Here is a 57027-nt window from a genome sequence, read left to right as displayed (position 1 = left end):
GGCCATGACGGTCGGCCAGGCCCTGGCCCTGCCCGTCACGTTCCTCGCCGGACGCCTCATGGACCGCGTCGGACCCAGGCGCGTCGTCGTGTGGGCGAACGTCCTCTCCGCCGCCGGGTTCGCCCTGTTCCTGACCGCCCGCGAACCGTGGCACATCGCCGGCGTCCACGTGCTCGTCCAGGCCGGCATCAACATGTACTTCACCGCGCAGCGCACCCTGATCACCCACGTGGCCCCGGCCGAACACCGGGCCTGGTTCGCGTTCACCGGCTCGCTGCGCAACATCGGGCTCGCCGCCGGAGCCGGTACGGCGGCCGGGGCCCTGAGCCTGTTCGGCACCGGATCGCTGCGCTGGCTGATCGCCGTGGACGCCGCGACCTACCTGCTCGCGGCCGCCTGCTTCGCCACCCTCACCACCAGCCCGCCGAAACGGGACGCCGCACCGCCGAACGGTCCCTCGGCCCGTTCCGGCCACACCCGCCGCTACCTCGTGCTCGTGGCCGTCAACATCCCCTACGTGCTCGCCCAGGCCCTCCTCTCCGTGCTCGTCGCCGTCTACGCCACCCGCGCCCTGGACCTCCCCGCCTCGGCCGCGAGCCTGTTGTTCGCCGTCAACACCGTCATCGTGTCCGCGTGCTCGACCGTCGTCACCGCGCACCTGGCCCCCAAGGCGCCCCGACGCGCCGTGTCCGCCGGCTACCTGGTCATGACCGCGGGCATGGGGGCGTTCGCGCTGCCCGCCCTCCCCGGTGCCGCCGCCACCGCCTGGGCGGCCCTCGTCGTGGCGATCGTCCTGTTCAGCGTGGCGGAGATCCTTCTCGGGCCCGCGCTGAGCGAGCTGTCGGTGACCCTCACTCCGCAGGCGGCCGGAGGCTTCACCCAGGGCCTCTACCAGTTCTCGTGGGCCGTCGGCATGGTCGCCGCCCCCGCCCTGTTCACGCTGCTCCTGGCGGCCGACCCCGTCCTGCCGTGGGGCTTCGAAGCCGCCGCCTGCCTGGTCGCCCTGTTCGCCGTTCCGGCCCTCACCGCCCCCGACCGCCACGGCCGAAGGAGCCCCCGTTGATCACGAGCGTCGTCGACTCCCTTCACGACCTTCCCGCCGCGCAGTGGGAACACCTCGCCCGCCCGGCCGGGCTCTACCTCTCCCACCGGTGGCTCGTCGGCGAGGAGCAGGACCCCACCGCCACCAGCGCGTACGCCCTCGTACGGGACCGCCGCGGCACCCTGCTCGCCGCGGCACCCCTCCACCTGGTGCGGGACGAACCGAACGACCGCTACCGGCCCGGGACCGTACTGCCCCCGCACCTGCGGCCCCGCGTCGTCGCCGGCGCCCGCCGCGGCTACCACAACACCCCGCTCACCCGCCCCGGGCTCGCACCCGCGGACCGTCACGCCTGCCTCACCCTCCTCCGGGACACCGCACGCCGGTTCGCGGCCGACCACGGCACCACGCACTGGTGGCCCTACCTCACCGCCCGGGCCGCGGCCGGCCTCGCCCCGCTCTACCCCGGCCGGCCCCTCCACCTGGAGGACGACGCCGTCATCCCCCTGCCCGGCACGGACTTCGACGACTACGTCGCCTCGCTGCCCGCGCGGCGCCGGGCCCAAGTCCGCCGCGAACGCCGCGAGTTCGCTGCCGCCCTCCCCGTACGCCGGCACCTGCTCGCGGACTGCCACGAGGAGGCGGGGGCCCTCCTCGCCGGGCACCAGCAGGGCCACGGACACGACCGCGACGGCGTCGCCGCGATGACCGCCCTGCTCTCGCGCCAGGCCGCGGCCATGGGCACCGAGGCCCGGGTGGTCGCCGCCCACGACGGCGACCGCATGATCGCCTTCTGCCTCTACTACCACTACGGCGCCACCACCTGGATCCGCGCGGTCGCCCACGACCGCGAACACCCCGCACCCCACCTCTACTTCAACCTCATGTACTACCTGCCCATCGAGGACGCCTACGCCCACGGCACGACCGCCCTGCACGCGGGCATGACCACGATCGAGGCCAAGCGGCGCCGCGGCGCCCGGGTGTCCCCGCTGTACGCCCTGGCCGACGAGCCGTCTGCTGGACACCCCGGCCCCCGCTGACCGACAATCAGCTCTGTGACGTCGTCCTTCGAGTTCAACACGTATCCCGCCCGGGTGTCGGACGCGGAGCGCGACAAGGCGCTGAGTGTGCTCCGGGACGGCGTCGCCATGGGACGCCTGTCGCACGACACGTTCATCCGCCGGATGGAGCTGGCGCTCGCCGCCCGCCGCCTCGAGGACCTGGCCGTGCTCACCGCCGACCTGCACAGCGAGGGCCGGCTGTCGCGGATGGTGTTCGGCACCGTCGAGGCCGTGTCCGGGTTCGGCGCACGGCTCGGCCGGGCGTGGCGGGCCGAGCGGCTGCCCAAGCTGCTGCTGCCCCACCCCGGCTCCGGCCACCCCCTGCGCATAGGGCGCGACCCGGCGAGCGGGCTGCGGCTGAGCCACGAGACAGTGTCCCGGGTGCACGCCGAGCTGAGCCGCCAGGGCGGCATGTGGGTGCTGCGGGACCTGGGCTCCACCAACGGCACCACGGTCAACGGGCGTCGGGTCATCGGCGCGGCCGTCGTCCGCGAGGGCGACCAGATCGGCTTCGGGCGGATGGCCTTCCGCCTGGCGGCGAACTGACGCGCCCGAATCCTCTTTGCTCTTCGCGGTGTTGACGTACCCCCCAACTCGTGACTGACTGTGCGTACACCACGCACACCAGGTGAACCGACGGCCCGCTTCGTGGAGGTGTGCTCTGCCGCCCCTCCTGCGCTACCCGACCGTGGACGAGCTGGGCGCCCGGGCCGCCGCATTCGTCGCCCGGCATCCCCGGCACGCCCGGCTGCGCCGTGTCGGCACCTCCCGCGCGGGTCACCCGCTGCTGCTGCTCTCCGTCGGCCACGGCAGCCGCCAGGTCCTCGTCGTCGCCGGACCGCACGCGAACGAACCGGTGGGCGGCGCCACCACCCTGCGGCTGGCCGAGCGGGCCGTGGCCGACCCCCGGCTCACCGAGGGCGCCGACGCCACCTGGAACCTGCTGCTGTGCGTCGACCCCGACGGACTGCGCCGCAACGAGGGCTGGCTGACCGGCCCCTACACCCTCGGCCGCTACGCGCGGAACTTCTTCCGGCCCGGCTTCCTGGAACAGCCCGAGTGGCTGCCCGACGGCCCGGACCGCGCCACGCTGCCGGAGACCCGCACCCTGCTCGCACTCCAGGAGGAACTGCGGCCCTTCCTCCAGTGCTCCCTGCACGGCGTGGACGTCGGCGGCGGCTTCGTCGAGCTGACCCACGACCTGCCGGGCCTCGCCCAGCGCATCTCCCACACCGCCGCCCGGCTCGGCGTACCCCGTGAACTCGGCGCCTACGACACCCTGTACTGGCCCGACCTCGGCCCCGCCGTCTACCGCATCCCGCCGCCCCGCCGCGGCGACTTCACCGCCGCCATCACCGAGGCCGCCGTCGACTCGACGTGGTGCCACCCGCGCCGCTACGGCACCGTCACCGCGGTCGTCGAGGCACCCATGTGGGGGGTGGCGGCCGTGGCGGACGGCTCGCCCCCGGCCGACCGCGACGCCGTGCTGCGCGCCGTGAGCCGCACCCTGCGCCACGACACCCGGCGCCTGCACCGCGTCCTCGCCCGCCTGCGGCCCCACCTCGCCACGGTGCCGGAGGCCGCCCACCTGCTCGCGCCGGTCGACGACTACCTGCTGGTCTGCCCCCGGCTCGCCGACGCCTGGGACCCCGACACCGACGACGGGACGGGCCGCTCGCTGCCGCCGATGAACACGTCCCACCTCGTCGCGCTGCGGCTGGCCGGACGGCGCCTGTCCCTGCGGACCGCGGGGCTGCTGCACCAGCTGGTCAGCCGCACCGGGGGCGATTCGGCGGGCGTCCTGCCGGAGCTGGACCGGCTCGTCGACGAGGGCTGCGCCGACTACCGCGACGGCTGCGCGGCGCACTGGATACCGGTCGGGCGGCAGGTGGAGTACCAGACCCGGGTCGTACTCGCCGCGTTCGAACTGGCCGGCCGGCGCTCCGCCGCGGGCTCCCGCACGGGCGACCCCGGCCGGGGACCCGAGGCCACGGTCCCGATGCACCGCGACTGACCCCCCGGCCTCACCCCCCGGCCTCACCCACCCCCGGCCACCGCCGCTCGCGGCCTCCGTCCCGGTCCGGGTGGTCCATGGTTTCCGTCTCGCGCCGGTGGTTCTCGGGGTCCCGTTCCCGTCCGGGTGGCCCATGGCTTCCGTCCCTCGCCGGTGTGCCTTGGCCTCTGTCCCGTCCCGGTGTGCCTTGGCCTCTGTCCCGTCCCGGTGGGCCATGGCCCCGTCCCGTTCAGGTGGTCCTCGGCCGTCGCGGGCCGGCTGCCCCGGGCGTCCGTCCCGTCCTGGTCCTTCGCCTCCGACCCGTCCCGGTGCCTGGTCTGCGTTCTACCTCGGTCGTCGCCCGCCGGCCGCGGCTTCGTCTCCGTCGCGCCTCCGCCGCCGGCCGCCCTTGGCGTTCCCTCCGTCACGACCGCCCTCGGCCTGCGTCCGGCTCCGGCCGCCGTTCCCGGCGGTCCTCAGCCGCCGTGCTCCTCCGTCTCCTCCACGCGCTCCAGCAGGGCCACCGGCGTGTCCGCGAAGAGGTCCGCCACGCGCGCGTGCCCCGTGAAGTGCCGCCCCGGCGTCAGCGTGTCGGCCCACCGGCCGGGTGGCAGCGGCAGCGCCGTGCCGCGCCAGCCGCCCGCCTCGGCCAGCCGCAGCGACAGCCGGGTCACGGCCGTCACGGTCCCGCCGGAGCGGGCGAACGCCACGCAGTGCGCCGCCGCCGGGCCCTCGGCGGGCAGCGGTTCGTACGTCGCCGCGTCACCGAACGTGCCGGGCCGCCGCGCCCGCAGTGCCAGCGCCGCCCGGGTCACCGCGGCCTTCTCCCCGGCTTCCCCGTGTCCGGCCCCGGCGGCCGGGAAGTCCACCGCGCGGCGGTTGTCCGGGTCCACCAGCGCCAGGTACTCGTGCTCGGTCCCCTGGTAGAGGTCCGGCACGCCCGGCATCGTCAGATGGACCAGGGCCGTGCCGAGGACGTTGGCCCGGATGTGCGGCTCGAGCGCCTTGCGGAGGGCGGCCACCCGGGCGCCCGGCGCGCCGCACGGCCCCGACGCCACGAACCGGGCCACCGCCTCCTCGTAGGAGGGGTCCGGCTCCGTCCAGCTGGTGTGCGTGCCCGCCTCGCGCACATGCTTCAGCAGCGCCTCCCGCACGCGCTCCTCGTCCGCCGGGCCCAGCCCGAAGACCGTCTGCCACGCCGCCCACGCCGCCTGGCCGTCCGGCAGCCCCCCGCCCGCACGGGCGACCTCCGCCAGGACGTACGCCCACCGCTCCGGGCACTCGGTGAGCACCGCGAGCGCGGCGCGGACGTCCGCGCTCCGCTTGGTGTCGTGGGTCGAGACCACCGTGCCCGTCGCGGGCCAGTCGCGCTGCACGCGCGCGCAGTACCCGTGGAACTCCTCCGGGGACACGGCCGGACGGCCGGGGTCGCCGCCCACCTCGGTGGCCGACAGCAGCGGCACGTAGCGGTAGAAGGCCGTGTCCTCGACGGACTTGGCCCGCAGCGCCGACGCGGTCTGCGCGAACCGGGTCCGGAACTCCACGTGACCGGGACCGTCCCCGTACCGCCCCAGCACCAGGTCCCGTACGACGTCCACCGCCCCGGCCTCCTCCGGCACCGCGAAGGCGTGCCGCGCCTCGGCCGCCGCCTCCTCGGTGACGACCGTCGCCGGGTCCACCGACGCGTACGGCCGGTACACCTCCATACGGACCAGCAGTTCCCGCAGGGCCGTGCGCAGCGCCCAGGGCGCCCGGTCGCGAAGGGCGGGATCCGGCGCGGCCACGCACAGCCGGTGCGCCACCCGGGTCAGCCGGTCCAACTCGGCGGCCAGCTCGTGCCCGAGCACCTCGTACGCCGCGCACCGCACCGTCGCCGCCCAGTCCCCGCCCCGGTCCGCCCGCGGGCCGGCGAACCCGCGGTACCGCTCGAGCAGTCGCCCGTACCCCTCGGGGTCGGTGAACAGCCCGTCGACGTGGCGCAGGGCGTCGTACCCCGTGGTGCCGGCGACGGGCCAGGCGGCGGGCAGCCGCTCGCCGTCCGCGAGGATCTTCTCCACCACCGTCCACCGGCCGTCACTGGCCTCGTGCAGCCGCTCCAGGTACCCGTCGGGGTCGGCCAGGCCGTCGGGGTGGTCGACGCGCAGGCCGTCGACCACGTCCTCGCGCAGCAGCCGCAGGACCGTGCCGTGGGTGGCGTCGAACACCTCCGGGTCCTCCACGCGCACGCCGATCAGCTCGGAGATGCTGAAGAAGCGCCGGTAGTTCAGCTCGGTCCGGGCCAGCCGCCACCACACCGGGCGGTACCACTGCGCGTCGAGGAGCCGCGGCAGCGGCAGGCCCGCGGTGCTTTTTCGCAGCGGGAAGGCGTGCTCGTGGTAGCGCAGTACGTCGCCGTCGACCCGGAGGTCGTCCAGCACCTCGCCGACCGGGGCGCCCAGCACCGGCAGCAGGAGCTGTCCGCCGCCCGCCTCCCAGTCGACGTCGAACCATCGCGCGTACGGCGACCCGGGCCCCTCGCGCAGCACCTCCCACAGGGCGTGGTTGTGGCGCGGCGACATCGCCATGTGGTTGGGCACGATGTCCACCACCAGGCCCAGACCGTGCTCCCGCGCGGTGCGCGACAACGCCCGCAGCCCCTCCTCGCCGCCCAGTTCGGCGCGCACGCGCGCGTGGTCGACGACGTCGTATCCGTGCCGCGAGCCCGGGACCGCCTCCAGGACGGGGGACAGGTGCAGGTGCGACACGCCGAGTGAGGCCAGATACGGCACGGCCGCCGCCGCGGCCCCGAAGGGGAAGTCCGGCTGGAGCTGGAGCCGGTAGGTGGCCGAGGGGACGGCGGAGGAAGGAGAGACGGCGGAGGCGGGGGAGGCCGGGGACGGCACCGGGTCGGGTCGCTCAGGTGTCATGGAAACCTACGTACCCGCCCCGCCGCCTTTCCTGTCACCGGCCCCCCTGCACGGGTGCAGGGGGGCCGGTCCGGGAAGGGCCCCTACACGGGCCGCTGGAGCACCGTCAGGCTCCGGTCCGGCAGGGTCAGCCGGTCCCCGGCCTGCACCTTCGGCCCGGTGCCCGCGGGCACCCCCTCCGTCAGCGCGGTGTCGACGACCACCTCCCACTGCCGGCCGTGGTCGACCGGCACCACGAAGCCGAGCGGCTTCGGCGAGGCGTTGAACATCAGCAGGAAGGAGTCGTCGGCGATGCGCTCCCCACGGGCACCGGGCTCGGAGATCGCGTTGCCGTTCAGGAACACCGTGAGCGCGGAGGCCCGCGCCGAGTTCCAGTCCCGCTGGGTCATCTCGGCGCCCTCCGGGGTGAACCAGGCGATGTCCGACAGCTCGTCGTGCGTGCCCTGCACGGGACGCCCGTGGAAGAAGCGGCGCCTGCGCAGGACCGGGTGGTCCTTGCGCAGCCACACCATCGCGCGGGTGAACTCCAGGAGGCCGTGGTCGTCGTCGGGCCAGGCCACCCATGCCAGCTCGTTGTCCTGGCAGTAGGCGTTGTTGTTGCCCCGCTGGGTGCGGGCGAACTCGTCGCCGTGGCTGATCATCGGGACGCCCTGGGAGAGCAGCAGGGTGGCGATGAAGTTGCGCATCTGCCGGGCCCGCAGCTCCCGCACCGCCGGGTCGTCGGTGTCGCCCTCGACGCCGCAGTTCCAGGAGCGGTTGTGGCTCTCGCCGTCCCGGTTGTCCTCGCCGTTGGCGTGGTTGTGCTTGTCGTTGTAGGCCACCATGTCGTGCAGGGTGAAGCCGTCGTGGCAGGTCACGAAGTTGATCGAGGCCAGCGGGCGGCGCCCGTCGTCCTGGTAGAGGTCGGACGAACCGGTCAGCCGGGAGGCGAACTCCGCCAGCGTGCGCGGCTCCCCGCGCCACAGGTCCCGCACCGTGTCCCGGTACTTGCCGTTCCACTCGGTCCACAGCGGCGGGAAGTTGCCCACCTGGTAGCCGCCCTCGCCCACGTCCCACGGCTCGGCGATCAGCTTCACCTGCGAGACCACCGGGTCCTGCTGCACCAGGTCGAAGAACGACGACAGCCGGTCCACCTCGTGGAACTGCCGGGCCAGGGTGGCCGCGAGGTCGAAACGGAACCCGTCCACGTGCATCTCGGTGACCCAGTACCGCAGCGAGTCCATGATCATCTGGAGTACGTGCGGGGACCGCATGAGCAGGGAGTTCCCGGTCCCCGTGGTGTCCGTGTAGTAACGGGGATCGTCGGCCAGCCGGTAGTACGAGGGGTTGTCGAGGCCCTTGAAGGACAGCGTCGGGCCCAGGTGGTTGCCCTCGGCCGTGTGGTTGTAGACCACGTCCAGGATCACCTCGATGCCCGCCTCGTGCAGCGCCTTGACCGCCGACTTGAACTCCAGCACCTGCTGGCCGCGGTCGCCCCACGAGGCGTACGCGTTGTGCGGTGCGAAGAAGCCGACCGTGTTGTAGCCCCAGTAGTTGTTGAGCCCCATGTCCACCAGGCGGTGGTCGTTGACGAACTGATGCACCGGCATCAGCTCGAGCGCCGTCACCCCCAGCCCCGTGAGGTGCTCGATGAGCGCCGGGTGCGCGAGGGCCGCGTAGGTGCCGCGCAGCTCCTCCGGCAGACCCGGGTGGCGCATGGTCAGGCCCTTCACATGGGCCTCGTAGATCACCGTGTGGTGGTACTCCGTCCGGGGGCGGCGGTCGTCGCCCCAGTCGAAGTACGGGTTGACCACGACCGACGTCATGGTGTGCGGGGCCGAGTCGAGGTCGTTGCGCCGTTCGGGTGCGCCGAAGTGGTAGCCGTACACCTCCTCGCCCCACTGGACCTCCCCGCTGATCGCACGCGCGTACGGATCGAGGAGCAGCTTGGCGCTGTTGCAGCGCAGTCCGCGCTCCGGGGCGTACGGGCCGTGCACGCGGTACCCGTACCGCTGCCCCGGCATCACGCCCGGCACGTACGCGTGCCGCACGAACGCGTCGCTCTCCCGCAGTTCGATCGCCGTCTCCGAGCCGTCGTCGTGCAGCAGACACAGCTCTACTCGGTCGGCGGCCTCCGTGAAGACCGCGAAGTTGGTGCCGGCGCCGTCGTACGTGGCACCCAGTGGATACGCCTCTCCAGGCCAGACCTGCATGAACACGACTCTTTCAGGTGTGGGGCGCCGGTGCGGACGCCTTGGCTCCGAGTCCCCCGGAAGTCTCCCCGAAAGTGAGGCGACCACCTAGCACGTACGTCCTCCTACCCACCCGGGCGGCGTTCCCTCCGCAGCCGTCGCCGCGAGGGGTGCGGAGCCGCCGCTGCGGCACCCGGCCACGTCACCGCTATGAATCCGCTCACTCCCCGGTGTGAGCGCCGGAGGAACACGCCTGTGGATCAAGGAGGTTGGTGAAAACCGGCCCGTCCATCGGGCTGCACCGCGGACCGCTGGCGGAGTACCCTTCCTTGATCGTTGGGACGGGGTGTCCCCGGCAGTGACCGGGGGAGCGGAAGGCGGTACTCGGGTGGGCTCGGGAGGGCTGGAGCTGCCGCCTGGTGACGAGGGTCATCAGGGGGACTCCGCGGACGTCCCGCCCGGTGCGGTGTCCCTGGCGCGGCCGATGAACGCGGGGGCGATCGGTCCGGAGCTGGACTGGGACTCCGACGCCTGGCACGAGGTGCGCACCCGCGCCCAGCGGGCGGGCCGGGCCTACATCTGGCTGAACCTCGTCGAGCAGCGGCTGCGCGCGGTGGTGGCCGCCGTCCTGCGGCCGGTCTACGAACCGGTGCACGGCGACGACTGGGTGGTCGCCGCCGCCGGACCCGCCGGCCAGGAGTGGGTGCAGCGCGCGGTCGCGGTGCGCGAGGTCAGCCGCCGCAAGGGCTATCTCCTCGACCCGGCCGACGACAACGTCCTCAGCTTCCTCACCCTGCCCCAGCTGCGCGAGCTGATGGTGCAGCACTGGCCCTGCTTCGAGCCCTACGTGGACGAGCGCCGCGACGTCGAACTGGCCCTGGACGAGCTGGAGGTCACCCGCAACGTCGTCTCCCGCAACCGGGCCCTGTCCGAGGCGGTCCTGAACCAGGCCGAACGGGCCTCCGCACGCCTGCTCGAGGTGCTCGGCGCGGGCAGCGACGTGCCGTCCGCGCGCCGGCTCCCGGTGGACGCGGTGGAGGACCTGGTCGGGGACCGCTACGCCGACGTGGTCGCCGTGCACTCGGACCGGGTGCGGCTGCTGCGCCAGTTCCCGGCCGAGGACCTGTTCGGCAGCGCCCGCCGCGTGGACGCCCTCGGCATCGGCCTCAACCTGCTCGTGCAGAACTTCTCCGGCCGCCGCCTGCTGCGGATGGCCGAGGGCGGCGGCCGGGTGCGGCTGCTCTTCCTGAACCCGGCCTCCAGCGCCATCAAGCGCCGCGAGCGCGAACTGGGCATCAAGCGGGGCGAGCTGAGCCGCGCCGTGGAGATGAACATCCTGCACATGCGCCGGGTACGGGCCCGGCTGCGGGACCCGGGCGCCTTCGAGATCCAGGTCTTCGACGAGACACCCCGCTTCACGGCCTACCTCGTCGACGGGGACGGCGCCGACGGCGTCGCGGTGGTGCAGTCCTACCTGCGTCGCACCCGGGGCATGGAGGCGCCGGTCCTCGTCCTGCGCAACGGACGCAACGGCGGAAAGGTGGTGAAGTCGGACCGGCTCGACGAAGGCGGACTCTTCCCCACCTACCGCGAGGAGTTCGAGCTGATGTGGGCGGATTCACGCCCGGTGTCGTGAACGCCGTCCGCTCCGGGGCCGACGCGGGGCCGGGCGGGCGTAAGCGGAATGCGGTCCTCTGATTGTCAGTGGCCCGTGCGAAGGTGGAGACCACTGGGGGAACGCACCACCAAGAAGGGGGACCGCCCATGGGCTGGCACCGGGAGCTGCTGATCGGCTTCGACCTGGAGACGACGGGCACCGATCCGCGCGAGGCGCGCATCGTCACGGGTGCCGTGATAGAGGTCAGGGGCTCGGAGCCGCTCGGCCGGCGGGAGTGGCTGGCCGACCCCGGCGTGGAGATCCCGGCGGACGCGGTGGCGGTCCACGGCATCAGCAACGAACGCGCGGCCAGTGAGGGCCGCCCCGCCGACCAGGTCGCGGACGCCATCGCCGATGTCCTCGCGGACCACTGGAAGGCCGGCGTCCCGGTCGTCGCGTACAACGCGGCCTTCGACCTCACCCTGCTCTCCGCCGAACTGCGGCGCCACGGACTGCCGTCCCTGCGCGAGCGCCTGGGCGGCCTGGACCCCGCCCCCGTCATCGACCCGTACACCATCGACCGTTCCGTCGACCGCTACCGCCGGGGCAAGCGCAACCTGGAAGCGGTCTGCCGGGAGTACGGCGTCCCGCTCGACGCCGCCCACGACGCCACGGCAGACGCCCTCGCCGCTGCCCGGCTGGCCTGCGCGATAGCCGGCCGCCACCCGAAGGTCGCGGCCCTCGGTCCGGCGGACCTGCACCGCCGCCAGATCGAGTGGTACGCCGAGTGGGCGGCGGACTTCCAGAGCTTCCTGCGGCGCAAGGGCGACGCCACGGCCGTCGTCGACGGGACCTGGCCGCTGCGCGAGCCGGCCGAGGAGCCCGCCGACCAGCGGGTGTGACCCCGGTCCCGCGCACCCCCACGGGTCAGAAGGGGTACCAGCGGACCCCGGGGTCCTCCTCCCGCAGCGACGCCACCCTGCGTTCGAACTCGGCCAGCGCCTTCGGGTTGCTCGGCGCGTGCTGGGCCACCCAGGCACAGCTCGCGGTCTCCCGGGCGCCGCGCAGCACCGCACAGCCGTCCCACGCGCGCACGTCCCAGCCGTAGGTCGCGGTGAAGGCGTCGTACGCCTCGGCGGGCAGCCCGTAGCGGTCCCGGCTCAGCGCCATCACCACGAGGTCGTGCTCGCGCAGGTCGGCGGAGAAGGTCTCCAGGTCGATCAGGACCGGCCCGTCGGGACCGACGTGCACGTTGCGGGGCAGCGCGTCCCCGTGGATGGGTCCCGGCGTCAGCCGCGGGGTGAGCGCGGCGGCGGCCGCCGCGAAGCCGTCCCGGCGCTCACGCAGATACGCGGCGTCCGCCGGGTCGATCACGTCGCCCGCCAGGCGCAGCCAGCGTTCCACACCGCCCAGCAGCTCGCGGGGCGGCAGCTCGAAGGAGGAGGGGAGGGGCAGCTCGTGGACCAGCCGGAGCAGCGCGGCCACGTCCCGGGGCTCGGTGGGCCGCACGGGGTCGGGCAGCCGCCGCCACACGGTCACCGGGTGCCCGTCGACGATCAGCGCCGTCGGCTCGGCCGCCCGCACCGCCGGCACGCCCGCCTCCTCGAGCCAGAGCGCGACGGCCAGTTCCCGGCGCGCCCGCGCGAGGAGTTCGGCGTCCCGGCCCACCTTGACCGCCAGGCCGCCGGCGGCGAACACCGCGTTCTCGCCGAGGGCCAGCAGCCGCGCCTCCCGGGTCGGCCCGGGCAGCACGTCCGCCGCGGCCAGCACCTCCCGCGCCCGTGCCTCGTCCATCGTCTCGCGCCTCCGTGCCTTCGGTGTGCTCTGTGTTCCCGCCGGTCGCGGTGTTCCCGCCGTCCGTCGGTCAGTGTCGCATTCGCACAGGTGGGAGCGTGTACGCGGGCCCTTGACGGGACACGGTCACTTCACGACCATGGCCAGGCCCGTCCGAGCCGCGCAAAGGGGTTGATTACGTGACATTGGTGACCGAGTCGAGGAGACCGGCGCGCCGTGCGCCCGGCCCGGACCGTCCACGGGGCGGACCGGACCACGGTGCCTGGTTCCTGGTGCTGCCCGCGCTGATCCCGATTCTGGTCCTCAGCGTCGGGCCGCTGCTCTACGGCATCGTGCTGGCGTTCACCGACGCCCAGTCGGGCCGCACGGAGCCCACCGAGTGGATCGGCACCCTGAACTTCCAGGACCTGCTGCACGACACGCTGTTCTGGGAGTCGTTCCGGATCGGCCTGGTGTGGGCCGTCGGGGTGTCGGTCCCGCAGTTCCTGCTCGCACTCGGCCTCGCCCTGCTGCTCAACCAGAACCTCCGGCTGCGCTGGGCGGCCCGCGCCCTCGCGATCATCCCCTGGGCGATGCCCGAGGTCGTCGTCGGCATCATGTGGCGGCTGGTCTACAACACGGACGCCGGCATCCTCAACGAGACCCTGCGCGACCTCGGCCTCGGCAACGGCCACGACTGGCTCAGCGGCCTCGGCACCGCCCTGCCCGCCGTCATCGTCGTCGGCGTCTGGGCCGGCATGCCGCAGACCACGGTCGCCCTGCTCGCCGGACTCCAGAACACCCCGCGCGAACTGCACGAGGCGGCCGCCGTGGACGGCGCGGGCGCCTGGCGCCGCTTCCGCACCGTCACCTGGCCCGCCCTCAGACCCGTCGCGCTCGCCATCACCGCGCTCAACCTCATCTGGAACTTCAACTCCTTCGCCCTGGTCTACGTGCTGACCAACGGAGGCCCCGGCGGCCGCACCCGGCTGCCCATGCTCTTCGCCTACGAAGAGGCCTTCCGCTACGGGCAGTTCGGCTACGCGGCGGCGATGGGCTGCGTCATGGTCGCCCTGATCTCGATCCTGCTGGCCGTCTTCCTCGCCGGCCGGCTCCGCGGCGGAACCAAGGGAGGTGACGAGGCGTGAGAACCTCGACCGGGGCCCGCGTGGGCCAGTACGCCGCGCTGCTCGCGTATCTGGTCTTCCTGGCCTTCCCGTTCCTCTGGCTGATCTCCATCGCGTTCAAACCGCCGCGCGAGCTGGCCAGTCTGCACCCCACCTGGATCCCGGAGCACCCCACCCTCGACAACTTCCGGCAGGCCTTCGACGAGCAGCCGCTGCTGCGCGCGGGGCTCAACTCCCTGCTCGCCGCGCTCGGCGCCGCCGTGATCGCGGTGCTGATCGCCACCCCGATGGCGTACGTCATGGCCCGCCGCCGCGGCCGGCTCACCAAGGCGGCCACCGGGTGGGTCGTGGTCAGCCAGGCCTTCCCCTTCGTCCTGCTGATCATCCCGCTGTTCCTGGTCCTCAAGAACCTCGGCCTGATCAACTCGGTCCCCGGCCTGGTGATGGTGTACGTCGTGTGGTCGCTGCCGTTCGCCCTGTGGATGCTCGCCGGATACGTCCGCGCCGTGCCGCGCGAGCTGGAGGAGGCGGCCGCGGTCGACGGCGCCGGGCGGCTGCGGACCCTGGTCTCGGTGACCGCGCCACTGCTCGCCCCGGGGATCGTGGCGACGGCCCTGTTCGCGTTCATCACCGCGTGGAACGAGTTCTTCTTCGCGCTGGTGCTGCTGAAGACACCGGAGAAACAGACGCTGCCCGTGATCCTCACCCACTTCATCGGCGCCGAGGGCGTCGCCGACCTCGGACCGCTCGCCGCGGCGGCCTTCCTCGCCACACTGCCCTCGCTGCTCGTCTTCGCCCTCATCCAGCGGCGGATCACGGGCGGCATGCTCGCCGGGGCGGTGAAGAGCTGATGACGCGGACGCGTACGAGGATCCTCACCCTGTTCACCTGTGCCGTCCTGCTGCTCGCGGGCTGCTCGGGCGGCGGCGACGGGGCGGACGACGGCCGGATCACCCTCCGCTTCCAGTCCCTGGCCTGGCAGGACGAGTCGGTGAAGGCCAACAGGGAACTGGTGCGGGAATGGAACGCCGGCCACCCCGACGTGCGCGTCGAGTACGTCCAGGGCAGCTGGGACAGCGTCCACGACCAGCTCCTCACCTCCTTCGAGGGCGGCGAGGCGCCCGACATCATCCACGACGCCTCCGACGACCTCGCCGACTTCGCCTACGGCGGCTACCTCGCCGACCTCACCGGACTGCTGCCCGCGCGGCTGACGTCGGACATACCGGAGCGCAGCTGGGAGACGGTCACCTTCGGCGACGGCGTCTACGGCGTGCCGTTCCTCCAGGAGCCGCGGGTGCTGATCGCCAACGCGACCCTGCTGAAGGAGTCGGGCGTGCGGATCCCGACGCCGGAACACCCCTGGACCTGGCCGGAGTTCCGGCAGGTGACGAAGGAGCTGAGCGGCGACGGGACGTACGGTGTGGCCTGGCCGCTCAAGGAGCCCGTGTCCGCCACGCTCAACCTCTCCCTGTCCACCGGCGGACAGCTCTTCCACCGCGGCGCCGACGGCAAGGTGACCGTCCGCTTTGAGACGGGCGACCAGGTGGTGCCCCGCACCGTGCACGACCAGGTCGACACCGACCACAGCGCCTCGCCCACCACCCTGGGCAGCGGCGGCTCCGACACGCTGCCCGGCTTCTTCGCGGGCAAGTACGCGATGGTGCCGCTCGGCTTCTCCTACCGCCAGCAGATCGAGCAGCAGGCCCCCGAGGGCTTCGACTGGCAGGTGCTGCCCGCCCCGGCCGGCGCCGACGGGCTAGCCCAGGGGGTCAGCCCGCAGACCCTGTCGATCGCCGAGGACAGCCCGCACGAGAAGGAGGCCGCCGCGTTCGTCGACTTCCTCCTCCAGCCGGACAACATGGTGCGGCTCGCACTCGGCGACTGGATGCTGCCCACCGGTGTGCAGGCCCTGAAGGACCCGGCCCTGCACACCGACGAGCACGGCTGGGCCACCGGCACCGCCCTCGCCGAGCACCTGCGCTCGGCGCCCGCGCAGTCCGTACGGGGCTACGCCGAGTGGAAGGACAAGGTGGCGACCCCGGCGCTCCAGGAGTACTACAGCGGGGCGATCGGCATGGACGAGCTGCGCCACAGACTCGAGGAGGACGGCAACCTGGTCCTCGCCCGCTACCAGCGCTGACGGCACCCGCGGAGACCCCGTCGACGGCCGCTCTCCGAAGGTCCGTCGACGGCCGCCCGCGCGAAAACCGGTTGCCCGCCGGGCGCCCGCCCGCCTAGCGTCGCGTCCGTGGCAGCTTTCAACGCGATCTTCAACTCCGGTCTAGGCCGGGGCTGCACGTACTCCATCAGGATGCGGCGCGGCCCCGGAGCCCTGACCGGCCCGGGGTCCCCCCGCCGCTGACGCGCCCGACGCGCCCGACGCGTCCTCTGCACGTGCGGCGGGGCTGAGCCTCCGCATTCCCTTTTGCCTTCGTCTTCCGGTCAGGGCCTTCGGCTGCCCTTTTCCCCTCCTGTCACGGAAGACAAGGACCGCAGGCCATGGCCCGCCCCACCCAGCGTGCCCGCACGCTCTCGCAGAACTTCCTCGCCGACCGCGCCACCGCCGAGCACGTCGCCCGGCTCGCCGCCGCCGACCGCTCACGCCCTCCCCTCGTGCTCGAAGTGGGCGCGGGCAAGGGCGCGCTCACCGAGCCGCTCGCCCGCCGCAGCCGCGAGCTGCACGTCTACGAGATCGACCCGCGGCTCGTCCCCGGACTCCGCGCACGTTTCGCGCGCAGCCCGCACGTCCGCGTCGTCCCCGGTGACTTCCTCGCCGCCCGGGCCCCGCGCACGCCGTTCTCGGTCGCCGGGAACGTGCCCTTCTCGCGCACGGCCGACATCGTCGACTGGTGCCTGACCGCGCCCGGCCTCACCGACGCGACCCTCATCACCCAGCTCGAGTACGCCCGCAAACGCACCGGCGACTACGGCCGCTGGACTCTGCTCACGGTCCTGACCTGGCCGCGGCACGAGTGGCGGCTGGTGGGCCGGGTGAGCCGCCTCCGCTTCCGCCCGGCGCCGCGCGTCGACGCCGGCATCCTCCGCATCGAACGCCGTCCCGCCCCGCTGATCGGCGCCGCCGCCGGGCGCGGCTGGGCGGACCTGGTCGAGCTGGGGTTCTCGGGCGTCGGCGGCTCACTGCACGCCTCCCTGCGGCGTGCCCACCCCCGGCGCCGGGTGGACGTGGCCTTCCGTGCCGCGCGGCTCGACCCCGGCGCGCTCGTCGGCGAGGTCGCCCCGGAGCGGTGGCTGGGGCTGCACGAGGAGCTGGCGCCGTGAACCGAAAGGAGTGCCACGAAATGACCCCGAAGGAGTGCCACGAGATGAACCCGAAGGAGCCGCACGAGATGAACCGAAAAGAGTTGCACGAGACGTCTCGTCTCGCATACGGTCGTCGCATGACCAGTCGCCCCGCGCACATCGCCATGTTCTCCATCGCCGCCCACGGCCACGTGAACCCCAGCCTGGAGGTGATCCGCGAGCTCGTCGCACGAGGGCACCGGGTGACGTACGCGATCCCGCCGCTCCTCGCGGACAAGGTCGCCGGGACGGGCGCCGAACCCACGCTCTGGAACAGCATCCTGCCCGGCCCCGACGCCGACCCGGAGGCGTGGGGGAGCACCCTGCTGGACAACGTCGAGCCCTTCCTCGACGACGCGATCCAGGCGCTCCCGCAGATGGCCGAGGCCTACGAGGGGGACGAGCCGGACCTGATCCTGCACGACATCGGCTCCTACCCCGCCCGCGTCCTCGGCCGCCGCTGGAACGTGCCCGTGATCTCCCTGTCGCCCTGCATGGTCGCCTGGGAGGGGTACGAGCAGGAGGTCGGCGAGCCGATGTGGGAGGAGCCGCTGAAGACCGAGCGCGGGCAGGCGTACTACGCCCGCTTCCACGCCTGGCTGGAGGAGAACGGGATCACCGACCACCCCGACCCGTTCGTCGGCCGCCCCGACCGCTCCCTGGTGCTGATCCCCAAGGCGCTCCAGCCCAACGCCGAGCGGGTGGACGAGAAGGCGTACACCTTCGTCGGCGCCTGCCAGGGGGACCGCACCGCCGAGGGCGAGTGGACGCGTCCCGAGGGCGCGGAGAAGGTCGTCCTCGTCTCCCTCGGGTCCGCCTTCACCAAGCAGCCCGCGTTCTACCGGGAGTGCGTCCGGGCCTTCGGCGAGCTGCCCGGCTGGCACACCGTGCTCCAGGTGGGCCGGCACGTCGACGCCGCCGAGCTGGGCGACGTACCGGACAACGTGGAAGTGCGCACCTGGGTACCGCAGTTGGCGGTGCTCCAGCAGGCCGACCTGTTCGTCACCCACGCGGGCGCGGGCGGCAGCCAGGAGGGACTGGCGACCGCCACTCCGATGATCGCCGTACCGCAGGCCGCGGACCAGTTCGGCAACGCCGGCATGCTCGAGGGTCTCGGCGTCGCCCGTACGCTCCCGACCGAGGAGGCCACCGCCGAGGCGCTGCGCACCGCCGCCCTCGCCCTGGTCGACGACCCGGAGGTGGCCGGACGTCTGCGGGAGATCCAGGGGCAGATGGCCCGGGAGGGCGGCACCCGGCGGGCCGCCGACCTCGTCGAGGCGGAGCTGGCCGCCGCGCGCGTCTGACCCGGCACGGTACGGCGAAGGGCCCGTCGGTTCCCCCGGAACCGACGGGCCCTCCGGCCTTGGCGGAGAGTGAACCGGTCAGACCCCGACCGGTTCGCCCCGCTCCCCGCGCTCGCCCTGGCCGTCCCGGACCGTCGGCGCGACCGCCTCGGGCGACTCGTCGTGGGTCAGGTCGGGCAGCCGGTGCAGCCACTTCGGCAGGTACCAGTTGCGCTCGCCGAGCAGCGACATCACGGCCGGCAGCAGGACCCCCCGGATGATCGTCGCGTCGATCAGCACCGCCGCCGCCAGGCCCACGCCCATCTGCTTCATCGACTGCATGGACAGCGTGCCGAAGATGGCGAACACCGCGACCATGATGACGGCGGCGCTGGTGACGACGCCCGCCGTGGTGACCACGCCGTGCTGGATCGCGTCCCGGGTGGAGCGCCCGCGCAGCCGGGCCTCACGGATCCGGGAGACCACGAACACGTGGTAGTCCATCGACAGGCCGAACAGGATCACGAAGAGGAACAGCGGCAGCCAGGTGATGATGGCGCCCACGCCCTCCGCGCCCACCAGCGAGGCGCCCCAGCCGTGCTGGAAGACGGCGACCAGGATGCCGTACGCCGCGCCCACCGACAGCAGGTTGAGCACGATCGAGGTGAGCGCGACCGTCAGCGAGCGGAAGGACAGCAGCATCAGCAGGAAGGCGAAGACCACGACGAAGGCGAAGACCGGCAGGACCGAGCCGACGAGTTGGTCGTTGAAGTCCTTGTTGCCGGCCACCTGACCGGTGATCGGCGCCTCGACGCCCTCGACCTTGCCCAGCGTCGCGGGCCGCACGTCGTCCCGGAGCTTGTCCAGGCTCTCGCCCGCCTTGTCCTGGTCGGAACCGCCCACCAGCGGGACGTACACCAGCGCGACGTTCTGCCGGCCGTGCACCGTGATGTCCACGGGACCGCGCGAGGCCCCCGAACTGACCGCCCGCTCCCGGAAGTCGGCGAGCGCGGCCCGCACCTCGGGCGCGTTGATGTCGTCGGCCTTCACCACCACCTCGGCCGGGTCGGACCCGCCGGGGAACGCCTCGTTGACCCGGTTGTACGTCTGCACGATGGGCAGCGAGTCGCCGAACTCCTGGTCCAGCGTGAGGTTCTGCGTCTTCATCCCCAAGGCGGGCGCGGCGACCGCCAGCAGCGCGCCGACGGCGACCACGGCGGCGAGCAGCGGCTTGGCCAGTACGCGCTTCAGCACCGCCGTCCAGAACCGGCTGCCCTCACTGGTGCCGCCGCTCGGCCGGCGCCGGCGCAGGAACGGCACGCGGCCCTTCTCCACCCGCTCGCCCAGCAGGGACAGCAGCGCCGGCAGCACCGTCACCGAGCCGACCATGGCCACCGCGACCACCATCAGCGAGGCCAGGCCCATCGCCTCGAACTCGGCGATGCCGGTGAACAGCATGCCCGCCATCGCCACGCACACCGTGACACCGGAGACGACGATCGCCCGGCCACTGGTGGCGGCGGCGATCCTGAGCGCCGTCTGCGCGTCCCGGCCGGCGGCCCGCTCCTCGCGCTCGCGGCGCAGGTAGAACAGGCAGTAGTCGACGCCGACGGCCAGACCGACCAGCAGCATCACGGAGTTCGCGGTCTCGCTCATCGGCTGGACGTGGCTGACCAGGCCCATCAGGCCCATCGTCGCGACGATCGCGGTGATCGCCAGCGCCACCGGGACCAGCGCCGCCACCAGCGCGCCGAACGCGACGAGCAGGATGCCGAGCGCCACCGGCACCGCCGAGTACTCGGCCTTCTTGAAGTCGTCGCCGAACGCGTCGTCGAACGTCTTCATCATGCTGGCGCCGCCGATCTCCTCGATCCGCAGCGCGTCGTGCTCCTTCTGGACGCCCTCGACCGCCTTCAGCACCGGCTCGACCCGCTCGCCCGCGGTGTCCGCCTCGCCGCGCATGTCGAACTGCACCAGCGCGCTGCGGCCGTCCTTGGAGATCGTCCTGGCGTCGTACGGCGAGGTGACGCCCGTGACCTTCCCGGTCTTCTCCACCGCCGCGACGACCGCGTCGACCGCGGCCCGGAACTCGGCGTCCGTGGCCTTGACGCCGCCGTCCTTCGCCTGGATCAGGACGGTCTCGCCGGCCGGCTCGTCGATCCCGGCGTCCTCGACGATCCTGGCGGCGGTGTGCGTCTCGCCGCCCATCTGGTCGCTGTCCTTGACGTCGACCCGGCCGGCCGCCGAACCGAGCCCCATCGCCAGGACGACGAACAGCACCCAGATCCCGACGGCGGCCCATCGGTGCCGGGCGCTCCAGCCGCCCGCCCGGGCGGCTATGCCCCGCACCCGTGTCTCTCGGTTCCGCATGACCGGCCTGCCCCCTCATGAGCGGTGCCGGCCCCCTGCCGCCACCTTGCGTTTCGAAGGTATGGGCCGCATAAGGCCGTCGCGTCGTGCTCTCCGGTGACGTGCGGCGGCGTCGCCCTCATCCCTCCGTACCGCCGTGCTCACCGCTGAGGAGGATCCCGGCCCCTTACATCTACCGGGCGATCCCAGGGGTGTTGATCAGGGTGCGGTGGCGCGCCGGAGCCTTTTGGAAGAGTTGTTGATTAAGTCACAGGCGTGTGTAGTGGTTGAACCCCGCGCACCGCATCGGCGAGAGTGACGCGCACGTGCGCCCGGCGCGCGGACCCGGCCGTCGTGCCCGCCCCCACGGGGCACGACGGCCGTTCTATGGTGTGCGGATGACGACGATGTACGCGGCGCTGCTGCGCGGGATCAACGTGGGCGGCAGCCGGAAGGTCCCGATGGCCGACCTCCGCGCGCTGCTGACCTCCCTCGGCCACGACGCCGTACGCACCCATCTGCAAAGCGGACAGGCCGTCTTCGCGTCCGGCCACGGCGACGAGGACACCCTGGCCGCGGAACTGGCGGAGGCGGTCGAGAAGCGGTTCGGCTTCCGCGTGGACGTGATCGTGCGCGACCACGCCTACCTGAAGGGGATCGTCGAGGCGTGCCCGTTCCCGGCCGCCGAGCTGGAGGGCAAGCAGCTGCACGTCACCTACTTCTCCGCGCCCGTCGACGCGGACCGCTTCGCGGCGATCGACGCCCCGGCCTTCCACCCCGAGGAGTTCCGCCTCGGCGACCGCGCCCTGTACCTCTACGCACCGGACGGCCTGGGCCGCTCCAAGCTGGCCGAGGTCCTCGCCAAACCCCGCGTCAACAAGGGCCTGATCGCCACCAGTCGCAACTGGAACACGGTCACCAAGCTGGTGGAGCTGACGGGTCCCTGACGGGCTCCCGACGGGTTGTTGACCTTCAGGCCCCGACCGCCAGCGCCACCGGCACCCGCGCCCCGTCGTACCGCTCCAGCAGGACCCGCGCCACCTCCGGCGCGGGACCCAGGACGTCCGCCAGCACGTCCGCACCGGCCGCGCCCCGGGCGATACGGTCCGGCAGGAAACCCGGCGCCAGGACGTACGGGGCGACGGCGACGCGGGCACAGCCCAGCTCGCGCAACCGCCGTACCGCGTCCTCGGTGCGCGGAAGGGATGCGGAGGCGAACGCAGGCCGCACGGCGCACCAACCGGTGTGCCGCCACTCCCGCGCGATTTCAGCGATCACTGCGATCGCCTCCGGGTCGGAGGACCCCGCCGAGGCCAGCACGACCCCGGTCGAGGACTTGTCGGCGGGCGTCAGGCCCGCCTCGTACAGGCGCCGTTCCAGCGCCGAGACCAGCAGCGGCGAGGGGCCGAGCACCTCCGCCTGCCGGATCCTGAGCCGCGGCGGCGCCGCCGCCAGCACCGCCGGGATGTCCGACTTGGCATGGAAGGCGCGGGTCAGCAGCAGCGGGAGCGCCACGACGTCCCGCACCCCCTCCGTCTCCAAGGACTCCAGCACGCCCGGCACCGAGGGCACGTTGAAGTCCAGGAAGCCGGTCTCCACCCGTACGTCCGGGCGCAGCGCCCTGACCCGGCGGACCAGGGCGTGCACGGTCGCGGCGTGCCGCGGGTCGCGGCTGCCGTGGGCGATGACGAGAAGCACCGGCGCGGACATGGCGTACCTCAGCTCTTCACCAGCAGGCCGCGGCTGCGCAGGACCCAGCGTTCGAGGGGGCTGAAGATGATCAGGTCGATGGCGATGCCGACGGTCAGGATGAGGAGGATGGCTTCGAAGACCATGGCCATGTCGCTGGCGTTGCGGCCGTTCTCGAGGAGTTGTCCGAGGCCGACGCCGAGGTCGGGGAAGGAGGCGATGATCTCGGCGGCCATCAGGGAGCGCCAGGAGAAGGCCCAGCCCTGTTTGAGGCCGGCGACGTAGCCGGGGAGTGCGGCGGGCAGCACGATGTGCCAGGTGCCCTTGAGTCCGGTGGCGCCGAGGGTGCGGCCGGCGCGGAGGAAGACGGGGGAGACCTGGTCGACGCCGGAGACGAGGCCGTTGGCGATGGAGGGCACGGCGCCGAGGAGGATGACGGCGTACATCATCGTGTTGTTCAGGCCCAGCCAGATCACGGCGGGCGGCACCCAGGCCACCGACGGCAGCGACTGGAGGCCGGAGAGGATGGGGCCGATGGCCGCGCGGACGAACTTCACGCGGGCGACGAGGAGTCCCAGCGGGGTGCCGATGAGGAGTGCGAAGCAGAAGCCGAGCAGGCCGCGGGAGACGCTGGTCCAGATGTAGCCGAGCAACTCGCCCTGGAGCCAGGCCTGGTGGACCACGTCCCACACGTCCAAGGGGGCGGGCAGCTTCGTCGGATCGTCGACGATCTCGAAGGAGACCAGGCCCTGCCACACCGCCAGCACGAGGAGTACGGCGACGGTGGGCGGCAGAACCTTCTCGACCAGGGTCTGCCGCAGCGGGGTGCGTCCCTGCTGCACCGACTCCAGTGCGTCGAGGCCCGCCTCCAGACCGGCGAGATCGCCGCTCTCCTTCGCGGGACGCGTCGTGTCAGTGCTGGCCATGGCGGCGGATCTCCCCACGCAGTTCTTCGGTGATCTCGACGGACAGTTCCGCCACGGCGGTGTCCTCGATGCGGCGCGGCTGCGGGATGCCGACCGTCCACTGGCGGGCGATGCGTCCGGGCCGCGAGGACAGCAGGACGACCCGCTCGGCCAGCCGCACGGCCTCGCGGACGTTGTGCGTGACGAACAGCACGGACAGCTGCGTCTCGCGCCAGATGCGGGTCAGCTCGTCGTGCAGCACGTCCCGTGTGATGGCGTCGAGGGCCGCGAAGGGCTCGTCCATCAGCAGCAGCTTGCTCTCCTGGGCGAGCGCGCGGGCCATCGCGACCCGCTGGCGCATACCGCCGGACAGTTCGTGCACCCGCTTGCCGTACGCGCCCTTGAGGCGGACGAGTTCGAGCAGCTCCTCCGCCTTGTCACGGCGGTCGGACTTGGGCACGCCCCGCAGCCTGAGGGCGAGTTCGATGTTCTTCCCCGCGGTCAGCCACGGGAACAGGGCGTGCTCCTGGAACATCAGGGCCGGTCGCCCGTCCGTGGTGATGCCGCCCGCGGTGGGCTTGTCGAGGCCCGCCACGAGGTTGAGCAGGGTGGACTTGCCGCAGCCGGAGGCGCCCAGGAGGGTGACGAACTCGCCGGGGGCGACATCGAGGGTGATGTCGTCCAGGACGAGCTGCTGCCCGGCGGGGCCCGCGAAGGACTTCGAGACGTGCTCGATCCGGGCGGCGTACGTGGCCGGCTCGGTGCCGTCGGCGGCCTTGGCGAGGGTCGTGGTCGTGGCCATGGTCGTCACCTCCTGGGTGGTCGGGTTCCGGGTCGGTGCTCTACTCGACGCCGAGTCCGGCGTCGTCGACCGGGGGCTTGCCCTTGGCCTTGAGGACCTTGTTCAGCAGCGTCAGGTCGTAGATGCCGTCCAGGTCGGGCTGCTCCAGCAGACCGGCCTTCACGGCGTGGTCCGCCTCGGCGTCGAGGGTGGCGGCCAGCGGGTCGTCGGTGAGCCTGATCGATTCCCACGCCGGGTCCAGGACGTCGGCGGGCAGGGCCTTGCCGGAGTCCTTCTCCAGCTGGGTGTTGGCCGCTGCCTTCGCCTCGTCGGGGTGGGTGGTGATCCAGGCGTTGGTGTCGACCGACGCCTGGAGGACTGCCTGGACGGCCTTGGGGTGCTCCTTGAGGAACTTCTGCGACACGATGATGTTCGTGATCACGAACTTCTCGTCCGGCCACAGCGTCGACTCGTCGAGCAGGACTGTGCCGCCCTCGGCGACCAGCCGGGACGCGGTCGGCTCCGGCACCCACGCGCCGTCGACGGAACCGGACTTGTAGGCGTTCGGGGTGACCTTGTTGTCACTGCGCACGACGGTGACGTCGCCCTTGCCGCTCTGCGCGTCGACCTTCCAGCCCTGCTCGGCGACCCAGTTGAGGAACGCGACGTCCTGGGTGTTGCCCAGTTGCGGGGTGGCGATGCGCTTGCCCTTGACGTCCTTCAGGGTCTTGATCTTGTCCGGGTTGACCACCAGTTTCACGCCGCCGGAGGCGGAGCCGCCGACGATGCGCAGGTTCCTGCCGCCGGACTTGGTGTAGCCGTTGATCGCCGGGGACGGGCCGATCCAGCCGATGTCGATGGAGCCGGAGTTCAGCGCCTCGATCTCGGACGGGCCCGCGTTGAAGACCGCGTACGTGGCCTCGGTGCCGCCCAGTGCCTTCTGGAAGAAGCCCTTCTGGTTCGCGACCAGCGGGATGGCGTGCGTGATGTTGCCGAAGTACCCGATCCGCACGGAGTCGAGACCGTCGATCTTCTCGGCACCGGCCGCGATCTTCGCGGTGTCGTCGTCCTTCGCCTGCGAGCCGTAGCCGCAGGCGGCCAGCGTCAGCAGGGGAAGGGCGGCTATGACCGCCAGCGTGCGGCGCAGGGCGGAGGTGGCAGGCACGGGAGGGGTTCCTCTCGTTGGTCCGGCACGCACGCCTGTCGGTTCGTCCGAGGTGTCAGGTCGTGGCCGGGAGGTCGGCAGGTCTTCGGCTGTGGAGGGTGAGGGCGCGCGAGCGGTGCGCGTACGTCAGCGCGCACATCGCGCCACCCCGCCCTGCCCGCTGCCGAGGAAGCCGCTGCCGACGCGGCCACCCTCCTTGGCGAACGTGGAGTAGAAATCGAGGGAGCCCATACTCAGAAGTCCCACCCGTCGGCTTCAGCCGGGTCCTTGACCGGTTCCGGCGCGGCGAAGGACTCCCCGGCCATGCCTGCGGTGAGGGTGGTGCCGTCGGCGGGGTCGATGAGGATGAAGGAGCCGGTGCGTCGGGAGTCGGCGTAGGAGTCGGCGGGCAGGGGTTCGGCGGTGCGGATCTTGACGCGGCCGATGTCGTTGGCGACGAGCTGCCCGGGGTGCGGGTGCAGGGACAGGTCGTCCAGGGTGAGCCGGGCCGGGATGTCCTTGACGATCGCCTTGACCGTGCGGGTGCCGTGTTTGAGGAGGACCCGGTGGCCGACGGTGAGGGGTGCGTCGGCGACGTGGCAGACGGTGGCCTCGACGTCCTGGCTGGTGGCCGGGGCGTCCTCGCGGGGCACGATCAGGTCACCGCGCGAGACGTCGATGTCGTCCTCGAGGAGCAGTGTCACCGACTGCGGTGTCCAGGCGGCCTCGACGGGGGTGCCGAGCAGGTCGATGCCGGACACGGTGGACGTGCGGCCGGAGGGCAGGACGGTGACCTCGTCGCCGACGCGGAAGGTGCCGGCGGCGATCTGGCCCGCGTAGCCGCGGTAGTCGGGGTGCTCGGCGGTGCGCGGCCGGATCACGTACTGCACCGGCAGCCGGGCGTGGCAGTGCGCCAGGTCGTGGCTGACCGGCACGGTCTCCAGGTGTTCCAGGACGGTGGGGCCGCCGTACCAGTCCATGACCGCGGAGGCCTCCACCACGTTGTCCCCGGCGAGGGCGGAGATGGGGATGGCGGTGACCTCCGGGACGCCCAGTTCGGTGGCGTAGGCGGTGAACTCCTCGGCGATCGCGGCGAACACGGGCTCCTGGTAATCCACCAGGTCCATCTTGTTGACGGCGAGGACGACGTGGGGGACGCGCAGCAGGGCGGCGATCGCGGCATGCCGGCGGGTCTGCTCCACCACTCCGTTGCGGGCGTCGACCAGGATCACGGTGAGCTCGGCGGTGGAGGCGCCGGTGACCATGTTCCGCGTGTACTGCACATGCCCGGGGGTGTCGGCGAGGATGAAGCGGCGGCGGGGGGTGGCGAAGTAGCGGTAGGCCACGTCGATGGTGATGCCCTGCTCACGCTCGGCCCGCAGGCCGTCGGTGAGCAGCGCGAGGTCCGGGGCGTCCTGGCCGCGGCTGGCGGAGGCACGCTCGACGGCCTCCAGCTGGTCGGTGAGGACCGACTTGGAGTCGTGCAGCAGTCGGCCCACCAGCGTGGACTTGCCGTCGTCGACCGACCCGGCGGTCGCGAACCGCAGCAGCGTCGACTCCGACAACTGCCACACCGACACCGCACTCTCACCGGAGACGGCGGGCTCGACGGGCTCTTGGGTGCTGGTCATGGTTAGAAGTACCCCTCGCGCTTGCGGTCTTCCATCGCGGCCTCGGACATCTTGTCGTCGGCCCGCGTCGCACCGCGCTCGGTGAGCCGGGTGACGGCGATCTCCGCGATGACCTTCTCGATGCTGTCGGCGCCGGAGTCGACGGCGCCGGTGCAGGACATGTCACCGACCGTGCGGTAACGCACCCGCCGCTTCTCGATCGTCTCGCCGTCCCTCGGCCCGCCCCACTCACCGGCCGTCAGCCACATCCCGGAGCGGGCGAACACCTCACGCTCGTGCGCGTAGTAGATCTGCGGCAGCTCGATCCCCTCCCGGGCGATGTACTGCCACACGTCCAGCTCGGTCCAGTTCGACAGCGGGAAGACCCGGACGTGCTCGCCCGGCGCGTGCCGGCCGTTGTACAGGTTCCACAGCTCGGGACGCTGACGACGCGGATCCCACTGGGAGAACTCGTCCCGCAGCGAGAACACCCGCTCCTTGGCACGCGCCTTCTCCTCGTCCCTGCGCCCACCGCCGAAGACCGCGTCGAACCGCTCCGCCTGGATCTTCTCCGTCAGCGGCAGCGTCTGCAACGGATTACGTGTCCCGTCGGGGCGTTCGCGCAGCACCCCGCGGTCGATGTAGTCCTGCACCGACGCCACATGCAGCCGCAGCCCATGCCGCTCCACCGTGCGGTCCCGGTAGTCGAGGACCTCGGGGAAGTTGTGCCCGGTGTCCACGTGCAGCAGCGAGAACGGCACCGCCGCCGGCGCGAACGCCTTCAGCGCCAGATGCAGCATCAGGATCGAGTCCTTGCCACCGGAGAACAGGATCACCGGCCGCTCGAACTCACCCGCCACCTCCCGGAAGATGTGCACCGCCTCCGATTCGAGCGCGTCGAGGTGGGAGAGGGCATACGGGCCGGCCGTACCCTCCCGCGCGGCTTCCGCGGTCGTCGTCATGCCAGTCCCCTTTCGGTGAGCAGGGCGTGGACCGCCGCGGCGGACTCCTGGACTGTCTGGTCCTGCGACTCGATGCGCAGGTCGGGCTTGACGGGCTCCTCGTAGGGGTCGTCGACCCCGGTGAGGCCGGTCAGCTCGCCCGCGGCCTGCTTGGCGTACAGGCCCTTCACGTCGCGCACCGAGCACACCTCCACGGGCGTGGCCACGTGCACCTCGACGTACGCCGTGCCGTTCGCCTCGTGACGCTCACGGACCGCGTCCCGGCTGTCCGCGTACGGCGCGATCACCGGGACCAGCGCCGTCACACCGTTGCGGGCGAGCAGTTCGGCGACGAAACCGATGCGCTGCACGTTGGTGTCCCGGTCCGCGCGGTCGAAGCCGAGGCCCGCGGAGAGGAACTCGCGGATCTCGTCGCCGTCGAGCAGTTCGACGCGCCGGCCCTCCTCACGGAGGCGGTCGGCCAGCTCGCGGGCGATCGTGGTCTTGCCGGCGCTGGGCAGCCCCGTGAGCCAGACGGTGGCTCCGGTCGTCACGTGGTTCTCCCTGGATCTCGATGGTCCGGTGGTCGTCGGCCCGGTGGCCGTCGGTCCCTTGGTGGTCGTCATGTCAGCCGTGCAGCCCGCACTCGGTCTTCGAGCGGCCCGCCCAGCGTCCGGCTCGGGCGTCCTCGCCCTCCAGCACACGACGGGTGCAGGGCGCGCAGCCCACGGAGGCGTAGCCGTCCATGAGCAGCGGATTGGTGAGGACGCCGTGCTCGGTGACGTACGTCTGCACATCTTCCTGTGACCACTTGGCGATGGGCGAGATCTTCACCTTGCCCCGCTTCTCGTCCCAGCCGACGACCGGCGTGTTCGCCCGGGTCTCCGACTCGTCGCGGCGCAGCCCGGTCGCCCAGGCCTGGTACCCCTTCAGGCCCTCCTCCAGCGGCTTCACCTTGCGCAGCGCGCAGCACAGGTCGGGGTCGCGGTCGTGCAGCCGCGGACCGTACTGGGCGTCCTGCTCGGCGACCGTCCGGCGCGGGGTGAGCGTGATGACGTTCACGTCCATCACGGCCTCGACCGCGTCGCGGGTGCCGATGGTCTCCGGGAAGTGGTAACCCGTGTCGAGGAACACCACGTCCACGCCGGGCAGGGCGCGGGAGGCGAGGTGGGCGACGACCGCGTCCTCCATGGACGAGGTCACGCAGAACCGGTTGCCGAACGTTTCCGCCGCCCACTGGAGGATCTCCAGCGCGGAGGCGTCCTCCAGCTCGCGGCCCGCCCGCTCGGCGAGTGCCCTGAGTTCCTCGGTCGTACGTTCTTCCTGAACCGCGGTCATGTCGGTTCCCCTCCCGTGGAGTTGGGCTGAAGACCCCGGGCGAGCAGCCCGAGGAACTTCACCTGGAATGCGCGGTTGCAGGCCCCGCATTCCCAGGCGCCGTGGCCCTGCTCACCGGGACGCAGGTCCTCGTCGCCGCAGTAGGGGCAGTAGAAGGGCGCGGCGCGCTCGCTCACGACAGGGCCTCCTCGGAGGCGCGGGCCGCCCAGGCGGCGAAGCGCTCGCCGTCCTCGCGCTCGGCCTGGAAGCGGGTGAGGACGCGCTCGATGTAGTCCGGCAGGTCGTCCGAGGTCACCTTCAGGCCGCGCACCTTGCGGCCGAAGCTCGGCTCCAGGCCGAGGGCGCCGCCCAGGTGCACCTGGTAGCCGCCGACCTGCCGGCCCTCGGCGTCGGTCATCAGCTGGCCCTTGAGGCCGATGTCCGCGGTCTGGATGCGGGCGCAGGCGTTCGGGCAGCCGTTGATGTTGATGGTGATGGGCTCGTCGAACTCGGGCATCCGGCGCTCGAGTTCGTCCATCAGGTCGCTGCCGCGTTCCTTGGTCTCCACGATGGCGAGCTTGCAGAACTCGATGCCGGTGCAGGCCATCGTGCCGCGCCGGAACGGCGAGGGGTTGACCCGCAGGTCGAGCGCCTCCAGGGACTCCACGAGCGAGTCGACCCGGTCGCCGGGCACGTCGAGGACGATCATCTTCTGCTCGACGGTGGTGGAGACCCGGCCCGAGCCGTGGTTCTCGGCCAGCTCGGCGACCTTGGTGAGCACGGATCCGTCCATGCGTCCCACGCGCGGCGCGAAGCCGACGTAGAAGCGGCCGTCCTTCTGGCGGTGCACACCGATGTGGTCGCGCCACTGCCGCGCGGGCATCTCGGGCGCCGGGCCGTCGATCAGCTTGCGGCCCAGGTAGTCGTCCTCGAGCACCTGGCGGAACTTCTCCGGGCCCCAGTCGGCGACCAGGAACTTCAGGCGGGCGCGGTTGCGCAGCCGCCGGTAGCCGTGGTCGCGGAAGATCGAGGTGACGCCCTCCCAGACGTCCGGGACCTCGGCCTCGGGCACCCAGGCGCCCAGCCGCACACCGAACTTGGGGTTGGTGGACAGTCCGCCGCCGACCCACAGGTCGAAGCCGGGGCCGTGTTCGGGGTGGACCACGCCGACGAAGGAGATGTCGTTGATCTCGTGGGCGACGTCGAGCAGCGGGGAACCGGAGACCGCGGTCTTGTACTTGCGCGGCAGGTTGGAGAAGCGCGGGTCGCCGAGGTAGCGGCGGGCGATCTCGTCCAGGGCGGCGGTGCCGTCGATGATCTCGTCCTCGGCGACGCCGGCCACCGGGGAGCCGAGCATGCCGCGCGGGCAGTCGCCGCAGGCCTCGGTGGTGGACAGGCCGACGGCCTCGAGACGCTCCCAGATGCTGGGCACGTCCTCGATGCGGACCCAGTGGAACTGGATGTTCTGCCGGTCGGTGATGTCGGCGGTGCCGCGGGCGTACGTTTCGGAGAGCTCACCGATGGTGCGCAGCTGCTCGGTGGTGAGCCGGCCGCCGGTGACGCGGACGCGCAGCATGAAGTACTCGTCCTCGAGCTCCTCCGGCTCCAGCAGACCGGTGCGGCCGCCGTCGATGCCGGGGCGGCGCTGCGTGTACAGGCCCCACCAGCGGAAGCGTCCGCGCAGGTCGTTGGGGTCGATCGAATCGAAACCGCGCTCGGAGTAGATCGTCTCAATACGTGTCCGAACGTTGAGACCGTCGTCGTCCTTCTTGAACTGCTCGGCGCCGTTGAGCGGGGTGAAGTGTCCGGCCGCCCACTGGCCCTCGCCGCGGTGACGGCTCACCTTGCGGCGGGGGCTCGCGGCAGCAGGCTTCGGCGGAGTGGCGGCCATGGGTGACACGTCCTTTGGAGACAGGCGGAATGCGGCTCTGACCTGCGCGCATGGCGCATGGCACTACGTGGGCGTACGTAGGGATACGTGGGACACGCGTGCGCGTCATTGCGCGGGAGCGAGGTGAATGCGGGGAATCCGGAGGTGCTGGAGGGTGCTCTCAGCGGCCCGGACAGATGGCGCTGGACATGCGGCCGAGGTCGACGTGCCGCCGACTCACCAAGGCAATTCCAGTTCCAGGCATGACGGAAGACTGGCACGGCGATCTGGACCAGGTCCAGCTTAATCCAAAATGTGGACACCCTTGTCTCGTACAGCGAGACAAGGGTGTCGTTGGTCACACGAGTGGCGGCCCGTCGGTCGGACGGCCGAAAACAGACGTGTCGGCGCAGGTCAGGCGGGGAAAGCCCCGGGCCACGGACCCGGAGTGGCCACGTCCGCCTCCTCCTCCACCTTGGTGTCGAACAGACGGAAGCCGCGGCGCTGGTAGTTGTCCATGGCGTACTCGCCGTCCTTGCTGCACGTGTGCAGCCAGACCCGCTTGGTGGTGGCCAGCCCCGGCCAGCGCTCCGCGAGGTCCCAGGCGCGGGCGGTGCCGTACGAGAGGAGGTGGCCGCCGATGCGCCGGCCGCGGAAGGCCGCGATCAGGCCGAAGTACTCGATCTCCACCACCCCGTCGTCGCCGGGTGTCAGCTCCACGTATCCGGCGGGCGTGCCGCGGTCGTGGGCGACCCAGGTCTCCACGCCGGGCCGCTCCAGATGCTCCCGCCACCGCGCGTGGCTCCAGCCGAGCCGGTCCGTCCAGCGGATGTCGCCGCCCACCGAGGCGTACAGGAAGCGGCTGAACTCGGGGGAGGGCACCTCGGCGCGGACGATCCGCACGTCCCCCTCCGGTGCGGCGGCCGGCAGCAGATCGGTGGGCGCCGTCTGCTCCAGGGACCACGTGGTCACGGCGATGTTGGTCATGCCGGTCAGGGAATCATCCGCTCCGCGGATCTGTCGATCCCCGCCCGTGCGGGCCGGTGTGACGCCCGCGCCCGCGACCGCGCGTCAGTCGAGCGCGTCCTCGATCGACGACAGCGGCAGCGCGAACAGCATGCGGCCGGACTGGGACCAGACGTCGCCGGTCCGCGCCGAGTACGACAGCGAGCCCACCGGTCCGCTCCAGCACTGCTGCGACCGGTCCGCGCCGCACTCCGAGGCCCGCGCGCCCTCCCTGTCCTGGCGCCACAGCGTGCCGCGTCCGTCCTGCCCGCCGGCCGCGCGTCCCAGGTACCAGTCGGTCCGGGCCGTGCCGGGCGGGTGGTACGACAGCACGCCGCCGACCTCGGCCGCTCCGGTCTCGTACGCCTCCACCGCGTTCACGTGCCCGGTGGGGTCGGTGACGGGCAGCCCGCCGCGCTCGGCGTCCGTGGTGGGGCGCAGCGCGTAGCGCCACAGCCGGGTGGGCCGGTCGCCGTCCGCGTCGACGTGCTCGCTCGCCACCAGGCTGTCGGGGGTCGTGCCGCGGTCCAGGGAGATCGCGCCGGGGCGGGCCGCGTCGTCGGTGTCGGGGAGCCGGTAGGAGGCGATGGCGGGCAGCACGTACCGGTGGCCGCCCGCCGCCCAGCCGCCGGGCACCCGGCCGACGGCGTCCGCCGCGGTGGTGGCGCGCTGGATCCGCTGCACGTCGTACACGTAGAGCGCGTCGCGGTCCCCGGCGCCCGCGGTGACCAGCAGCTTGTCCTGGTACCAGACCATGCCGGTGACGGGGGAGGCGAGCCCCCGGTAGTCGTGGCCGCCGTCGACCGGGACGGCGAGGAGTGCCGAGGTGTAGCCGAGCCGGGCGGGGTCGTCGGCGTTGACGAAGGAGACCCGGGCGAGACCGCCCTGGGGCGTGCCGTCGTCGAGGGACCAGGCGGAGAGGATGACCCGGTGGCCGGCCCAGCGGCCGTCCTCCTCGGCCTCCCCCGAGGTGGTGACCGCGCCGGGGCGCCAGCCGTCGGTGTCGGCCTCGTCCCAGCAGTAGGCGCGGGTGGCGGCGGGGGAGACCGGCAGCGACTCGCGCTCCCCGGCCGTGCAGTCGGCCGCGTCGCGCAGGGTGCGGTCGGCGGAGTCGAGGACGGTGTCGACGCCCACCGGGTCGCCCATCGCGGCGGAGAGCCGGTCGAGCCAGTCCGTCGGCACCCGGCGCTCGGTCAGCCGCAGCGCGTCGGTGTCGGCGGCGGAGGTCAGGGGCTTGAGGGTGCCGGGGTCGTCGGCGACCGTGGCCTGCGAGGCGCTGATCAGCGTGGCGGCACCCGTCAGGGCGAGGGCCGCGCCGGTCAGGGCGGCGCGCAGCGCCCTGCCCCGTCTGCGCCGGCGGTGTCTGCCGCGCTGCTTCATAGAACCTCCACGGACACCGGACCAACTGTGCTCGACGGTGGTCGCGTTGACCGAGGAGCGGATGAGGCGGTCCGTGGACGATGCTACGGCAGACGGGCGGCCCGGTGGTCGCAGACGATGCAAATATGCGAAATCAACCCGTCTTCACAGTCGAACGGCCCGCCCCTCCACCACCGCCGGTGCCGTGGAGTGCGGGAGCAGGTCACGGGGGTCGGCCGGGAGCAGGACCTTGACCTCCGCGTCCTCGCAGAAACGATACGGCCGGTGTTCCAGGTAGGCCCCGAGGTACCTCCGCACCCGCGACATCTCGGCCCGTACCGTCACCGTGCGGGCCGGGTCGCCGAACATGTCCTCGGCCAGCCCGGCGGCGCTGCGCCCACCGCGGTGCACCGCCAGCAGGTACAGCAACTCCGCGTGCCGCGGACTCAGTTCCCGCGCCCAGTCCTCCGCGCCCCCCAGCACCCGCACCGACCAGCGGCGCGGCTGCCCGAGGTCGAGGACGATCCGGACGGCGCCCCGCGGCACCGGCCCCGCCGCGGCCCGCACCAGCCAGCCCTCCGCCAGCGGCTCCACCGTGCACGCCCCGAACGCCGGCAGCCACCGCGCCCCCGCCTCCGGCGACTTGGGCAGCACCACGCGGTCCAGGTACGGCATCCCCGTCACCGCCGCCGTCCAGCCGTCCCGGTCCGCCACCAGCGCCCGCCCCTCCAGCCGGGCAAGCACCGGCGCCGCCACCGCCCGCAACCGCTCCAGGGACCGGGTGTGCAACTCCCGCAGCCGGGCCTCCGCCAGCTTGGCCACGCAGTCCACCCAGGCCAGCGTGGCCGGATGCATCGTCTCCAGCGGCCCGCTCACGTCGACCACACCGAGCAGCCGCCCGCTGCGCGGGTCGGTGATCGGCGCCCCGGCGCAGGTCCAGGCGGCCTGGGACCGGACGAAGTGCTCGGCGGCGAAGACCTGTACGGGCCGCCGGGTGACCGCGGGCGTCCCCACGCCGTTGGTGCCGACCACATCCTCCCGCCAGTCCGCCCCGAGCTCGAAGCCGAGCCCGTCCGCCCGGCGCAGCACCCGCGCGCTGCCCTCCCGCCACAGCACCCGGCCGTCCTCGTCCGCGACCACCATGATGTGCTGGGCGACGTCCGCGACCGGCAGCAGCGCCTCCCGCAGCACCGGCAGGACGTGCCGCAGCTCCGAGGACGCGCGCCGCCGCCGTACCTCCTCCGGCGCGAGCAGCCCGGAGCGGAAGTCGTGCTCCGGGTCCACTCCGCTGCGCAGCATCCGGTCCCAGGACTGCTCGATCACCGGACGCGGCGCCACCGGAGCCCGCCCGCCCGAGAGTCTCGCGGTGCGGACCTCATGGAGCATCCGGGCCGCACGCGCCGTGTCGACGGCGGCGAACTGCGTCACGTCCATGGGCGAGAGCGCCACGGGACCTCGTCCTTCCGGAAGTCGAATGTTCGTCTCATACTGACCGGTTGCCCACGCCGGACGGGCACAGTCCGCACACAGCCGACCGCAAGTTGCAACCCCCTGCAACCCTGGTGGACGGCTTCGCGGGTGTCCAAACTTGAACCGCGCCGTCCCGAGCGGCGTACGCGGCCTGATCGGGCCCGTGTGGCGGGGGTGGTGCCGTGTCGGCGCAGCACCACCCCCGCGCCACCCGGCCGGGATCAGGCCACCGGCCGGGCCCGCTCCACCACCGCCGCCAGGTCCAGCGTCGGCGGCAGCGTGCCGAAGGCCGCGCCCCCGTCGCCGCCCAGCCGCGAGGCGCAGAACGCGTCGGCGACCTCCGGCGGCGCGTACCGCACCAGCAGCGCGCCCTGGAGCACCAGCGCCAGCCGCTCCGCCAGCAGCCGCGCCCGCCCCTCGGCGGCGGCGAGGTCGGCCAGCTCCGTCAGCAGCCCCCGGATCGCCGCGTCCAGCCGGTGATCGGCCCCGCGCGCGGCGCCCACCTCCGTCAGATACGCGTCCAGTGCCGCCGGATCCCGCTCCAGCGCCCGCAGCACGTCCAGCGCCTGCACGTTCCCGGCGCCCTCCCGGACCGAGTGCAACGGCGACTCGCGCACCAGGCGCGGCATACCGGACTCCTCCACGTACCCGTCGCCGCCCAGGCACTCGGCCGCCTCCACCACGACCGGCGCACACCGCTTGGTCACCCAGTACTTGGCCGCGGGCACCGCGAGCCGCAGCAGCGCCCGCTCCCGCGCGTCCCCGGCCTCCGCGGCGTCGCAGGCCGCCGCCAGCCGCATCGCGAGCGTCGTGGCCGCCTCCGACTCGAGCGCGAGATCGGCCAGGACGTTGCGCATCAGCGGCTTGTCGGCGAGCTTCCCGCCGAACGCCTCCCGGTGGGCGCAGTGGTGCACCGCCTGCGCCACCGCCTGCCGCATCAGCCCCGCCGACCCCAGCACGCAGTCCAGCCGCGTCGCCGCCGCCATCCCGGCGACGGCGGCCGTCCCGCTCCCCTCCTCGCCGACCCGGCGCGCCCAGGTCCCGGCGAACTCGACCTCCGCCGAGGCGTTGGACCGGTTGCCCAGCTTGTCCTTGAGCCGCTGGATCAGGAACACGTTGCGGGTGCCGTCCGCCAGCACGCGCGGCACCAGGAAGCAGGTCGGCCCGCCGGGAGCCCGCCCCAGCACCAGGAAACCGTCCGACATGGGCGCCGAGCAGAACCACATGTGCCCGGTCAGCCCGTACGTCCCGTCCTCGGCCAGCGGCCGCGCCGACGTGGTGTTCGCCCGCGGGTCGCTGCCGCCCTGCTGCTCCGTCAGGCCCGTCCCGAACAGCACCCCGGCCTTCAGGCGGGCCGGCCGCAGCCCCCGGTCGTAGACGCGGGAGGTGAGCCGGGGCTCCCACTCGGCGGCCAGCTCCGGGTCGGTGCGCAGGGCGGGCACCGCCGCGTGGGTCGTGGACAGGGGGCCGCAGACGCCCGCCTCCACCTGGGTCCACAGGACGAACCCCGCCGCACGCCGTACGTGCCCGCCCGGCCGCGACCAGGCGTCGGTCAGGCCCGCCGAGACGCCCTTGCCGAGCAGCCGGTGCCAGGCGGGGTGGAAGTCGACCTCGTCGACGCGGCGGCCGTACCGGTCGTGGGTGCGCAACACCGGGAGGTTCGCATCGGCCTGCGCGCCCCACTCCTGGATCTGGAGCGCCCCGCAGCGGCGGCCCGACCCGGACAGCTCCGCGACCGCCTCCTCGCGCAGCTCCGCCGCCAGATGCCGCTCCACGGCCTCCGCCAGGGCCCGGTCGGCGGCGAAGACGTCGTAGCCGGTCAGTGGCGGCGCCTGATTCGTCACGGTGTGGGTACTGCCTGCCATGGACGTGAACCTACCCTGCCGCGGGGCCGCGGCGGACCCGGTTCTGGATCACCGGACGTCCGCGGATGAGTGCCACCCCGGGCGGCGGATACCTTTAGGGCGTGCAGCCAGCAAGTGACTCCCCCGAACGGCCCTCGGGCCGGCTCCACCGTGCCCGAGTTCTGTACCGGAACGTCTCCAAACGCAGGACCGCCTGGCTGCTGCTCAAGGACACGGTCAACTCGTGCATGGAGTACCGCATCCTCGGCCTCGCCGCCGAGGCCGCGTTCTTCACCCTGCTCTCGGTGCCGCCCCTGCTGCTGAGCCTCCTCGGGCTGCTCGGCTACGTCGACTCCTGGATCGGCGCCGACACCACCGAGAGCCTGCGCACCAACATCCTGGACGCCTCCCGCGCGGTGCTCTCCGAGAAGGGCGTCAAGCAGATCACCGAGCCGATCCTGGACGACGTGATGAAGGGCGGCCGGCCCGACGTCATCTCCATCGGCTTCCTGTTCGCCCTGTGGTCGGGCTCCCGCGCGGTGAACGTCTTCATCGACACCATCACCGTGATGTACGGCCTCGACGGCGTCCGGGGCATCGTCAGGACCCGGCTGATGGCCTTCCTCCTCTTCATCGTCGCCCTGCTGATCGGGTCGATCGCGCTGCCGCTGATGGTGGCGGGACCGGACGCCGTCGTGCGGGTGGTGCCCTGGTCGACGACGGTCGTCCAGGTCCTGTACTGGCCGGTCGTCATCATCCTGTCCGTGGCATTCCTGACCACGCTGTACCACGTGTCCGTGCCCGTGCGTTCCCCGTGGATCGAGGACGTCCCCGGCGCGCTGGTCGCCCTCGCCATGTGGGTGCTCGGCAGCTTCCTGCTGCGCATCTACCTCACCAGCACCGTCGAGGGCCCCACCATCTACGGCTCCCTGGCCGCACCCGTCGCCGTACTGCTGTGGATCGGCGTGTCCGCGTTCGCGGTGCTCGTCGGCGCGGCGGTCAACGCGGCCATCGACCGGGTGTGGCCGGCCGCCGCCACCGCGGCCGCCCGCGAGGCCAACGAGCGGCTGCGCCAGGCCCAGGTCGCCGAGTACGTGGCCCGCACCTCCGCCAACGGCGAGGGCGACCCGGACATGCCCTCCGAGTTCCCGGAACGCTGGTCCCGCTTCCTGCCGCCCGAGGACGTCACGGCCCGCCTGCGCACCCACCCGAAGAGCCCGCCGCCCGCGCACCACAACCACCATGACGGCGGCCACGGCCACGGCGGGCACGGCCACGACAAGCCCGAGGCCTCCTAGTACGCCTGCCGGGGGCGGGCTCAGCGGCCGGTCAGCTCGCGGCGCGCCCGGGCCGCCGCGCCCAGCGGCACGGCGTCGGCGCCCAGGGCCGCCCGCAGCAGTTTGACGGGGTGCCCGCTGATCGGCGGCTCCGCGGCGAGCCGTTCCCGGATCAGCGGTTCGAGCAGGGTCCAGGCGCCGCTGACGCCACCCCCGACCACGACCGTGCCGATGTCGACGAGGCCGGCGGTCATCACGATCGCGCGCGCGATCCCGGCCCCCGCCGCCGCGTACACGGCACGGGCGTCCGCGTCACCGGCCCCGGCCGCCTCGGCCACCTCGCGGGCGGTCAGCTCCCGCCCGGTGCGCTCGCCGTAGCGCGCCCGCAGGGACCGGGCGGAGGCCAGCGTCTCCAGGTGGCCCCGGCCCCCGCAGGTGCACGGCAGGTCGCCGAAGCCGGGGACGTGGCCGATCTCGCCGGCCGCGCCGTGGGCGCCGGTGCGCAGCTCCCCGCCCGTCCACAGCGCCCCGCCGACTCCGGTGCCCAGGGTCATGCCGAGGACGTCCTCCTCGCCCGCCGCCGCGCCGCACGCGATCTCGCCGCGCAGGAACGCGTTGACGTCGTTGTCGAGGAAGGCGGGCACACCCAGCACGGTCCGCAGGGTCGACGTCACGGGGAAGCCGGCCCAGTCGGTGAAGGAGTCGCTCGCCACCAGGACGTGACCGGAGGCGGCGTCGACCACTCCGGCGGCGCCCACCCCCACGGCGGCCAGCCGTCCCGGCGTGCGTGCCCGTACGACGGCGAGCGCGTCGAGAGCGGCGGCGATCATCGCCCGGCCGCCGCGGCCGGCCGGAGTGGCCGTCTCCGCGCGGTCGAGCACCGTCAGTTCCCCGTCGCAGAGCACCACCTGGGTGCTGGTGCCGCCGATGTCCACCCCGGCGAAGACCGGCGTGTCGTGCCTGCTCACCCCTGCTCCTCCGTCCGCCCGGCGGCGAGGGTCGCCAGCCGCTCGGCCCGGCGGCCGCGCTGGACGACCGGGTCGGGCACGGGCACCGCCGCCAGCAGGCGCCGGGTGTAGTCGGTCTCCGGGTGGAGCAGGGTGGCCGACGTGAGTCCCTGTTCCTCGGCCCGCCCCGCCCGCATCACGACCACCCGGCGCGCGAACTGCTGCACGACGGCCAGGTCGTGGGAGACGAACAGGCAGGCGAAGCCCAGCTCCTCCTGGAGCTCGCGGATCACTTCGAGGACCGCCTGTTGCACGCTCACGTCCAGGGCGCTGGTGGGCTCGTCCGCCACCAGCAGCCGCGGTTCGAGGACCAGGGCACGCGCGAGGCTCACGCGCTGGCGCTGGCCGCCGGACAGCTCGCGCGGAGTCCGCCGGGCCACCTCCCGCGGCAGCCGCACCCGGTCGAGGACGTCGGCGACCAGCGCCTCCCGTTCCCTCCGGGACAGTCTCCGGCGGTGCACCCGCAGCGGTTCCGCGACGCATTCGCCGACCGTCATCCGGGCGTCCAGCGAGGCGACCGGGTCCTGGAGGACGACGCCGATGCCGGCGCGCAGCGCCCGCCGGGCCCGCGCACGGGTGCGGGCCAGGTCGGCGCCGAACAGGGTGACGGAGCCCGCGGTGGGGCCGATCAGGCCGAGCGCCACCCGGGAGGCGGTGGACTTGCCGGAGCCCGACTCGCCCACCAGGCCCAGGGTTTCCCCGGGGTGGACGGCGAAGGAGACACCCTTCAGGGCGTGCACCGCGTGCTTCCCGCGGCCGAAGACCACGGAGACGTCCTTCAGTTCCACCGCCGGTTCTCCGGCGGCCGCGGCGTCGGGCTCCGGCGCCGGCTGCTCACCGGGCCCGTCGGCCTCGGCGACCGAGAGCCGGGGCACGGCGGACAGCAGCCGTTTGGTGTAGTCGTGCGAGGGACGCAGCAGCACGTCCTCGACGGGTCCCGTCTCCACGAGCGCGCCCTGGTACATCACCGCGACCCGGTCGGCGAAGTCCGCGACGACGCCCATGTTGTGGGTGACCAGCAGGACGCCCGTGCCGGTCTCCGCCGCCAGCCGCCGCAGCAGGTCGAGGATCTCGGCCTGCACGGTCACGTCGAGCGCGGTGGTGGGCTCGTCGGCGATCAGCAGCGCCGGTTCGTTGGCGATGGCCATGGCGATGACGACGCGCTGGCGCTGACCGCCGGAGAGCTGGAACGGGTAGGAACGGGCCCGCTGCTCGGGCTCCGGGATGCCGACCCGGCGGAGCAGTTCGACGGCGCGCTCGGCGGCGTCCGCCGCGGAGATCCGCCGGTGGTTGCGGATGACCTCGGCGATCTGCTTGCCGACGCGGCTGAGCGGGTCGAGCGCGGTGGCCGGTTCCTGGAACACCATGGAGACGGTCGAGCCGCGCAGCCCGGACAGCCGCTCCTCGTCGGCGCCGACGATGTCGGTGCCGTCCACGACGGCCCTTCCGGTGGCGCGGGCGTTGCCGGACAGCAGCCCCATGGCGGCCAGCGCGACGGTGGACTTGCCCGAGCCCGACTCGCCGACCAGGGCGAGCGTCTCGCCGGGCGCGACGTGCAGGGACACGCCGCGCACGGCGTGTACCGTGCCGGTCTCCGTGGTGAACTCGACGCCCAGGTCGTCGAGGTCGAGGATGTGCTCCCCGGCGACGGGAGCGGCCGGTCGTCGAACGGCGCTCATGCGCGCCCCCTCACGTCGAATGCGTCCCGGAGTCCGTCTCCGATCGCGTTGAACGCCCACACCACCAGGATGATGGCGAGGCCGGGTGGCACGATCAGCCACCAGTAGCCCGAGTAGGCGGCGGTCATCCCCGTGGAGAGCATGCCGCCCCAGTCGGTGGACGGGGGCTGGACGCCCAGGCCGAGGTAGGAGACGTAGGCCACCAGCAGGATCGCGTCGGCGATCTGGAAGGTGGCCGCCACGATGACGGTCGACACCGAGTTCGGCAGGATGTGCCGGACGATGGCCCGCCCGTGGCCGCCGCCGATCGCGCGGAGGGTGAGGACGAAGTCCCGGTTCTTCAGCGTCAGGGTCTCCGCCCGCACCAGCCGCGAGGGCACCAGCCAGGAGATCAGGCCGAGGATGAGGACCAGGCCGGTCAGGTCCGGGGTGGTGATCGCGGAGACCACCAGCAGGATGAACAGGGCGGGGATGGCGATGCCCGCGTCCACCACGCGCATCATCACCGCGTCGATCCAGCCGCCCGCGTATCCGGCCGCGGCGCCCCACAGGGTGCCGATGACCGTGGCGAGGACACCGGCCGACAGACCGACGATCAGGGACACCTTGCCGCCGTACATCAGCCGGCCCAGCTCGTCGTGGCCGACCGCGTCGGTACCGAGCCAGTGGGCGCCGCTCGGCGACTGGTTGACCTGCTGGAGCAGCGTGTGCGTCTGGTCGGTCTCGTAGACCAGCGGACCCACGAAGCAGAACAGCACGAAGAACACCACCACGCCCAGCCCCACCACGGCGAGGCGGTTGCGCAGGAAGCGGCGGACCGCGAGCCGGGTGCCGGAGACGGCGGGCGCGGGCTTCGACTCGAGCCCGTCCAGGGAGGCGAGGGAGCTCATGACCGGCCTGCCTTCACTCGGGGGTCGATGACGCGTTGCAGGATGTCGGCCAGGAGGGTGCCGGTCACCGTGGCGATCGAGATGACCAGGACGCATCCCAGCAGCACGGGATAGTCGGAGGACTGGGCGGCGGTCCAGAACAGCAGGCCCATGCCGGGGTAGTTGAAGAGCTGCTCCACCACCAGCGCGCCGCCGAAGAGGACCGGTACGTAGTAGCCGAGCATGGCCACCACGGGGGTCAGCGAGTTGCGGAAGACGTGCCGCGTCAGGATGGCCCGGGGGCGGGAGCCGCCGGCCCGCGCCGTGCGCACGTAGTCCTCGGTCAGGTTCTCCAGCGTGGCCGAGCGCATGTAGCGGCTGAAGACGGCGACCATCGTGGCCGCCCCCGCCACCACCGGCAGCACCAGGCCCTGGGGCTGGGCGAGGATGTCGGCGACGCTGTTGCCCTGGGGCGCCTGGGCCGGGAACCAGGGCAGGACCTGGCTGAAGACCAGGACCAGGATCAGCCCGAGGAAGTACACGGGGGTGGAGTAGGCGATGAAGCTGAGCGTGGTGATGACGTAGTCGGCCGGCTTGTTGCGGCGGACCGCCTGCCACACGCCGAGCGGCACCGCGAACAGCAGGCCGATGGCGGCCGACAGGACGGTCAGCAGCAGCGTCTTCGGCAGCCGCTCGGTGATCAGCTGGGAGACGGGTTCGTTGAGGGTGTAGGACATGCCGAGGTCGCCGTGGACCAGCTGGTTCAGGAAGTACAGGTACTGAACCGGCAGCGGCTTGTCGAGCCCCTGTTCGTGGTTGAAGGCGGCGATCTGCGAGGCGGTGGCCTGCGGGCCGAGGATGCCGCGGGCGGGACCCCCGGGCAGGGCGTGCAGCAGGCAGAACACCACGACGGTCACGAGGAGGACCACCGCCAGGGCCTGCAGGACCCGCCTGATCAGGAAGGAGTAAGTGCTCATGGTTTTCCGGGTGGCTGGGTGCGGACGGGGCGGCTGCGGGTGAGGCGGACCGGGCCCGGGCTCACTCGGTCCACGCCCACATGGCGGGGTGGAAGTTGGCGAGGGAGTCCTGGGCGAACCCGCCGAGTCCGTCCCTGATCACGGAGACCTGGTAGTCGGGCTCGGGGAGCCAGATCACGGGCAGGTCCTCGGCGAGGGCCTTGCTGTAGGCGAGCATGGCGTCGGACGACGAGGAGGTCGTCGTCCGGTCGATCAGCCGGTCCACTTCGGGGTTGGAGTAGTTGCCGAAGTTGGAGCCGCCGCCGCTCGCGAAGAGCGCGTCACCGCTGGGATAGGCGGGGAAGTACCAGCTGCCCGCGCTGCCGAAGAAGGAGAGCTGCCACGTGCAGGCGGGGTCGTCCGGCTCGCACTGCCCGGTCTGCGAGAGGACCGAGTTGACCGGCGCGGTCTTGATCTCGAAGTCGATGCCGGTCTCCTCGAAGGAGGACTGGAGGGCGCTCATCATGTTGTCCGTCTCCGTGGAGCCGGACTGGGCGAGCACCCGCATCCTGAACTCGGTGCCCTCCTCGACCCCCTCGCCGCAGTGCCCCGCGCCCTCGCCCGGAGAGGTGCACACCATGGTGCCGTCCTGCTCGGTCCAGCCGTGGTCCGTCAGCAGCCTGCGCGCCTCGGAGTTGGAGAACGGGTACGGCTCCGCCTTCTGCTCCTCGGAGAGGAAGGCGGACGGCTGCCCCTGCGGGACGGGACCGTACGTGGGGACCGCGGTGCCGTTGTAGAGCACCTCGGACAGGGTCTTCTGGTCGACCGACTTCTGGATGGCCTGCCGGGCGTACAACTGCTTGAAGACCGGGCCCATCTCCGGGTTGTTGAAGTTGTACGGCATGTAGGTGACGGCCCAGCCGGACCAGCGCTCGACGTGGTAGCCGAGGTCCGTGAAGGACTTCTTGATGCCGAGGTCGGAGGCCCGGATGTAGCCGTAGTCGACGGTGCCGGCCCGCAGCGCGTTCTCCTCGGCGGCCACGGTGGTGAAGGAGAGCAGGTTGATCTGCTTCACGTGGGCCGCGCCCCCGCCGTCGTACTTCTCGTTCTCGGTCAACTCGACCCGGCCGGAGGTGGAGAAGGACTTCAGCCGGTACGGTCCGCTGACCGTCTTCCACAGCGGGTCGCTCGCGTAGTGGGAGATCTTCTTGCCGGCGTCGATCAGGTACGTCCAGACCTTCTTGGCGCCGGCCGCGGTGCGGTCGAGGTCGGAGACGGTGCCCGAGTCGCTGGTCTTGTCCCACGCGTGCTGGGGCATCACACGGATCATGCTCAGCTCGTCGGCGAGCATCCACTGCCGGTTGTAGGCGCGGTCGAACTCGAGGGTGAAGTGCCGGTCGTCGAGGGTCTTGAAAGAGGTCCAGACGTCCGGCGCCTTGCCCGGACTGTAGCTGGCCCACGCCTTCTTGTTCGCCCGGACCAGGTTGTACCAGAACTCGACGTCCCGGGAGGTGACCGGTTCCCCGTCGCTCCAGTGGCGGTCGCCGAGGGTGATGGTGACGCTCTTGTTGTCCGCGGCGAATTCCGCGTCCGTCGCCAGGGAGTTGTCCTTGTTCCAGCCGATCTCGCCGGCGGAGCCGTCATACGCGATCAGGGGCTCCCACATCGCCTGGGATATGGAGGAGTTGTTGGTGTTGAGGTGCCCCGGCGTTCCGATCGGGACGATCCAGTTGGGGGTGAAGTTCGCCGGGAGCGCGTAGTTGATCTCGTTCTTCGAGCCCGACGGGGCGGAGACACCGCCCGTGCAGCCGCTGAGCAGCACACCCACGGCCGCGCATGCGCCGGCGACGAGCGCCCGGCGTCGGCGTGTCGCTGTGCGAGCAGGGGACATGTATCTCCTCCAGGTGAATGGCGTGGAGGTCAGCTAACGCCTGCCTCGGCGCAGGTACAAACAAAGTTGGGTAACAACTAAGTATCTCCGGTTCTGAAAAAAGTCCGGGACGCTGTCACCGCAGCGATTTACTGGGTGAATACCCATTCACGGGACGGCGTTTCAGGCGTACTGTCTGCATCGGACCGACCGTGGGGAAGTAAGTACGTACATGAATGAAATAAGTACGCGGAGCCGGAAGACGGCCGGCACCTCGGCGCTGGCGGCGCGCGCCCTCGAACTCGTCGCCTCCGGCCGGGCGACCTCCCGGGCCCAGCTCGCCGAGCTGCTCGGCGCCGCGGCCTCCAGCGTCTCGGTGGCCGTGGCCCAGCTCGTCGAGCACGGCCTGGTCGCCGAGGAGGGGACCCAGTCCTCCACCGGCGGACGCCCGCGCAAGGTGCTCAGACTCGGCGGCCAGGACGAGTTCGCCGTCGCCGCCGACCTGGGCGGCAGACACGCCCGCGTCGGTGTGGTCCTGCCGGGCGGCGAGCTGAGCGACGTCTCCACCGTGCCGCTGGTGATCGCCGACGGCCCGCAGGCGGCCCTGACCGGACTCGCCGCCACCCTGGAAGAGCTGGTCGAACGCCACGGCAGGGCACGGCTGCGGGGCGTCGGACTCTCCCTGCCCGGCCCGGTCGACACCGCCACGGGACGCGTCGTGCAGCCCTCCCGCATGCCCGGCTGGAACCGCTTCCCCGTCGAGTCGTGGCTCCGGGAGCGCTTCGCGGTCCCCGCCGTCGCCGACAACGACGCGAACTGCATGGCCGTCGGCGAGCACACCGCCCGCAAGGGCCGCCACCAGCAGGTGATCATGGTGAAGACGGGCACCGCGATCGGCGCCGCCGCCCTCGTCGACGGCCGGCTCTACCGAGGCGGCACGGGAGCGGCCGGGGAGATCACCCACATCCGCATCGCCCGTGGCGACCACGTGCCCTGTTCCTGCGGCAACACCGACTGCCTGGAGACGGTCGCCTCGGGCGCCGCCCTCGTCCGGGTGCTGTGCGAGGAGGGCGTCGACGTCGGCAGCGCCGAGGACGTGGTGCGGCTGGCCACCGACGCGCACCCGGAGGCCAACCGGGCGGTGCGCAGGGCGGGGGACTACCTCGGCCAGGTGCTCGCCGCCAACGTCAACTTCTTCAACCCGGACGCCGTCTACCTGGGCGGCATCCTCTCCACCGTCGAGCCGTTCGTCGCCGCCGTCCGCAGCCAGCTGTACGAGAGCTGCCACCCGCTGGTCACCGAACACCTCGCCATCGAACGCGCCGTCCTCGGCGCCGACGCGGGTCTCCTGGGCGCCGGACAGTTCGCCCTCCAGCGGGCGCTCGCGCAGGCCCTGCGCGAGGTCGGCGGAGCCCAGCTCGACCCGGACCGGTTCCGGACACCCGCCACTCCCTGAGCGATCCCCGCACCACCCGCACGAGCACCACCCGCACGAGCAGCACCCGCACGAGCAGCACCCGCACGAGCAGCACCCGCACGAGCAGCACCCGCACGAATGAGGAGCCATGTCCCACCCCAGCACCCCCGCCTCCGCCCCCTCGCGCCGCCCGGTCGTCGCCATCGCCGGTCTCGGCATCGAGTCGTCCACCTTCTCGCCCGCCCGCACCCAGGCCCCCGCCTTCCACCCCTCCCGCGGCCAGGCGGTCCTGGACCGCTACCCCTTCCTCGCCGCCGGCGAGGAGCTGCGCGAGGCGGCCGACTGGCACGGCGCCCTGGTCGGCAAGTCGCTGCCCGGCGGCACCGTCACCGCCGCGGCCTGGGACGAACTCACCGGGGAACTCCTCACCCGGCTCGCCGCCCTGCCCCCGCTGGACGGCCTCTGGTTCGACATTCACGGCGCCATGACCGTCGAGGGCGTCGACGACGCCGAGGCCGTGCTCCTCGAGAGGGTGCGCGCCGTCGTCGGCGACGACGTGATCGTCTCCACCTCCATGGACCTGCACGGCAACGTCTCCCGCGCCCTCGTCCACCGCAGCGACCTCATCACGTGCTACCGGATGGCCCCGCACGAGGACCACATGGAGACCAAGGAACGCGCCGTCCGCAACCTGCTGACCCACCTCGCCTCGGGCGCCCCCCGCCCGCTGAAGGCGTGGGTGCCGGTCCCCGTCCTGCTGGCCGGTGAGCAGACCTCCACCCGGATCGAGCCCGCGAAGAGCGTGTACGGGGCCGTTCCCGAGGTCGAGGCCGACGAGGGCGTGATCGACGCGGCGATCTGGGTCGGCTACGCCTGGGCGGACGAACCCCGCAACCGGGCCGCGGTCGTCGTCACCGGCCACGACGAGCGGGCCGTGTCCGCGGGCGCCGAACGGCTGGCCCGCGGCTTCTGGGACGCCCGCCACGACTTCGACTTCGTCGCCCCCACCGGCACCTTCGACGACATCCTCGACGAGGCCCTGGCCGGCGAGCGACGCCCGTACTACGTCAGCGACACCGGCGACAACCCGACCGCGGGCGGCGCCGGCGACGTCACCTGGGGCCTGACGCGACTGCTGGCCCGCCCCGAGTTCCAGAAGGAGGACGGACCGACCGTCCTGTACGCCTCGGTGCCCGGCCCCGAGGCCGTCCGGCGCGCCGCCGAAGCGGGCGTCGGCGCCACGGTGACGGTGACGGCGGGCGCCGAGGTCGACGACCGCCACGCCGGCCCCGTCACCCTCACCGGTGTCGTGCACGCCGTCCGGCTCGGCGACCGTGACGCCCGCACCGAGGTCGTCGTACGCGTCGGCAGCGCCTACGTGATCCTCACCGAGCTGCGCAAGCCCTACCACCACGAGCACGACTTCACCGGCCTGGACCTCGACCCGCGCGGCGCCGACGTCGTCGTCGTGAAGATCGGCTACCTGGAGCCCGAGCTGTTCGCGATGGCCGCCGACTGGAAGATGGCCCTCACCCCGGGCGGCGTCGACCAGGACCTGGTCCGCCTCGGCCACCACCGCGTCCGCCGGCCCCTGTTCCCCTTCGACCCCGCCATGGCGGACCCGGACCTGACCGCCCGCCTGATCCCGGCCGCCGACCGGCCGCTGACCGGGGACGACGAATGAGCCCCCGCCCCAGCCTCGAGATCGCCGTCGTCTCCCCGGCCGGCGCCCGCACCGCCCGCGAGAACGGGGCGGACCGCGTCGAACTGTGCACCGCACTGGAACTCGGCGGCCTGACCCCCTCGACCGCGGCCGTCGAGGCGGCCGTCGAGTCCGGGCCGCCCGTCCACGTCCTCGTCCGCTGCCGCCCCGGCGACTTCGTGTACGACGCCGAGGAGATCGCCCTGATGGCCGCCGAGGTGCGCAGCGCCCTGCGCGCGGGCGCCCGCGGCGTCGTCGTCGGGGCGCTGACCGCGGACGGCGGTCTCGACACCAGCGCCCTCACGGCACTCGCCGACGCGGCTGGGGACACCGACCCAGCCGCGCAGATCACGCTGCACCGCGCGGTGGACCAGGCGGCCGACCCCGTGGCCGCCGTCGCGGCGCTGCCGCGGCTCGGCATTACCCGCGTTCTCACCTCCGGCGGCGCGCCCACCGCGATCGAGGGAAGCACGGTGCCGGCCGCCATGGCCGCGGCAGCTCCCGGGGTCGACGTGGCCGCCGGGGGCGGAGTGCGGCCGGACGACATCGCCGCTCTGCTGGCGGCGGGCGCCACCTCGGTGCACCTCTCCGCCAAGACCCGGGCGACCCCCCGGCGCGCGGTCGGCTGGGTGCCCCTCGGCGCCGGCGGCACCTCGGCCGACGACGACACCCACTTCCTCACCGACGGCACCGTCGTCGCGGCGGCCAGGAGAGCGCTCGACGACGCCGCCGCACGGAGTGAGGAGGTCCCGGGCACCCCTCGGTGACGCCCGGCGCGCCGAACCGGGACACTGGCACCGTGGACGCACTCGCCGGACTGCTGGAGGGCCCCAGGGCCCGTGGAGCCTTCATGATCCGCGCCTGCTTCGACCCGCCCTGGGCCGTGCGCGTCGAGGACGGGGCGCCGCTGACCGTGATGCTGATGGTCCGCGGCGACGCCTGGATCGTGCCGGACACGGGGGAGCGGCTGTGCCTGCGGGCCGGGGACCTGGCCGTCGCGCGCGGCCCCGACCCGTACGTCTGCGCCGACGACCCCGCCACCGCACCGCAGGCGGTGATCCTGCCCGGCGGTGCGTGCAGCTACCCCGACGGACGCCCCCTCAACGGCTCGATGGACCTCGGCGTACGCACCTGGGGCGACCGCGCCGACGGCGAGGCGGTCCTGCTCATCGGCACCTACCTGGTCCGCGGCGAGATCGGTGGCCGGCTCCTCGACGCGCTGCCACCGCTGCTGTCCCTCACCGCCGAGGCGTGGGACAACCCCCTCACTCCCCTGCTGATGAACGAGGTCACGCGGGACGAACCGGGCCAGGAGGTCGTCCTGGACCGGCTCCTGGACCTGCTGGTGATCGCCGCGCTGCGGGCCTGGTTCGCCCGGCCGTCGGCCGCGGCACCCGCCTGGTACCGGGCGCTGGGCGACCCGGTCGTCGGCCGGGCACTGCGGCTGCTCCAGGACGACCCGTCGCACCCCTGGACCGTCGCGACCCTGGCCGAGCGGACCGGCGTCTCCCGCGCCGCGCTCGCCCGCCGCTTCACCGATCTGGTCGGCGAACCGCCCATGGGCTACCTCACCGGCTGGCGCCTCGCCCTGGCCGCCGACCGGCTGCGCGACAGCGAGGACACCCTCGGCGCGATCGCCCGCCGGGTCGGCTACGGCAGCGCCTTCGCCCTGTCCACCGCCTTCAAGCGGGTGTACGGCGTCAGCCCGCAGGAGTACCGGGTCCCGGCCCCGGCGTAACCTGGCAGGCGTGTACGCGGAGCGGGCGTCCCGGCTGAGCGGGGCGGTGGTGTGGACCAACACGCCGTCCGGGCCCGGTCCCGGACGGGTCCTCCCCGACGGCTGCATGGACCTGCTCTGGTACGACGGCCGGCTCCTGGTCGCGGGCCCGGACACCCGCGCCCACGTCACCGGGAGCGCCCAGAGGCCCTGGGCCGGTGTCCGCTTCTACCCCGGCACCGCGCCCGCCCTCCTCGGCGTCCCCGCCGACGCCCTGCGCGACCGCCGCGTCGACCTCACCGACCTCTGGCCGGCCGACCGCGCGCGGCGCCTGACCGACCGGGTGAACGCGGCCCCCGACCCGGCGACCGGCCTGGAGGAGGCCGCCCTGTCCCGGGCCGCCGACACCGCACCCCCGGACCCGCTCCTCGGCCGGATCGTCGCCGCCCTCGACGCGGGCCGCCCGGTCGCGGCGACCGCCGACGCGCTCGGCATCGGAGCCCGGCGCCTGCACCGCCGCTCCCTGGCGGCCTTCGGCTACGGTCCCAAGACGCTGGCCCGCGTCCTGCGCCTGCAACGTGCCCTCGCCCTGGCCCGGGCCGGCACGCCCCTCGCCGAGACGGCCGCCCGGACCGGCTACGCGGACCAGGCCCATCTGGCGCGGGACGTACGCGAGTTGGCGGGAGCCACCCCCGGCGAGCTACTGCGCGGGGGCTAGCGGCGCGAACAGGTCGACGCCGTGGCCGTCGGGGTCGTTGACGACGGCGTACCGCTGCCCCCAGGGAGCGTCCCAGGGCTCGCGCTCGCCCTTGCACCCGGCTCCGGTCAGCTCGTCGTAGAAGGCGTCCACCTCGGCGGGCGTGTCGCACAGCAGGGCGAGCGAGTGCCGCCCGCCCCCGGCCGGCGGCTGCCACCCCGGGGTGAAGGAACGGACGGACTCCTCGGTGTCCAGCAGCAGCCGGATCCCGCCCGGCAACTCGGCCTCGGCGTGCGGCTGCTCCTCGCAGCCCGGCGGGAACGCGAAGCCGAGCCGGCGGTAGAAGGTCACGGAGGCGGCCATGTCGGAGACGACGAGGCCGATGGCGTTGAATCGTGCGGTCATGGGCTCACCGTAGGCGGGGCGCGCGAGCCCGGTCTTGAAGAAATCGGACACCAGGCCGCCGCGCGCCTCAGATGCTGCTCAAGTCCGTTGAACGGCACGGGGTGTCCCGTCGATCATTGCTGCATGTTCGGACGACTCGCCCCACCGGAACTCAACGTCCTCGTCCTGCGCGACACGGACGTCGCCGCTCACCGCATCCGTCAGGCGCTCGCCGAGGCGACGCCGGAGGAGCGGCCCGGACTGGAGCGCGCCGCCGCCCTGGTCGAGCAGTCCGCCGCGGAGCCCGACGCCGCACTGCTCGCCCGCTGGGTGCACGAACGCCTCGCCGCGGCCGGCCACGAGGGCCCCGTCGACTCCGTCCGGGCCGTCAAGACCCTGCGCGAGGCGGCCCCCGGACTCAGCCTGCGCCAGGCCGTGAAGCTGACGAAGGACGCCGCCGCCCACCAGCCCTAGCACCGCTTCGTTGACACCTCCGCAACCCCAAGCCCTTGCCTGCGGCGGCCGACCACGGAGTGCTCCGTGGTCGGCCGCCGCCGTGCGGGCCTGTCCGGCCGTACAGCCGTACGGCAGGCAGTGGGGTGCCAGGTGAAGGGCAGAGGGTCCGGCAGGAGCCAGGTGGCCGCCGCCGCTCCACTCACCAGGGCCGTCGCCCAGCCCACCCAGGGGCGCCCGGACAGGGCCCGGGCCGCGTGCGCGGCCTCGGAGGTGACGACCACGCCGCAGACCAGCGCCAGGAACAGGTCGTCCCAGGCCGCCTCCGGCCGGCCGACGACGAGCCAGCCCGCCGCGCACCCCGCGAGGCCCACGGCCATGTACGGCCACGGCGCGTACTTCGCCGGGTCCGGCACGGCGCGTACGCGGTGCGTCAGGATCAGGACGATGTCCGCGACGATCGCCGCTATCGCAATCACTGGTCCTCCATCATCAGAACTTGCATGCCTTCTTCAGGGCCGGGATGCCCAGCAGGGCCGCGACCGCCTTGCGATGCGCCGACGTCAGCTTGCGGCGCTTGGCGTAGGTCTGGATCAGCTTCGCGGTCTTCTTGACCCCGATCTTCTTCACCAGCTTCACCGCGGTCAGGACCCGCTTGGAGCTGCCCGCCGGGGTGAAGGTGAAGATGAACCCCGACACCGCCAGCGCGCACTTGGCGATCTTCTTCGTGGTGGACCACCAGGAGGGGTCGATCACGATCGGGAAGGCGCTGTTCGCGTCGAAGTCGACGTGCTGGACCAGCTTGTCGCCCACCACCTTGTAGGCGGTCGGCACGTCGTTGCCGGCGGCGTCCTTGGCCCAGGGGGCGTCGAAGAAACCGGCGGCGTCCGAGGAGGGCGCCTTCTCGGCGTTCTCGTCGTCCGCGGCGTAGAGCGAGACCGAGCCGTCGTCGTGCGTCACGGCCTTCATCCCGGCGGGGATGGTGAAACCGGTCTCGTAGTCGTGCGGCGCGCTGCCGTCCTTGAGGATGTTCAGCGTGCGCGAGCCCCCGTCGACGGTGGGCTGTACGACGGTGTCGACCGGCCCGGACGACGTGTAGACGACGTTGCCGCCGACCTGGGTGCCCTTGGTGCCTGCCGCGGGGATGGTCAGCTTGTTGGGCATCAGGTCGTTGCGGATGTCGATGGCGTTGTTCCTGCCGTCCCAGGGAACGGAGACCACGTTGTCCTCGGTGACCGCGACGGCGGCGTAGGAGGAGTCCGACGAGGTGGCGGCGGTGACGTCCGCGGCGTCGGAGTACGTGTTCGCCAGGCCGAGGGCGTGCTCGGCCGCCGTCGGCCTCCACGCTGTGTCGACGGTGAAGCGCACCGGGTCGGACCAGCCGTTGGCGTAGTGCGTGCCGTCGTAGGCGGTGGTGCGGAAACTGTAGGTGTGGCCGGACACGAGCTTGCCCGCCGGGACCTTCACCCGCGAGGTGCTGTTGGCCGGCACCGGGGCCGCGTTGACGGTCGTGACGACCTTGCCGGTCGCGGTGTCGGTGATCTCGTACGTCCCGGTGATCTCGTCCTCGCCGTTGGTGTCCACGGTGGAGAACCGCAGGACGGGCGTGGTGGTGTTCACCCGGAAGATGCCACCGGACGAGATGAAGGGCGCACCCGCCTGGAGGTTCACCCCGTTGTACGGGCGGTAGTTGTACGTCACCTCCACGGTCGGAATCTGGTTCTCGTCGACGGCGTTGGCGGACCGGAACCGCTTCCAGCCGTACGTGTCGGACTCGTCGGTGGCCTTCAGCGCCAGGGAGCCGGTCTCCGCCCGGGCGGAGGACCAGGTCTGCGCCAGTTCGGTGACGTCGGCCGTGACCCAGCCCGCGTTGTTGCAGCTCGCCGACCCGGTCTCGGTGGAGGTGGCGATCTTCTCCGTCATCGCGGGCTGCTTCGTCCACCGGGTGGTGGTGTCGGCGGCTCCCGCCGACCACACCTCCCAGGGGCGCTTCCCGCACGACCAGGAGTGGTAGTTCCACAGCTTCAGCGACGCCTTGGACACCAGCGCGTCGGCGAAGTTCGCAATGCGGAAGGTCAGGAACGACCGCGCGACGCGCTTGGTCGTGCCCTCCTTGTCACCGGGCCAGCCCACCTTGAGGTCGGTGCTCGCGGACTGGTCGGTGGTGTCGCCGCCCTGCACGAAGGTGTCGAAGAGCGTGTCGAGGGCGTCCGTCGCCGGGTCGACGGTGACGGGGTACCGCGTGCCCTGGGCGGCGAGCCAGTCGGTGTCCGGGTGCAGGGCGAGCTGCACGGTGGTGCCGGACTGGGTGACGTCCATGGCGACGCGCCTGCGGTTGACGTGCTCCCCGGAGCGCGGGTCCACCTGGCTGTCCCACATCGTGGGGGCCGGCATCGTCGCGACGGTCCCGCCGGAGTCGTCCACGAAGTCGACGCCGCCGCCGGTGGCCACCTTGGCGGTCATGCCCTCGGGCAGCACGATGGGCAGCACCAGGGGCGCGCCGCCGCGCGGCGCCCGCCGCAGCTCGAGGAACTGCTCGAAGCCGGTACGGGTGGCCTCGACTATCAAATCGCCGCCCGGGACGGCATTCTCGTAGGTGGCGGTGTGGCCGGACAGCTGTGGTGCGGGCAGGCCACCCTTCCACTGGACGGCGATCCGCTCGTCGCCGCTGCCCAGGGTGACCAGGTCGCGGGCCTGCGTCCGCGGTGCGGCGGCGGCGCTGCGCAGCGAGGGCGCCGGCGTGCCGCCCTTCCCGGCCAGGGCGAGCCCCTGTGGGTGCGCCTTCGCGACGACGTCACCGTCGGCCTTGCGGCGGAGGTCGACGTCGACGTCCGTCCAGCGCCCGTCCTTGAGCATCCGGACGGGCGCCACGGAGGTCTCACGGGTGAGGGTGCCGTCGGGGTTGGCGAAGACGGTGTCTGTCTCGGTGCGCATCTGCAGGACCTCGACCCGGTGGTCTTGCATCCGCGCGGCGGTCTGTGCCGCGTCGACGCTCTCGGCTCCGGCGATCGGGTGTGTCCTGAGCTGGTCGACCGCCTCCAGCAGCCCGGAGACGGCGCGCTCCGCCTCGGTGTCCCCGGGACCGGTCCCACCGGCCGCGACGGCGACGTTGGGCGTGGCCAGGAGCACGGCGGTGGCGGCCAGGTGTGGAGAGACGGCGTGAGCGGGCTGGACCGGGCCCCACCGAAGTCGCCCCCCCCGGGGGGAACGCCTGTACGGCAGGATGGCCGCATGATTCGTCATGCGCGTGTCCTGCCGGTGCTGGTGCTGGCCCCGCTGCTGCTCACTGCCTGCGGTTCCGAGAAGGCCGGCGACCCCGTCCCGTCCGCCTCCGCCTCCGCCTCCGCCGCCGGTCCGGCCGTGGCCCCCGGCACCGGCGAACTCGCCTCCCGCGCCCAGGCGATGGGCGTGGCCCCCGAACTGGTCTACGTCACCGAGGCCCCCGGCTTCACCCTCGCCGAGCAGTCCGTCGGCGTCCTCGGCGACGACGGCTTCTCCGCCACCTGGGTCGACGGCGACACCAACGCGCTACTGCGCCTGGCCGTCGACCGGGGCTCGATCACCGCCGACACCTGCCCCGAGCAGCCCGTCGGCGACATGTCCGGCGAGCACACCACCTGCGAGCGCGACGGCGACGCCTGGTACCGCACCGGCGCCGGACGGCACGAGTACGCGCTGCCCGAGGAGGGTCACGTCGTACGCGTCTCCGCCGAGACGGACGCCGTACCGCGCGACGTCCTGCGCGCGGCCGCCCTCGCCGCCCACCGCCCCGACGCCGCCGAGACCGACCGGCTCCTGCCCTCCGCCGAACCCGCGCCCGCCACGCCGGTCGAGCGCGGCGACCTGCCGCCGTTCGGGGACGGGGCCCCCGACAACCACGTGGACGTGGGCGGCTGACCCGGCGCCCCGGCGCCCGGTGGACCGATTACGCAGTGAAGGTCGCCACCGTGTCCAGACCGGCCTGCCGCAGCGTCCGGTGGACGGCCGGGCGGGCGCCCCGGACGGTGAGGGCGACCGGCTCCGGCGTGCGCGTCACCGTCCGCAGCAGCGCGTAGGCGCAGGCCAGGTCGATGTGGTCCAGGCCGCTCATCTCCAGGGTCCAGGCCTTCGGCTCGCGCAGCCGCGGGTCGAGGAGCAGCTCCTCCAGCACGCCCAGCGCGGGCGCGTCCAGGTCTCCGGAAAAGGCCAGTACCGCGTGCTGCCCGTCGGCCTCGGCGATCCTTACGGGTGCGTCCGTCACGGCAGCCTCCTCGGTCGCGCATCGCGTGCGTGGTCTCCATTGTCCCCCAGCCGCGGCGGCAGGGGCCTCCCGGAATAGATCCCCGGTCGCGTGGCGCTATGCCTTGAGCGGTACGAGAGTGCGGCGAAGGGCTGGTGGGCGCATGCGGTCAGGCCAGACGGACCCCGTGGTCAGGACGGTTCACGGCGCGGTACGCGGCAGGTACGAGCACGGTGTCGCCGTCTTTCGCGGCATCCCCTACGCGGCACCCCCCTTCGGGCCGAGCCGTTTCCGCCCGCCCGTACCCCCCGAGCCCTGGGACGGCGTCCGCGACGCGGGCTCCTTCGGCCCCACGGCCCCGAAACCGCCGTACTCCGAGGCCTTCGCCCGGTACCTGTCCGACCCGGTGATCGCCGGCGACGACTGCCTCAACCTCAACGTCTGGACCCCCGAGCCCGGGCCCGGCGCCCGCCTTCCGGTCCTGTTCTGGCTGCACGGCGGCGCGCTGACCAGGGGCTCCTCCGCCGTACCGGTCTACGACGGCCACACCTTCGCCCGCGACGGCGTCGTCTGCGTCTCGATCAACTACCGACTGGGTGTGGAGGGCTACGGCCTGTTCCCGGACGCCCCCGCCAACGCCGGCCTGCGCGACCAGATCGCCGCCCTCCGGTGGGTGCGGGACAACATCGCGGCCTTCGGCGGCGACCCCGACCGGGTCACCGTCGCCGGGCAGTCCGCGGGCGCCATCAGCACCGGCGCGCTCCTCGCCGCGCCGCGGGCCCAGGGGCTCTTCCGGCGCGCCGTGCTCCAGAGCGGGGCACCCGAGGCCGCCGACCGCGACAAGGTGCGGCGCATGGTCCGCCGCATGGCCGCCCGCCTGAAGATCCCCGCCACCGCCGAGGCCTTCGCCGCCGCCGACCGCGAGCAGCTGCTGCGCGCCCAGGCCGAGGTGGGCCGGTTCAGCAGCCCGGTGCTCGGCGGCCCCGGGTTCGGCCTCGTCGTCGACGACGACGTGCTGCCCCGCGACCCGCTGGAGGCGCTCGTCGACGGCGACGCGGCTCCGGGCGTCGACCTCATGCTGGGCTGGACCCGCGACGAGTACCGGCTCTGGCTGGTCCCCGGCGGCCTCGTCGACCGCGTCGACCGCCTCGGCGCGGTGGCCCTCGCGGGTGCCCGCGCCCGCTGCCACTGCGGCAACGAGGTGATCCGCGGCTACCGCGCGGCACGTCCCGACGCGGGGACCGCCGAGATCGTGGGCCAGCTGGTCACCGACCACCTGCTGCGCATCCCGATGCACCGCGTGGCCGACGCGCGGCCCGGGTCCACGTATGTCTACGACTTCGCCTGGCCGTCCAACCTGCCCGGCCTCGGCGCCTGCCACGCCCTGGAGCTGGGCTTCGTCTTCGACTCCGGCGACGGCCCCGACGCGCGCAGACTCGCGGGCGAGGGGGCGCCGCAGGAGCTGGCCGACGCGATGCACGGGGCGTGGGTGCGGTTCGTGGAGTCCGGCCACCCCGGGTGGCAGGCGTGGGACGCCGCGCATCCCGTACGGGTCTTCGGCGACGGCGCCCCGCACACGGCCTACGGCCCGCTCGACCCCGAGTACGACCTGTGGAAGGCCGGCGTCACCGGGCCCCGAGGAACGCGGCCCAGGCGTCTGGTCCGACGGTGACGTGTCCCTGCGGGGCTTTGGAGTCGCGGATGTGGATGGCGGTGGGTTCGACGGCCACCTCGACGCAGTTGCCGCCTTCGCTACCGCTGTAGCTGGACCTGTGCCACTCGTAGGCGACTTCGATGCAGTTGCCGCCGTCGCTGCCGCTGTAGCTCGACTTGAACCATCGAAGTGCGCTGCCGCTCATTGGTCTCCTAGCAGACGGTCCAGAAAGTCCCCCGAGTCCTCAGGGGTGAGGGCCTGTGACCGCAGCATCGCACACCTCTGCGTGAGGATGGCCACCTCGTCGGGAGCAGCGATCAGTTGGCTGCCCCGTTGTGTCTCTGTATAGGCGAGCCGTTGGTGGTCTGGGGTCTCCAGGAGCACGAACGGCCCGTCGAGGGCCGCGTGCGCGGTGCGTGCCAGCGGCAGGACCTGAATTGCGAGATTCGGGAGCTCACAGCACTCTCGCAGGTGACGGACCTGTTGCAGGAACACCGCTCTGCCGCCCAAGTGGTCTCGCAGCACGGCCTCCCAGATGACGAAGCAGGTGATGGGCGGGACCCTGCGGTGGAAGAGAGCCTGG

At 72.8% G+C, this 57027-nt stretch carries 51 protein-coding genes (2 of these 51 running past the window's edge); 21 read left to right on the top strand and 30 right to left on the bottom strand.

What is annotated here, in order from left to right; all coding sequences use genetic code 11:
- The 4 genes from OHA99_RS07090 to OHA99_RS07075 form a co-directional block, all read left to right on the top strand.
- Nucleotides 1-1063, top strand: partial view of an MFS transporter gene (locus OHA99_RS07090; protein ID WP_381605965.1) — the 3' portion only. Its footprint begins 185 nt before the window's first position; the window shows 1063 of its 1248 coding nt (coding positions 186-1248); its start codon lies off the left edge, out of view; it ends in the stop codon at nucleotides 1061-1063.
- Nucleotides 1060-2085: a GNAT family N-acetyltransferase gene (locus tag OHA99_RS07085; protein ID WP_405694758.1), complete on the top strand. Its 1026-nt coding sequence runs from the start codon at nucleotides 1060-1062 to the stop codon at nucleotides 2083-2085. Before OHA99_RS07090 ends, OHA99_RS07085 begins: the two co-directional genes overlap by 4 nt.
- A gap of 15 nt (nucleotides 2086-2100) precedes the next feature.
- On the top strand, nucleotides 2101-2652 hold the full coding sequence (locus tag OHA99_RS07080; protein ID WP_153177360.1) for a DUF1707 and FHA domain-containing protein: 552 nt from the start codon (nucleotides 2101-2103) through the stop codon (nucleotides 2650-2652).
- Between the two features lie 142 nt (nucleotides 2653-2794).
- Nucleotides 2795-4120 carry a M14 family zinc carboxypeptidase gene (locus OHA99_RS07075; protein WP_405694755.1) on the top strand — a complete coding sequence of 442 codons (1326 nt, stop codon included), beginning with the start codon at nucleotides 2795-2797 and terminating at the stop codon, nucleotides 4118-4120.
- A gap of 455 nt (nucleotides 4121-4575) precedes the next feature.
- On the opposite strand, the gene treY is transcribed toward OHA99_RS07075, so the two are convergent.
- Together treY and glgX are read right to left on the bottom strand one after the other, a co-directional pair.
- Nucleotides 4576-7005, bottom strand: coding sequence for a malto-oligosyltrehalose synthase (treY, locus tag OHA99_RS07070; RefSeq protein ID WP_405694753.1), 2430 nt, complete (start codon nucleotides 7003-7005; stop codon nucleotides 4576-4578).
- Between the two features lie 83 nt (nucleotides 7006-7088).
- Entirely contained in the window at nucleotides 7089-9197 is a 2109-nt protein-coding gene (glgX, locus tag OHA99_RS07065; RefSeq protein ID WP_405694752.1) for a glycogen debranching protein GlgX, read from the bottom strand.
- Between the two features lie 367 nt (nucleotides 9198-9564).
- On the opposite strand from glgX, the gene OHA99_RS07060 reads away from it, so the two are divergent.
- Nucleotides 9565-10812, top strand: a complete 1248-nt coding sequence (locus OHA99_RS07060) for an SAV2148 family HEPN domain-containing protein (RefSeq protein ID WP_164382491.1) — start codon at nucleotides 9565-9567, stop codon at nucleotides 10810-10812.
- A 128-nt stretch (nucleotides 10813-10940) separates the two neighbouring features.
- The gene (locus OHA99_RS07055; protein ID WP_165684433.1) at nucleotides 10941-11675 is read left to right on the top strand and encodes a 3'-5' exonuclease; all 735 of its coding nucleotides are present in this window, start codon (nucleotides 10941-10943) and stop codon (nucleotides 11673-11675) included.
- Nucleotides 11676-11700: 25 nt separating this feature from the next.
- On the opposite strand, the gene OHA99_RS07050 is transcribed toward OHA99_RS07055, so the two are convergent.
- The gene (locus OHA99_RS07050) at nucleotides 11701-12567 is read right to left on the bottom strand and encodes a phosphotransferase enzyme family protein (protein WP_405694749.1); all 867 of its coding nucleotides are present in this window, start codon (nucleotides 12565-12567) and stop codon (nucleotides 11701-11703) included.
- Between the two features lie 179 nt (nucleotides 12568-12746).
- Here OHA99_RS07050 and OHA99_RS07045 point away from each other — a divergent pair, with 179 nt between their 5' ends.
- The 5 genes from OHA99_RS07045 (at nucleotide 12747) to OHA99_RS07025 (ending at nucleotide 18280) form a co-directional block, all read left to right on the top strand.
- Complete coding sequence (locus OHA99_RS07045) at nucleotides 12747-13694, top strand: carbohydrate ABC transporter permease (RefSeq protein ID WP_405694747.1); 948 nt, start codon at nucleotides 12747-12749, stop codon at nucleotides 13692-13694.
- Nucleotides 13691-14524, top strand: a complete 834-nt coding sequence (locus OHA99_RS07040; RefSeq protein WP_042821841.1) for a carbohydrate ABC transporter permease — start codon at nucleotides 13691-13693, stop codon at nucleotides 14522-14524. Before OHA99_RS07045 ends, OHA99_RS07040 begins: the two co-directional genes overlap by 4 nt.
- Complete coding sequence (locus OHA99_RS07035; RefSeq protein WP_405694745.1) at nucleotides 14524-15816, top strand: ABC transporter substrate-binding protein; 1293 nt, start codon at nucleotides 14524-14526, stop codon at nucleotides 15814-15816. The genes OHA99_RS07040 and OHA99_RS07035 overlap by 1 nt, the downstream gene beginning before the upstream one ends.
- Before the next feature lie 359 nt (nucleotides 15817-16175).
- The gene (gene erm(O), locus OHA99_RS07030; RefSeq protein ID WP_405694743.1) at nucleotides 16176-16955 is read left to right on the top strand and encodes a 23S rRNA (adenine(2058)-N(6))-methyltransferase Erm(O); all 780 of its coding nucleotides are present in this window, start codon (nucleotides 16176-16178) and stop codon (nucleotides 16953-16955) included.
- Between the two features lie 68 nt (nucleotides 16956-17023).
- Entirely contained in the window at nucleotides 17024-18280 is a 1257-nt protein-coding gene (locus OHA99_RS07025) for a glycosyltransferase (protein WP_405698914.1), read from the top strand.
- A gap of 78 nt (nucleotides 18281-18358) precedes the next feature.
- On the opposite strand, the gene OHA99_RS07020 is transcribed toward OHA99_RS07025, so the two are convergent.
- Nucleotides 18359-20629 (bottom strand): MMPL family transporter, encoded by a 2271-nt coding sequence (locus OHA99_RS07020; RefSeq protein WP_366473951.1) that lies wholly within the window; start codon nucleotides 20627-20629, stop codon nucleotides 18359-18361.
- A gap of 377 nt (nucleotides 20630-21006) precedes the next feature.
- On the opposite strand from OHA99_RS07020, the gene OHA99_RS07015 reads away from it, so the two are divergent.
- The gene (locus OHA99_RS07015; RefSeq protein ID WP_165684428.1) at nucleotides 21007-21555 is read left to right on the top strand and encodes a DUF1697 domain-containing protein; all 549 of its coding nucleotides are present in this window, start codon (nucleotides 21007-21009) and stop codon (nucleotides 21553-21555) included.
- 25 nt (nucleotides 21556-21580) lie between these two features.
- On the opposite strand, the gene OHA99_RS07010 is transcribed toward OHA99_RS07015, so the two are convergent.
- From OHA99_RS07010 to OHA99_RS06940, 15 genes are all read right to left on the bottom strand, one after another.
- Nucleotides 21581-22318 carry a sirohydrochlorin chelatase gene (locus OHA99_RS07010; protein ID WP_405694740.1) on the bottom strand — a complete coding sequence of 246 codons (738 nt, stop codon included), beginning with the start codon at nucleotides 22316-22318 and terminating at the stop codon, nucleotides 21581-21583.
- Between the two features lie 8 nt (nucleotides 22319-22326).
- The gene (locus tag OHA99_RS07005) at nucleotides 22327-23223 is read right to left on the bottom strand and encodes an ABC transporter permease (RefSeq protein ID WP_405694738.1); all 897 of its coding nucleotides are present in this window, start codon (nucleotides 23221-23223) and stop codon (nucleotides 22327-22329) included.
- A complete protein-coding gene (locus tag OHA99_RS07000; protein WP_165684425.1) occupies nucleotides 23210-24004 on the bottom strand; it encodes an ABC transporter ATP-binding protein in 795 nt (264 codons plus the stop codon). The genes OHA99_RS07005 and OHA99_RS07000 overlap by 14 nt, the downstream gene beginning before the upstream one ends.
- 40 nt (nucleotides 24005-24044) lie before the next feature.
- Complete coding sequence (locus OHA99_RS06995) at nucleotides 24045-25148, bottom strand: aliphatic sulfonate ABC transporter substrate-binding protein (RefSeq protein WP_405694736.1); 1104 nt, start codon at nucleotides 25146-25148, stop codon at nucleotides 24045-24047.
- A 233-nt stretch (nucleotides 25149-25381) separates the two neighbouring features.
- Nucleotides 25382-26758 carry a sulfate adenylyltransferase subunit 1 gene (locus OHA99_RS06990; protein ID WP_405694734.1) on the bottom strand — a complete coding sequence of 459 codons (1377 nt, stop codon included), beginning with the start codon at nucleotides 26756-26758 and terminating at the stop codon, nucleotides 25382-25384.
- A 2-nt stretch (nucleotides 26759-26760) separates the two neighbouring features.
- Entirely contained in the window at nucleotides 26761-27699 is a 939-nt protein-coding gene (gene cysD / locus OHA99_RS06985) for a sulfate adenylyltransferase subunit CysD (protein ID WP_153177344.1), read from the bottom strand.
- Nucleotides 27696-28304, bottom strand: coding sequence for an adenylyl-sulfate kinase (gene cysC, locus OHA99_RS06980; protein WP_165684422.1), 609 nt, complete (start codon nucleotides 28302-28304; stop codon nucleotides 27696-27698). The genes cysD and cysC overlap by 4 nt, the downstream gene beginning before the upstream one ends.
- Before the next feature lies 1 nt (nucleotide 28305).
- Nucleotides 28306-29016 carry a phosphoadenylyl-sulfate reductase gene (locus OHA99_RS06975; protein WP_153177342.1) on the bottom strand — a complete coding sequence of 237 codons (711 nt, stop codon included), beginning with the start codon at nucleotides 29014-29016 and terminating at the stop codon, nucleotides 28306-28308.
- Nucleotides 29013-29192, bottom strand: a complete 180-nt coding sequence (locus tag OHA99_RS06970; protein WP_030404156.1) for a hypothetical protein — start codon at nucleotides 29190-29192, stop codon at nucleotides 29013-29015. The genes OHA99_RS06975 and OHA99_RS06970 overlap by 4 nt, the downstream gene beginning before the upstream one ends.
- Nucleotides 29189-30886, bottom strand: coding sequence for a nitrite/sulfite reductase (locus OHA99_RS06965; protein ID WP_405694730.1), 1698 nt, complete (start codon nucleotides 30884-30886; stop codon nucleotides 29189-29191). The genes OHA99_RS06970 and OHA99_RS06965 overlap by 4 nt, the downstream gene beginning before the upstream one ends.
- A 160-nt stretch (nucleotides 30887-31046) precedes the next feature.
- The gene (locus OHA99_RS06960) at nucleotides 31047-31130 is read right to left on the bottom strand and encodes a putative leader peptide (protein WP_309475039.1); all 84 of its coding nucleotides are present in this window, start codon (nucleotides 31128-31130) and stop codon (nucleotides 31047-31049) included.
- Nucleotides 31131-31279: 149 nt separating this feature from the next.
- A complete protein-coding gene (locus OHA99_RS06955) occupies nucleotides 31280-31852 on the bottom strand; it encodes a GNAT family N-acetyltransferase (RefSeq protein ID WP_007387819.1) in 573 nt (190 codons plus the stop codon).
- Between the two features lie 84 nt (nucleotides 31853-31936).
- The gene (locus tag OHA99_RS06950) at nucleotides 31937-33250 is read right to left on the bottom strand and encodes a hypothetical protein (RefSeq protein ID WP_381584975.1); all 1314 of its coding nucleotides are present in this window, start codon (nucleotides 33248-33250) and stop codon (nucleotides 31937-31939) included.
- Between the two features lie 144 nt (nucleotides 33251-33394).
- Nucleotides 33395-34678, bottom strand: coding sequence for a GAF domain-containing protein (locus OHA99_RS06945; RefSeq protein ID WP_366471193.1), 1284 nt, complete (start codon nucleotides 34676-34678; stop codon nucleotides 33395-33397).
- A 242-nt stretch (nucleotides 34679-34920) separates the two neighbouring features.
- Complete coding sequence (locus OHA99_RS06940; protein ID WP_405694726.1) at nucleotides 34921-36564, bottom strand: acyl-CoA dehydrogenase family protein; 1644 nt, start codon at nucleotides 36562-36564, stop codon at nucleotides 34921-34923.
- A 101-nt stretch (nucleotides 36565-36665) separates the two neighbouring features.
- On the opposite strand from OHA99_RS06940, the gene OHA99_RS06935 reads away from it, so the two are divergent.
- A complete protein-coding gene (locus tag OHA99_RS06935) occupies nucleotides 36666-37841 on the top strand; it encodes a YihY/virulence factor BrkB family protein (RefSeq protein WP_194279885.1) in 1176 nt (391 codons plus the stop codon).
- A gap of 20 nt (nucleotides 37842-37861) precedes the next feature.
- Here the strand turns inward: OHA99_RS06935 and OHA99_RS06930 are convergent, their stop codons facing one another.
- The 5 genes from OHA99_RS06930 to OHA99_RS06910 all read right to left on the bottom strand — a co-directional run bounded on the left by OHA99_RS06930 (nucleotide 37862) and on the right by OHA99_RS06910 (nucleotide 44222).
- A complete protein-coding gene (locus OHA99_RS06930) occupies nucleotides 37862-38788 on the bottom strand; it encodes an ROK family protein (RefSeq protein WP_405694724.1) in 927 nt (308 codons plus the stop codon).
- Nucleotides 38785-40506 carry a dipeptide ABC transporter ATP-binding protein gene (locus OHA99_RS06925; RefSeq protein ID WP_405694722.1) on the bottom strand — a complete coding sequence of 574 codons (1722 nt, stop codon included), beginning with the start codon at nucleotides 40504-40506 and terminating at the stop codon, nucleotides 38785-38787. The genes OHA99_RS06930 and OHA99_RS06925 overlap by 4 nt, the downstream gene beginning before the upstream one ends.
- On the bottom strand, nucleotides 40503-41396 hold the full coding sequence (locus OHA99_RS06920; RefSeq protein ID WP_007445362.1) for an ABC transporter permease: 894 nt from the start codon (nucleotides 41394-41396) through the stop codon (nucleotides 40503-40505). Before OHA99_RS06920 ends, OHA99_RS06925 begins: the two co-directional genes overlap by 4 nt.
- Entirely contained in the window at nucleotides 41393-42352 is a 960-nt protein-coding gene (locus OHA99_RS06915) for an ABC transporter permease (protein WP_153177335.1), read from the bottom strand. Before OHA99_RS06915 ends, OHA99_RS06920 begins: the two co-directional genes overlap by 4 nt.
- 61 nt (nucleotides 42353-42413) lie before the next feature.
- Nucleotides 42414-44222: a peptide ABC transporter substrate-binding protein gene (locus OHA99_RS06910; protein ID WP_153177334.1), complete on the bottom strand. Its 1809-nt coding sequence runs from the start codon at nucleotides 44220-44222 to the stop codon at nucleotides 42414-42416.
- 211 nt (nucleotides 44223-44433) lie between these two features.
- On the opposite strand from OHA99_RS06910, the gene OHA99_RS06905 reads away from it, so the two are divergent.
- The 5 genes from OHA99_RS06905 to OHA99_RS06885 all read left to right on the top strand — a co-directional run bounded on the left by OHA99_RS06905 (nucleotide 44434) and on the right by OHA99_RS06885 (nucleotide 49755).
- On the top strand, nucleotides 44434-45657 hold the full coding sequence (locus tag OHA99_RS06905; protein WP_405694719.1) for an ROK family protein: 1224 nt from the start codon (nucleotides 44434-44436) through the stop codon (nucleotides 45655-45657).
- A 109-nt stretch (nucleotides 45658-45766) separates the two neighbouring features.
- The gene (locus OHA99_RS06900; RefSeq protein WP_405694716.1) at nucleotides 45767-47302 is read left to right on the top strand and encodes a M81 family metallopeptidase; all 1536 of its coding nucleotides are present in this window, start codon (nucleotides 45767-45769) and stop codon (nucleotides 47300-47302) included.
- Nucleotides 47299-48087, top strand: coding sequence for a copper homeostasis protein CutC (locus tag OHA99_RS06895; protein WP_405694714.1), 789 nt, complete (start codon nucleotides 47299-47301; stop codon nucleotides 48085-48087). Before OHA99_RS06900 ends, OHA99_RS06895 begins: the two co-directional genes overlap by 4 nt.
- Nucleotides 48088-48119: 32 nt before the next feature.
- Nucleotides 48120-49058, top strand: a complete 939-nt coding sequence (locus OHA99_RS06890; RefSeq protein ID WP_405694712.1) for an AraC family transcriptional regulator — start codon at nucleotides 48120-48122, stop codon at nucleotides 49056-49058.
- 10 nt (nucleotides 49059-49068) lie between these two features.
- Nucleotides 49069-49755 (top strand): helix-turn-helix domain-containing protein, encoded by a 687-nt coding sequence (locus OHA99_RS06885; protein ID WP_405694711.1) that lies wholly within the window; start codon nucleotides 49069-49071, stop codon nucleotides 49753-49755.
- Here the strand turns inward: OHA99_RS06885 and OHA99_RS06880 are convergent.
- Complete coding sequence (locus OHA99_RS06880) at nucleotides 49738-50139, bottom strand: VOC family protein (RefSeq protein WP_153177329.1); 402 nt, start codon at nucleotides 50137-50139, stop codon at nucleotides 49738-49740. The genes OHA99_RS06885 and OHA99_RS06880 overlap by 18 nt on opposite strands.
- A 123-nt stretch (nucleotides 50140-50262) precedes the next feature.
- On the opposite strand from OHA99_RS06880, the gene OHA99_RS06875 reads away from it, so the two are divergent.
- Nucleotides 50263-50592 (top strand): hypothetical protein, encoded by a 330-nt coding sequence (locus tag OHA99_RS06875; protein ID WP_153177328.1) that lies wholly within the window; start codon nucleotides 50263-50265, stop codon nucleotides 50590-50592.
- Here OHA99_RS06875 and OHA99_RS06870 read toward each other — a convergent pair.
- Together OHA99_RS06870 and OHA99_RS06865 are read right to left on the bottom strand one after the other, a co-directional pair.
- Entirely contained in the window at nucleotides 50589-51050 is a 462-nt protein-coding gene (locus OHA99_RS06870; protein ID WP_405694708.1) for a hypothetical protein, read from the bottom strand. The two genes, OHA99_RS06875 and OHA99_RS06870, sit on opposite strands and share 4 nt — an antisense overlap.
- Before the next feature lie 13 nt (nucleotides 51051-51063).
- Nucleotides 51064-53700, bottom strand: a complete 2637-nt coding sequence (locus tag OHA99_RS06865) for a DNRLRE domain-containing protein (RefSeq protein WP_405694705.1) — start codon at nucleotides 53698-53700, stop codon at nucleotides 51064-51066.
- A 102-nt stretch (nucleotides 53701-53802) separates the two neighbouring features.
- Here OHA99_RS06865 and OHA99_RS06860 point away from each other — a divergent pair, with 102 nt between their 5' ends.
- On the top strand, nucleotides 53803-54468 hold the full coding sequence (locus tag OHA99_RS06860; protein WP_153177325.1) for a hypothetical protein: 666 nt from the start codon (nucleotides 53803-53805) through the stop codon (nucleotides 54466-54468).
- Between the two features lie 28 nt (nucleotides 54469-54496).
- Here OHA99_RS06860 and OHA99_RS06855 read toward each other — a convergent pair whose 3' ends face one another.
- A complete protein-coding gene (locus OHA99_RS06855) occupies nucleotides 54497-54811 on the bottom strand; it encodes an STAS domain-containing protein (RefSeq protein WP_153177324.1) in 315 nt (104 codons plus the stop codon).
- Nucleotides 54812-54953: 142 nt separating this feature from the next.
- Between OHA99_RS06855 and OHA99_RS06850 the strand changes: the two genes are divergently transcribed.
- Entirely contained in the window at nucleotides 54954-56462 is a 1509-nt protein-coding gene (locus tag OHA99_RS06850; RefSeq protein ID WP_366471204.1) for a carboxylesterase family protein, read from the top strand.
- Here OHA99_RS06850 and OHA99_RS06845 read toward each other — a convergent pair.
- Both OHA99_RS06845 and OHA99_RS06840 read right to left on the bottom strand, forming a co-directional pair.
- Entirely contained in the window at nucleotides 56416-56649 is a 234-nt protein-coding gene (locus OHA99_RS06845; protein WP_153177322.1) for a DUF397 domain-containing protein, read from the bottom strand. The genes OHA99_RS06850 and OHA99_RS06845 overlap by 47 nt on opposite strands.
- Nucleotides 56646-57027, bottom strand: the 3' end of a protein-coding gene (locus tag OHA99_RS06840; RefSeq protein WP_228126079.1) for a helix-turn-helix transcriptional regulator. 437 nt of this gene lie beyond the right edge of the window; only the last 382 of its 819 coding nucleotides appear in the window; its start codon lies beyond the right edge, outside the window; the stop codon is at nucleotides 56646-56648. Before OHA99_RS06840 ends, OHA99_RS06845 begins: the two co-directional genes overlap by 4 nt.

It is taken from the genome of Streptomyces coelicoflavus, from assembly GCF_045041415.1.
GTDB classification, from domain to species: Bacteria; Actinomycetota; Actinomycetes; order Streptomycetales; family Streptomycetaceae; genus Streptomyces; species Streptomyces coelicoflavus.
Note: the sequence above shows the minus strand (reverse complement) of the source record. Positions and strands in the feature narration are given on the sequence as shown.

Bases quoted from the DNA above. Each gene is read 5' to 3' on its own strand.
- treY (WP_405694753.1), bottom strand. From the start codon at position 7,005: ATGACACCTGAGCGACCCGACCCGGTGCCGTCCCCGGCCTCCCCCGCC.
- glgX (WP_405694752.1), bottom strand. From the start codon at position 9,197: ATGCAGGTCTGGCCTGGAGAGGCGTATCCACTGGGTGCCACGTACGAC.
- OHA99_RS07055 (WP_165684433.1), top strand. From the start codon at position 10,941: ATGGGCTGGCACCGGGAGCTGCTGATCGGCTTCGACCTGGAGACGACG.
- OHA99_RS07050 (WP_405694749.1), bottom strand. From the start codon at position 12,567: ATGGACGAGGCACGGGCGCGGGAGGTGCTGGCCGCGGCGGACGTGCTG.
- OHA99_RS07035 (WP_405694745.1), top strand. From the start codon at position 14,524: ATGACGCGGACGCGTACGAGGATCCTCACCCTGTTCACCTGTGCCGTC.
- OHA99_RS07025 (WP_405698914.1), top strand. From the start codon at position 17,024: ATGAACCGAAAAGAGTTGCACGAGACGTCTCGTCTCGCATACGGTCGT.
- OHA99_RS07020 (WP_366473951.1), bottom strand. From the start codon at position 20,629: ATGCGGAACCGAGAGACACGGGTGCGGGGCATAGCCGCCCGGGCGGGC.
- OHA99_RS07015 (WP_165684428.1), top strand. From the start codon at position 21,007: ATGACGACGATGTACGCGGCGCTGCTGCGCGGGATCAACGTGGGCGGC.
- OHA99_RS07010 (WP_405694740.1), bottom strand. From the start codon at position 22,318: ATGTCCGCGCCGGTGCTTCTCGTCATCGCCCACGGCAGCCGCGACCCG.
- OHA99_RS07005 (WP_405694738.1), bottom strand. From the start codon at position 23,223: ATGGCCAGCACTGACACGACGCGTCCCGCGAAGGAGAGCGGCGATCTC.
- OHA99_RS07000 (WP_165684425.1), bottom strand. From the start codon at position 24,004: ATGGCCACGACCACGACCCTCGCCAAGGCCGCCGACGGCACCGAGCCG.
- OHA99_RS06990 (WP_405694734.1), bottom strand. From the start codon at position 26,758: ATGACCAGCACCCAAGAGCCCGTCGAGCCCGCCGTCTCCGGTGAGAGT.
- cysD (WP_153177344.1), bottom strand. From the start codon at position 27,699: ATGACGACGACCGCGGAAGCCGCGCGGGAGGGTACGGCCGGCCCGTAT.
- cysC (WP_165684422.1), bottom strand. From the start codon at position 28,304: ATGACGACCACCAAGGGACCGACGGCCACCGGGCCGACGACCACCGGA.
- OHA99_RS06975 (WP_153177342.1), bottom strand. From the start codon at position 29,016: ATGACCGCGGTTCAGGAAGAACGTACGACCGAGGAACTCAGGGCACTC.
- OHA99_RS06965 (WP_405694730.1), bottom strand. From the start codon at position 30,886: ATGGCCGCCACTCCGCCGAAGCCTGCTGCCGCGAGCCCCCGCCGCAAG.
- OHA99_RS06960 (WP_309475039.1), bottom strand. From the start codon at position 31,130: ATGCCTGGAACTGGAATTGCCTTGGTGAGTCGGCGGCACGTCGACCTC.
- OHA99_RS06955 (WP_007387819.1), bottom strand. From the start codon at position 31,852: ATGACCAACATCGCCGTGACCACGTGGTCCCTGGAGCAGACGGCGCCC.
- OHA99_RS06950 (WP_381584975.1), bottom strand. From the start codon at position 33,250: ATGAAGCAGCGCGGCAGACACCGCCGGCGCAGACGGGGCAGGGCGCTG.
- OHA99_RS06940 (WP_405694726.1), bottom strand. From the start codon at position 36,564: ATGGCAGGCAGTACCCACACCGTGACGAATCAGGCGCCGCCACTGACC.
- OHA99_RS06925 (WP_405694722.1), bottom strand. From the start codon at position 40,506: ATGAGCGCCGTTCGACGACCGGCCGCTCCCGTCGCCGGGGAGCACATC.
- OHA99_RS06920 (WP_007445362.1), bottom strand. From the start codon at position 41,396: ATGAGCTCCCTCGCCTCCCTGGACGGGCTCGAGTCGAAGCCCGCGCCC.
- OHA99_RS06915 (WP_153177335.1), bottom strand. From the start codon at position 42,352: ATGAGCACTTACTCCTTCCTGATCAGGCGGGTCCTGCAGGCCCTGGCG.
- OHA99_RS06910 (WP_153177334.1), bottom strand. From the start codon at position 44,222: ATGTCCCCTGCTCGCACAGCGACACGCCGACGCCGGGCGCTCGTCGCC.
- OHA99_RS06905 (WP_405694719.1), top strand. From the start codon at position 44,434: ATGAATGAAATAAGTACGCGGAGCCGGAAGACGGCCGGCACCTCGGCG.
- OHA99_RS06900 (WP_405694716.1), top strand. From the start codon at position 45,767: ATGTCCCACCCCAGCACCCCCGCCTCCGCCCCCTCGCGCCGCCCGGTC.
- OHA99_RS06895 (WP_405694714.1), top strand. From the start codon at position 47,299: ATGAGCCCCCGCCCCAGCCTCGAGATCGCCGTCGTCTCCCCGGCCGGC.
- OHA99_RS06880 (WP_153177329.1), bottom strand. From the start codon at position 50,139: ATGACCGCACGATTCAACGCCATCGGCCTCGTCGTCTCCGACATGGCC.
- OHA99_RS06875 (WP_153177328.1), top strand. From the start codon at position 50,263: ATGTTCGGACGACTCGCCCCACCGGAACTCAACGTCCTCGTCCTGCGC.
- OHA99_RS06860 (WP_153177325.1), top strand. From the start codon at position 53,803: ATGATTCGTCATGCGCGTGTCCTGCCGGTGCTGGTGCTGGCCCCGCTG.
- OHA99_RS06850 (WP_366471204.1), top strand. From the start codon at position 54,954: ATGCGGTCAGGCCAGACGGACCCCGTGGTCAGGACGGTTCACGGCGCG.
- OHA99_RS06845 (WP_153177322.1), bottom strand. From the start codon at position 56,649: ATGAGCGGCAGCGCACTTCGATGGTTCAAGTCGAGCTACAGCGGCAGC.